General features: G+C 45.8%; 48 protein-coding genes, 1 tRNA gene and 1 pseudogene (2 of these 50 only partly in view). 24 read left to right on the top strand and 26 right to left on the bottom strand.

What is annotated here, in order from left to right:
• Positions 1 to 1,569 carry the 3' portion of an autotransporter outer membrane beta-barrel domain-containing protein gene (locus GVI43_RS03945; protein ID WP_159565438.1) on the top strand. It extends 339 nt beyond the left edge of the window, so only the last 1,569 of its 1,908 coding nucleotides appear in the window; its start codon lies off the left edge, out of view; it ends in the stop codon at positions 1,567 to 1,569.
• A 232-nt stretch (positions 1,570 to 1,801) separates the two neighbouring features.
• Here GVI43_RS03945 and GVI43_RS16025 read toward each other — a convergent pair.
• Positions 1,802 to 1,894: pseudogene (locus GVI43_RS16025) on the bottom strand (carboxymuconolactone decarboxylase family protein); the annotation flags it as partial.
• Between the two features lie 880 nt (positions 1,895 to 2,774).
• Here GVI43_RS16025 and GVI43_RS03935 point away from each other — a divergent pair.
• Together GVI43_RS03935 and GVI43_RS03930 are read left to right on the top strand one after the other, a co-directional pair.
• Positions 2,775 to 3,497 (top strand): hypothetical protein, encoded by a 723-nt coding sequence (locus GVI43_RS03935; RefSeq protein WP_159565437.1) that lies wholly within the window; start codon positions 2,775 to 2,777, stop codon positions 3,495 to 3,497.
• An 80-nt stretch (positions 3,498 to 3,577) separates the two neighbouring features.
• Positions 3,578 to 3,955: a hypothetical protein gene (locus GVI43_RS03930; protein WP_159565436.1), complete on the top strand. Its 378-nt coding sequence runs from the start codon at positions 3,578 to 3,580 to the stop codon at positions 3,953 to 3,955.
• An 83-nt stretch (positions 3,956 to 4,038) separates the two neighbouring features.
• Here GVI43_RS03930 and GVI43_RS03925 read toward each other — a convergent pair whose 3' ends face one another.
• Positions 4,039 to 4,314, bottom strand: coding sequence for a hypothetical protein (locus GVI43_RS03925; protein WP_108900291.1), 276 nt, complete (start codon positions 4,312 to 4,314; stop codon positions 4,039 to 4,041).
• A gap of 331 nt (positions 4,315 to 4,645) precedes the next feature.
• Here GVI43_RS03925 and dndB point away from each other — a divergent pair, with 331 nt between their 5' ends.
• The 5 genes from dndB to GVI43_RS03900 all read left to right on the top strand — a co-directional run bounded on the left by dndB (position 4,646) and on the right by GVI43_RS03900 (position 10,404).
• Positions 4,646 to 5,731, top strand: a complete 1,086-nt coding sequence (dndB, locus tag GVI43_RS03920) for a DNA sulfur modification protein DndB (protein WP_159565435.1) — start codon at positions 4,646 to 4,648, stop codon at positions 5,729 to 5,731.
• Positions 5,728 to 7,362: a DNA phosphorothioation system sulfurtransferase DndC gene (dndC, locus tag GVI43_RS03915; RefSeq protein WP_159565434.1), complete on the top strand. Its 1,635-nt coding sequence runs from the start codon at positions 5,728 to 5,730 to the stop codon at positions 7,360 to 7,362. Before dndB ends, dndC begins: the two co-directional genes overlap by 4 nt.
• Positions 7,352 to 9,361 carry a DNA sulfur modification protein DndD gene (gene dndD, locus GVI43_RS03910; RefSeq protein ID WP_159565433.1) on the top strand — a complete coding sequence of 670 codons (2,010 nt, stop codon included), beginning with the start codon at positions 7,352 to 7,354 and terminating at the stop codon, positions 9,359 to 9,361. Before dndC ends, dndD begins: the two co-directional genes overlap by 11 nt.
• Positions 9,361 to 9,714, top strand: a complete 354-nt coding sequence (gene dndE, locus GVI43_RS03905; protein WP_159565432.1) for a DNA sulfur modification protein DndE — start codon at positions 9,361 to 9,363, stop codon at positions 9,712 to 9,714. The genes dndD and dndE overlap by 1 nt, the downstream gene beginning before the upstream one ends.
• Before the next feature lie 75 nt (positions 9,715 to 9,789).
• Positions 9,790 to 10,404 (top strand): hypothetical protein, encoded by a 615-nt coding sequence (locus GVI43_RS03900; RefSeq protein WP_159565431.1) that lies wholly within the window; start codon positions 9,790 to 9,792, stop codon positions 10,402 to 10,404.
• 66 nt (positions 10,405 to 10,470) lie between these two features.
• Here GVI43_RS03900 and GVI43_RS03895 read toward each other — a convergent pair whose 3' ends face one another.
• The 8 genes from GVI43_RS03895 to GVI43_RS03860 form a co-directional block, all read right to left on the bottom strand.
• The gene (locus GVI43_RS03895; RefSeq protein WP_159565430.1) at positions 10,471 to 11,292 is read right to left on the bottom strand and encodes a restriction endonuclease; all 822 of its coding nucleotides are present in this window, start codon (positions 11,290 to 11,292) and stop codon (positions 10,471 to 10,473) included.
• Positions 11,289 to 16,403: a DNA phosphorothioation-dependent restriction protein DptH gene (gene dptH, locus GVI43_RS03890; protein ID WP_159565429.1), complete on the bottom strand. Its 5,115-nt coding sequence runs from the start codon at positions 16,401 to 16,403 to the stop codon at positions 11,289 to 11,291. Before dptH ends, GVI43_RS03895 begins: the two co-directional genes overlap by 4 nt.
• Positions 16,384 to 17,706, bottom strand: coding sequence for a DNA phosphorothioation-dependent restriction protein DptG (gene dptG, locus GVI43_RS03885; protein WP_159565472.1), 1,323 nt, complete (start codon positions 17,704 to 17,706; stop codon positions 16,384 to 16,386). Before dptG ends, dptH begins: the two co-directional genes overlap by 20 nt.
• The gene (dptF, locus tag GVI43_RS03880) at positions 17,706 to 19,355 is read right to left on the bottom strand and encodes a DNA phosphorothioation-dependent restriction protein DptF (protein WP_159565428.1); all 1,650 of its coding nucleotides are present in this window, start codon (positions 19,353 to 19,355) and stop codon (positions 17,706 to 17,708) included. Before dptF ends, dptG begins: the two co-directional genes overlap by 1 nt.
• 430 nt (positions 19,356 to 19,785) lie before the next feature.
• Positions 19,786 to 21,048, bottom strand: coding sequence for a tyrosine-type recombinase/integrase (locus GVI43_RS03875; RefSeq protein ID WP_159565427.1), 1,263 nt, complete (start codon positions 21,046 to 21,048; stop codon positions 19,786 to 19,788).
• Positions 21,049 to 21,246: 198 nt separating this feature from the next.
• Positions 21,247 to 21,331: transfer RNA gene (locus GVI43_RS03870), tRNA-Leu, on the bottom strand.
• Between the two features lie 125 nt (positions 21,332 to 21,456).
• Positions 21,457 to 22,263 (bottom strand): DeoR/GlpR family DNA-binding transcription regulator, encoded by an 807-nt coding sequence (locus GVI43_RS03865; protein ID WP_159565426.1) that lies wholly within the window; start codon positions 22,261 to 22,263, stop codon positions 21,457 to 21,459.
• Between the two features lie 37 nt (positions 22,264 to 22,300).
• Positions 22,301 to 23,197: a sugar kinase gene (locus tag GVI43_RS03860; RefSeq protein WP_159565425.1), complete on the bottom strand. Its 897-nt coding sequence runs from the start codon at positions 23,195 to 23,197 to the stop codon at positions 22,301 to 22,303.
• A 182-nt stretch (positions 23,198 to 23,379) separates the two neighbouring features.
• Between GVI43_RS03860 and yihU the strand changes: the two genes are divergently transcribed.
• From yihU to GVI43_RS03830, 6 genes are all read left to right on the top strand, one after another.
• Complete coding sequence (yihU, locus tag GVI43_RS03855) at positions 23,380 to 24,270, top strand: sulfolactaldehyde 3-reductase (RefSeq protein WP_159565424.1); 891 nt, start codon at positions 23,380 to 23,382, stop codon at positions 24,268 to 24,270.
• Positions 24,271 to 24,321: 51 nt separating this feature from the next.
• Complete coding sequence (locus GVI43_RS03850; RefSeq protein WP_159565423.1) at positions 24,322 to 25,185, top strand: class II fructose-bisphosphate aldolase; 864 nt, start codon at positions 24,322 to 24,324, stop codon at positions 25,183 to 25,185.
• Between the two features lie 119 nt (positions 25,186 to 25,304).
• Entirely contained in the window at positions 25,305 to 26,312 is a 1,008-nt protein-coding gene (locus GVI43_RS03845) for a zinc-dependent alcohol dehydrogenase (RefSeq protein ID WP_159565471.1), read from the top strand.
• 188 nt (positions 26,313 to 26,500) lie between these two features.
• Positions 26,501 to 27,943 carry an MFS transporter gene (locus tag GVI43_RS03840; RefSeq protein ID WP_159565422.1) on the top strand — a complete coding sequence of 481 codons (1,443 nt, stop codon included), beginning with the start codon at positions 26,501 to 26,503 and terminating at the stop codon, positions 27,941 to 27,943.
• 48 nt (positions 27,944 to 27,991) lie between these two features.
• Positions 27,992 to 29,335: an MFS transporter gene (locus tag GVI43_RS03835; RefSeq protein WP_159565421.1), complete on the top strand. Its 1,344-nt coding sequence runs from the start codon at positions 27,992 to 27,994 to the stop codon at positions 29,333 to 29,335.
• Positions 29,336 to 29,373: 38 nt separating this feature from the next.
• Complete coding sequence (locus GVI43_RS03830; RefSeq protein ID WP_159565420.1) at positions 29,374 to 30,291, top strand: aldose epimerase family protein; 918 nt, start codon at positions 29,374 to 29,376, stop codon at positions 30,289 to 30,291.
• A gap of 214 nt (positions 30,292 to 30,505) precedes the next feature.
• On the opposite strand, the gene lptG is transcribed toward GVI43_RS03830, so the two are convergent.
• Entirely contained in the window at positions 30,506 to 31,582 is a 1,077-nt protein-coding gene (gene lptG / locus GVI43_RS03825) for an LPS export ABC transporter permease LptG (RefSeq protein WP_159565419.1), read from the bottom strand.
• A complete protein-coding gene (lptF, locus tag GVI43_RS03820; RefSeq protein ID WP_159565418.1) occupies positions 31,582 to 32,676 on the bottom strand; it encodes an LPS export ABC transporter permease LptF in 1,095 nt (364 codons plus the stop codon). The genes lptG and lptF overlap by 1 nt, the downstream gene beginning before the upstream one ends.
• Before the next feature lie 238 nt (positions 32,677 to 32,914).
• Here lptF and pepA point away from each other — a divergent pair, with 238 nt between their 5' ends.
• The 3 genes from pepA to GVI43_RS03805 all read left to right on the top strand — a co-directional run bounded on the left by pepA (position 32,915) and on the right by GVI43_RS03805 (position 37,879).
• The gene (gene pepA / locus GVI43_RS03815; RefSeq protein ID WP_159565417.1) at positions 32,915 to 34,426 is read left to right on the top strand and encodes a leucyl aminopeptidase; all 1,512 of its coding nucleotides are present in this window, start codon (positions 32,915 to 32,917) and stop codon (positions 34,424 to 34,426) included.
• A gap of 130 nt (positions 34,427 to 34,556) precedes the next feature.
• Positions 34,557 to 35,009, top strand: a complete 453-nt coding sequence (locus tag GVI43_RS03810; protein WP_159565416.1) for a DNA polymerase III subunit chi — start codon at positions 34,557 to 34,559, stop codon at positions 35,007 to 35,009.
• Positions 35,010 to 35,023: 14 nt separating this feature from the next.
• A complete protein-coding gene (locus GVI43_RS03805) occupies positions 35,024 to 37,879 on the top strand; it encodes a valine--tRNA ligase (RefSeq protein WP_159565415.1) in 2,856 nt (951 codons plus the stop codon).
• Between the two features lie 52 nt (positions 37,880 to 37,931).
• Here GVI43_RS03805 and GVI43_RS03800 read toward each other — a convergent pair whose 3' ends face one another.
• The 5 genes from GVI43_RS03800 to GVI43_RS03780 are packed head-to-tail and all read right to left on the bottom strand — an operon-like array spanning position 37,932 to position 42,900.
• Positions 37,932 to 38,870 carry an HpcH/HpaI aldolase/citrate lyase family protein gene (locus tag GVI43_RS03800; protein WP_159565414.1) on the bottom strand — a complete coding sequence of 313 codons (939 nt, stop codon included), beginning with the start codon at positions 38,868 to 38,870 and terminating at the stop codon, positions 37,932 to 37,934.
• Positions 38,867 to 39,949, bottom strand: a complete 1,083-nt coding sequence (locus GVI43_RS03795; RefSeq protein ID WP_159565413.1) for a cysteine protease StiP family protein — start codon at positions 39,947 to 39,949, stop codon at positions 38,867 to 38,869. The genes GVI43_RS03800 and GVI43_RS03795 overlap by 4 nt, the downstream gene beginning before the upstream one ends.
• A gap of 12 nt (positions 39,950 to 39,961) precedes the next feature.
• A complete protein-coding gene (locus GVI43_RS03790) occupies positions 39,962 to 40,750 on the bottom strand; it encodes an HAD family hydrolase (protein ID WP_246201483.1) in 789 nt (262 codons plus the stop codon).
• Complete coding sequence (locus tag GVI43_RS03785; protein ID WP_159565412.1) at positions 40,743 to 41,855, bottom strand: phosphoribosyltransferase domain-containing protein; 1,113 nt, start codon at positions 41,853 to 41,855, stop codon at positions 40,743 to 40,745. The genes GVI43_RS03790 and GVI43_RS03785 overlap by 8 nt, the downstream gene beginning before the upstream one ends.
• Positions 41,856 to 41,895: 40 nt before the next feature.
• Entirely contained in the window at positions 41,896 to 42,900 is a 1,005-nt protein-coding gene (locus GVI43_RS03780; RefSeq protein ID WP_159565411.1) for an ATP-grasp domain-containing protein, read from the bottom strand.
• Between the two features lie 688 nt (positions 42,901 to 43,588).
• On the opposite strand from GVI43_RS03780, the gene GVI43_RS03775 reads away from it, so the two are divergent.
• The 5 genes from GVI43_RS03775 (at position 43,589) to GVI43_RS03755 (ending at position 47,558) form a co-directional block, all read left to right on the top strand.
• Positions 43,589 to 44,770, top strand: coding sequence for a TerD family protein (locus GVI43_RS03775; RefSeq protein ID WP_159565410.1), 1,182 nt, complete (start codon positions 43,589 to 43,591; stop codon positions 44,768 to 44,770).
• 13 nt (positions 44,771 to 44,783) lie between these two features.
• Positions 44,784 to 45,233: a tellurite resistance TerB family protein gene (locus GVI43_RS03770; RefSeq protein ID WP_159565409.1), complete on the top strand. Its 450-nt coding sequence runs from the start codon at positions 44,784 to 44,786 to the stop codon at positions 45,231 to 45,233.
• A gap of 28 nt (positions 45,234 to 45,261) precedes the next feature.
• Positions 45,262 to 46,302 (top strand): TerC/Alx family metal homeostasis membrane protein, encoded by a 1,041-nt coding sequence (locus GVI43_RS03765; RefSeq protein WP_159565408.1) that lies wholly within the window; start codon positions 45,262 to 45,264, stop codon positions 46,300 to 46,302.
• Positions 46,303 to 46,337: 35 nt separating this feature from the next.
• Positions 46,338 to 46,916, top strand: coding sequence for a TerD family protein (locus tag GVI43_RS03760; protein WP_159565407.1), 579 nt, complete (start codon positions 46,338 to 46,340; stop codon positions 46,914 to 46,916).
• Positions 46,917 to 46,982: 66 nt separating this feature from the next.
• Complete coding sequence (locus GVI43_RS03755) at positions 46,983 to 47,558, top strand: TerD family protein (protein WP_159565406.1); 576 nt, start codon at positions 46,983 to 46,985, stop codon at positions 47,556 to 47,558.
• A 98-nt stretch (positions 47,559 to 47,656) separates the two neighbouring features.
• Here GVI43_RS03755 and GVI43_RS03750 read toward each other — a convergent pair whose 3' ends face one another.
• From GVI43_RS03750 to rraB, 8 genes are all read right to left on the bottom strand, one after another.
• Complete coding sequence (locus GVI43_RS03750) at positions 47,657 to 49,156, bottom strand: helix-hairpin-helix domain-containing protein (protein ID WP_159565405.1); 1,500 nt, start codon at positions 49,154 to 49,156, stop codon at positions 47,657 to 47,659.
• Between the two features lie 35 nt (positions 49,157 to 49,191).
• Positions 49,192 to 50,697 (bottom strand): PP2C family serine/threonine-protein phosphatase, encoded by a 1,506-nt coding sequence (locus tag GVI43_RS03745; protein WP_159565404.1) that lies wholly within the window; start codon positions 50,695 to 50,697, stop codon positions 49,192 to 49,194.
• Positions 50,697 to 51,737 carry a TerY-C metal binding domain-containing protein gene (locus tag GVI43_RS03740; RefSeq protein WP_159565403.1) on the bottom strand — a complete coding sequence of 347 codons (1,041 nt, stop codon included), beginning with the start codon at positions 51,735 to 51,737 and terminating at the stop codon, positions 50,697 to 50,699. Before GVI43_RS03740 ends, GVI43_RS03745 begins: the two co-directional genes overlap by 1 nt.
• A 151-nt stretch (positions 51,738 to 51,888) precedes the next feature.
• On the bottom strand, positions 51,889 to 52,527 hold the full coding sequence (locus tag GVI43_RS03735) for a vWA domain-containing protein (RefSeq protein ID WP_159565402.1): 639 nt from the start codon (positions 52,525 to 52,527) through the stop codon (positions 51,889 to 51,891).
• Positions 52,527 to 53,168: a TerD family protein gene (locus GVI43_RS03730; RefSeq protein WP_159565401.1), complete on the bottom strand. Its 642-nt coding sequence runs from the start codon at positions 53,166 to 53,168 to the stop codon at positions 52,527 to 52,529. The genes GVI43_RS03735 and GVI43_RS03730 overlap by 1 nt, the downstream gene beginning before the upstream one ends.
• 20 nt (positions 53,169 to 53,188) lie before the next feature.
• Positions 53,189 to 53,827, bottom strand: a complete 639-nt coding sequence (locus tag GVI43_RS03725) for a vWA domain-containing protein (RefSeq protein WP_159565400.1) — start codon at positions 53,825 to 53,827, stop codon at positions 53,189 to 53,191.
• Positions 53,828 to 54,094: 267 nt separating this feature from the next.
• Entirely contained in the window at positions 54,095 to 54,943 is an 849-nt protein-coding gene (locus tag GVI43_RS03720) for an aldo/keto reductase (RefSeq protein WP_159565399.1), read from the bottom strand.
• Between the two features lie 25 nt (positions 54,944 to 54,968).
• Positions 54,969 to 55,421: a ribonuclease E inhibitor RraB gene (gene rraB, locus GVI43_RS03715; RefSeq protein ID WP_159565398.1), complete on the bottom strand. Its 453-nt coding sequence runs from the start codon at positions 55,419 to 55,421 to the stop codon at positions 54,969 to 54,971.
• Positions 55,422 to 55,589: 168 nt separating this feature from the next.
• Between rraB and argF the strand changes: the two genes are divergently transcribed.
• A complete protein-coding gene (gene argF, locus GVI43_RS03710) occupies positions 55,590 to 56,594 on the top strand; it encodes an ornithine carbamoyltransferase (RefSeq protein ID WP_159565397.1) in 1,005 nt (334 codons plus the stop codon).
• A 48-nt stretch (positions 56,595 to 56,642) separates the two neighbouring features.
• On the opposite strand, the gene GVI43_RS03705 is transcribed toward argF, so the two are convergent.
• Complete coding sequence (locus GVI43_RS03705; protein WP_159565396.1) at positions 56,643 to 57,107, bottom strand: NanQ anomerase/TabA/YiaL family protein; 465 nt, start codon at positions 57,105 to 57,107, stop codon at positions 56,643 to 56,645.
• A gap of 221 nt (positions 57,108 to 57,328) precedes the next feature.
• Here GVI43_RS03705 and ridA point away from each other — a divergent pair, with 221 nt between their 5' ends.
• Positions 57,329 to 57,671: the 5' portion of a 2-iminobutanoate/2-iminopropanoate deaminase gene (gene ridA / locus GVI43_RS03700; protein ID WP_159565395.1), read on the top strand. Its footprint extends 44 nt past the window's final position; the window shows 343 of its 387 coding nt (coding positions 1-343); it begins with the start codon at positions 57,329 to 57,331; the stop codon falls past the right edge of the window.

The raw sequence follows: 57,671 nt of genomic DNA, 5'->3' as shown, positions 1-57,671 counted from the left end.
CGTTCGAGTGGCTATTTAAATATTGCCAGCGGTGGGATGATGCATATTAGTAATACTGATTATCAAACCGTAGAAGTTACTACTCACGATCCTGCGGATCCGGCAAATGTTACCATAGAAAATCTGAATGTTGCCGGTGTTGTCACCATCGAACCTACATGGCTATATAGCCGTAGAGAAGATTTCGCCCCAACACCGTCAACTGTCGGCCCGAGCCTTGTAACCAAAATCAACAACCTCGTTCTTCAGAATGGGTATATTGATCTTATTGCGTATGGTCCTGCAGCGCAGCCTAACCGACTAGAAATCAATAACCTTTCAGGTCAAGGTAACTTTGGTATTACCACTCAGTTGGCAGACAACATGGGTGATTTTATTAATATTGCCAACAGGGCTACCGGGCAGTTTGGCCTGATGGTGAATGACAGCGGTAAAGAGCCACACACGACTGCACCATTGACGGTGATCCACGCCAATAGCGGCGATGCCAGTTTTAGCCTGTTGAATACCAATAATGTGGTCGATCTGGGTGTCTATCAGTACAAATTGTATAGCACCAGATCTGGTGAAAGTACCGACTGGTACCTGAATACCGTTCCAGCTAATACCGGTGACCAACAAGCAAACTCATCCGGGAGTGGAGCAATAGGTAGAGCGTTGAGCTTAAGTGCAAAAGGGGTTCTTGATATGGCTGCGGCTCCCCGCCATATATTATCCGCTGAGTTATCAACCCTTCGCCAACGTCAGGGTGATTTGAGCCTCGACAAAGCGGGGAATGCTGGCGTATGGGCACGTTATACCAACGATACCAGTCGCCTGTCTGACAATAAAAATGTCGGGTTCAAAAACACCCTTAACGGGCTGGAAATCGGCGGTGATAAACAAATTGATTTAAACCAGGGCAAACTGCTGGTTGGCGTTTTTACTTCTTACAGCAATTCTGACGTTAAATTTAATGACGGCGGTAATGGTGAAATCAGAAGCTACGGTGGTGGTGCATATCTGACTTATATGGATACGACAGGTTTTTATATTGACTCAGTTCTCAAGGGCAATCACCTCAGTAGTGAAACTCGTACCCAAATGAGCAGTGGCAATACCGGAACCGGCAGCTATAGCCAGAATGCCATAACCGCTTCACTGGAAAGTGGTTTTAACATTCCGGTGTATCAAGAATACGCGGTAGAACCTTATGCCAAAATGCAGTACTCAAAAATTGGCAGTGCGGATTACACCTTAAGCAACGGTATGAATACCCATATTGATAGTTCTGACAGCGTCCAGGGGGAACTTGGTACCCTGTTCAGCACCAAATTTTCGTCAGGAGAAATGGTGTTCAAACCTTATGCCAAACTGGCCGTTGCCCGTGAGTTTATTAAGTCTAACAAAGTGGATATTAATGATATCGGCTTTAACAATGATTTTTCCGGCAACGTTGGAAAATATGGTTTAGGGCTTGATGCGGCGATTACCAATCATGCTTCGGTTTACACTGAAGTGGATTACCAAAACGGCAATAAAGTTGAAACCCCTGTCAGGGTTGATGCTGGATTCAGAATCCGGTTTTGATGGTTAACGATGCATTCATGCGTTAAGAAGCAGATTATGACGTAGGTTCACGTTATTGAGTTGTAGTCGTTCAGTGCAGATCAGACAGTGGCTAGCTTTATCCGCGACTGTCTGATCTGGCCGAGTTGAATGTTAGCGATAGACCAGCGTTACTGGACGGTTCGTGGAGTTAGGTTTAGGCCTTCTCAAATAGGCGGATAACCATACGTCCGTGCCCAATTGTTACGCCAGCTCACACTGCTGCTGCAATCGAAATCAGTTCTGCGATTTCTTCAGCGGTAGCACCAGCCTTTTTAGCTGCCTTTGTATGAACATCGAGGCAGTAAGAACACTCAGTTCGTCAGACGTATATCTGTGAATATCCATGCTCTATTCCTATTGTTTTAAATGGAATGACTGATAAGTAAAACTTAGCTTACTCAGATCAATGGTGATGGAGAGAACATAAACGCTATGTCACCTTGTCTTTTCAGCTGTTCTTTTTAGGTGCTGACATTCGTTTAATCAGAAAAATAATCAGAACAACAACAAGAACAACCGGTAATGCACAAATTAAAAGTATTAACAATTGAAGAATTGATATGCCACCCATAGTACGAGTCCTTAAGTTAATGAGTAAAGTGCTTTATTTTCATGGCTTAGTGCCATTGCGATAATTGTCTTATCTCGATAAATATCACCCAATAATTCTTTGTAAATAGAAGACTATTGGGTTTATTCGGACAGATTGAAGAACACTACCAGAGCATGCAAAGAGAGTCAGATCGTTATGAACGATCAATGCTGTTGATTTTGATCGTCGTAAACTATGATTGGAATAAAATATATTTTCATGGGGTAAATCTAGAGTAACTCACTGGTTTTGGGCGGTGATATCAATCAAAGTAGCGCTGTAGGGGGGGCGTAATTATGTCTGCTGTTGTCATTCAATGACGATGTTCTCGAAAACACCGTCACCGCTCCCTCATTGATGACCGGTAATGTCATCGCAACGTAAAATTTTACTATTACGGCCATCTTTATGTATTGGATATAGACAGCCCTGATCTATCGTTCGCCACTGCTGAGCGATAACTCTCATCGGCATGCCTTCGCACCGAGCATTCATTTTTCTCTCATCTTAAACGACCCTATGGCTTTATTCGAAGACTTATCCCCGAAAGCGCAAAGGGTTACCTGTTTGATCCTATCGTCGTGAGACTATTATGACATTATCATTCATCACGGATGTGCCGGTAACCGCACGTCCTCAGACCTGCAATATGTATGCTTTCAGACATTACATTGCCCGACAGAACCGTTTTATTGATCCGACAGTATTAGGTCAATTAATGATATTAAAGATAGAAACTCAAAGCCGACTTAATCAATACTCTGATATCGCTATAGATTTAGAACCCGAAGTGAATCGATTACGCCGTTGGACCCAGATTGTACTCTGTGAGCTACCTGGTGGTTTCAATAGTATTGAAGGTACTCGAGCAAGCGGGATAATCGCTCCTGAACTCATTATTAAGGTGTTGATAAAGGAAAATATCATCCGTCACCATCCACGAAGGCTCGCTTATACACAAGGTTCCGCAATAACACGAACAAAAAGTCCGTTGGAACACTCTCCGCAAGTCCCCCCATTCGTTGAGCTCCTTAATGACGAGTGCCATCGCTTGGGGCTGAGTGAGTTACAGCACACAGTCTCTCAATTATCAGCAACGTTGATGGAGGCTTCAGAACGGGAACGTTTTGCATTAGTCTGTTTTCATGCGTTATTGAGCGGAAATATTGATACCGTATTAAGACAATCAGTTGTCACGCTCAATGCATTGATGTTGAGCTATTTGACTCAACATCCGGAATTGCAGGTCCTAGTTGAGGAATATCTGTTCTTTGCTTTCTATTCCAGTTGGCTAGATAATCCAATCTCAATATAAAGACATTGATGCTGATGGGGTGGTGTTTCTCAGGAGTTGGATTGATATGTCGAATATACGAAGGAATGGAAGGTGAATTCATGAAAGGGCGTTTGGTTGTATTAATTTTTGCTATTTTTATCGCGAGTAATGCGCAAGCAAAGATTAAAGATATCTCCTTTTCTGTCGGTGATGAAACAGTTTTCATTCCGGCAGATTGTGTCGTGGAAGTCTCTAAAGTTGAGTCAGAGTTGGTTGGCCGTGAGGGTGTTTTCTTTCGATTAAATCAAGGGTGTGCCGATCAATTATCAACATTTACTAAGATGAAAATTGGGAAGACTGTGGTGTTACGCTACAACGATCATGTTGTGGGGCAAGTAACGATTGCCAGCAGGATTAGCTCTAGCTTTAGAATTGATTCTTCAGGTGTAGAACCGATGATGATTCGCCAAATACTCGTGGATGCAGAAGCCAAATGATAGTAGAACCTATCCACGGGCTTTATCTTATTATGTTAACTGTATGGGACGAATGCTTTTCTATATTGAGATTCTTCATGGGGTTACTGCTTGAGAATGGTTTCTAGGCTGTCGGGTTGCCCATCAACCATCACTACCTGATAGTGGGTCTGGTCGATATAGGTAAAGCAAGCTAGCTCTTCCAATAAGTCATATCGAGCGATACGGTAAGTCAGTGCCTCATTGGGATGACACATCTGCGCATGCTTTAGCAGGTAATTCAGGGCAACGTCTTGAGTAAGCATTAAAGCCAACGGGTTAGTTGATGTTAATCCTTCGCTATTATTACGAATGATCGGAACGTAAATACTGAGAGCCATGTGATTTAATCCTGAATCGATTGAAGATTTATTGTTTTTTTTAATCTATCAGGTTTCCTATCACTGATTGATCGTTTGTTTCGATCGGGATTTGAGTATCGATTGTTTTTGACGATCAATGTTTAATGGCAGAGTACTATCAGTACGATATAACTTATTCTAATAAATAAGAATTGTTTACTGTAACTTGTATTTTCACAGGAAGACATGCTTAATGAAGCACCTTTGACCTAATGACGTAAGGGATAACGTTCTGTAGTATTTTATCGTAAATTACGTAAAATATAACGTAACTAGGTTTAATGAGAGTTCATCTCAGTGGATTGTGGCAATGGCTAATTTTGATACAGAGTACTGTTACTCATTTCCTGCTGTACGGGGAATACAAGCGGGGCGGCCTTTTTATATAGCAACTTGCCCTATGCGTATCATACCCAAAATTTTTAGTTTTGATGAGACAGAAGTTCCTCCTGAACTTAGAGCACAGCGAACATTAAATAAAACACGAATTCCAGAAATGGTTCGTTATTTGCTTGATAATCCAAAAGAATATGTCTTTTCTGCTTTAACTGCATCGATCGCAGTTGATGTTGAATTTGTCGAGCATACTGGTTCGAATAATCTTGGAATTTTAAGAGTTCCAATGGACGCACAGATTCTAATCAATGATGGGCAACATCGGCGTAAAGCGATTGAACAAGCTTTAGAAGAGAAACCAGATTTAGGGCAAGACAATATTCCCGTTCTATTTTTTGTTGATGAAGGCTTAAAACGCAGCCAGCAGATGTTTGCCGATCTTAATAAATATGCGGTAAAACCTAGCCCATCATTAGCGACCCTTTATGATCATAGAGATATGGGGTCTGAACTAGCTCGTTACCTTGCCAATTATGTTGAGCCTTTTATCGGTCTTACTGAATTGGAGAAATCTAGTATATCTATGCTTTCTAACAAACTTTTCACTCTAAGCAGTATCAAACAAGCAACACGAGCTTTACTTGGACATGGTCCAAAAGACGGTTGTACCGATAAAGATAAAGAGCTGGCAAGTCAATATTGGCTAGAAATTTATAAAGTCATGCCCGATTGGCAAATGGCCGTTAAAAAGGAAGTTTCTCCAGCCCATCTTCGCCAAGAATATTTACACGCGCATGGAATTGGTTTACATGCTTTAGGGTTGCTTGGGCGTAGTTTATTTGCTGAGTATCCAGAGCACTGGCAACAGCAACTAAATCTTTTAAAAGAGATAAATTGGCGTAAGTCTAATCCTGAGTGGGTTAAACGGGCAATGCTACATGGTAAGCTGAGCAAATCAACCACCGCTATTCAACTTACCTGCAATGCACTTAAGCAGGCTTTAATGCTGCCTCTCAGCGTTGAAGAACAACAGCTCGAAGCACAAATGGTCGTATCATGAGTAAATTGATTCAAGCCCACGATTTGGGTGATTACGAAGATTTCATCAATGAAGAGTCTTTTGCTGGCCGTCCTCTTTTTGAGTATGTGTCAGAGGTTCAACGTATCTATTGTGCAGATAAACGGCCTTGGGTAATTGGTTATAGTGGTGGCAAAGACTCTTCTGCAGTTATTACATTAGTATATTTGGCATTGTTAGGTCTTCCTCCCGAAATGCGGCAAAAGGATGTATTTGTTGTCTCATCCGATACGCTAGTAGAAACTCCAGTAGTGGTGGACTTAATCAAGAAAACCATGTTGCAAATTGAGTCTGGTGCAAAACGTGACGGATTACCAATAACTCAGCATGCGGTCACGCCTAAAACGCATGAAACATTTTGGGTAAATCTGTTAGGTAAAGGTTATCCCGCTCCAACACGCAGTTTCCGCTGGTGCACTGAGCGAATGAAGATCAATCCTGTAAGCGATTTTATCAAAGATAAAGTCAGTCAGTTTGACGAAGTGATTGTGGTGTTAGGTTCACGTAGCAGTGAAAGCGCCTCTCGTGCACAAGTTATAGCTAAACATAAAATTGACGGTTCACGTCTTGCCAGACACACAACACTATCTAATGCCTTTATCTACACGCCGATTGATACTTGGGATGTGGAAGACGTATGGAAATTGTTAAGAGGCGCATTCCGTTATGCACCTGATGATATTGATGAGTGGGAAAGCCCGTGGGGGGGGAATCATCGCCCTTTATGGACGTTATATATGGATTCTTCAGCGCAGGGTGAATGTCCGCTGGTGATTGATGATAGCACCCCATCATGTGGTAACTCACGTTTTGGCTGCTGGACTTGTACCGTTGTCACCAAAGATAAAGCAATGGAAAGCCTGATTCAAAATGGTGAAGTTTGGATGTCTCCATTGCTGAAATATCGTGATCTGCTGGCATTTACTACCGATCCGGCAAATAAAGATACTTTCCGTAACTATAAGCGCCGTACTGGCAAGGTTAGTTATCAGTACGCCAAAGATGGTGAAGACACTAACGCTGAACGTAAGCATGTTCCAGGTCCTTACTGGATGAAATACCGGCAGCAATGGCTGAAAGACTTACTGGAAATAGAGCGTGACATGAATGCGCAAGGTCATACTATCACGCTAATTACTCAACCTGAGCTGCACGCTATCCGTCAGGAATGGTTAAAAGATCCGAATGAGCCTGACTGGTATGATGCATTACCGGGCATTTATCGTGGGGTATATCAGAAAGATTTAGACTGGATAGTAGATGATCAGTCACGTTTTGATGCCAGTGATGCTGACTTACTTGCGCAGATTGCTCAAAGTTTCGACGTTGTGCCTGAAATGGTAATGAAGCTGATTGAACTGGAAGTCTCAATGGAAGGATTAAGCCGCCGTCAGGGGATATTTGATAAGCTCAGTACGATCCTGAAACAAGACTGGGGTAGTCTGGAAGAGATTAAGCAACAGCAGGCAACGTTACAGAAGCGTAACGAGCGGGATGTGCATCAGGAAGGGGTTGAAAAACTGGAGAAGGAACTTCAGGATTTACAACGCAGAATTATCAATGCCGGTGAAATATCTGTATTTACCAGTGAGGAAAACGAACGTGCTAATTAAACAACTGGTGCTACATAATTTCCGGGTATTCAATGGTTCTCATACTATCGATTTAGCGCCTAGAACACGACACTATGAAGATAACTCTCGTCCAATTGTATTGTTTGGTGGTTTAAACGGTGCGGGAAAAACTTCTATTCTGTCAGCAATCCGGTTGGCACTATACGGGCGATTAGCATTTGGCTCTGCGACTCAGCAGCAAGATTATATTAACCAACTCAGTGAGTTAATCCATAACGGTGTCGATACCTCCGAACGTCCGGAAGATGCAGCAATAGAGCTGACATTTACCTACAATAAAGGCGGACAGGAATCAGAGTTTACTGTGACGCGTAGCTGGAAAAGAGGCAAAAAGGACCAGCTTTCATTGCAACAAGATGGGCAACCTCGTAGTGAACTGGATTATGATCAGTGCCAGGGTTTTCTTAATGAATTAATTCCTCATGGTATTGCCGATTTGTTCTTTTTTGATGGTGAGAAAATAGCTGAGTTAGCTGAGGATGAATCCGGGAATATTTTACGCACTGCTGTGCGCCGTTTGTTGGGGTTGGATCTGATTGATAAGTTACGTAATGACTTAGTAATATTTGTTAAGCGGCAGCAATCTAACCAGCTAGAAGGCTCTCAGCAACATCATCTCGCAGAGTTAGAGACGCAAATTAAAACGTTAGCTAGTGAGGCAGAAATTCTGCTGGAAAAAGCAGATTTTACGAAAACGCGGATTGATGTTCTGTCTAAAGATATTACTCGTTATGAAGGCATGCTGAATGCACAGGGGGGGGCATTTGCCCGGACTAAAGCACAGGAAAAGCAAAAAGTCGAAACGCTGTTAAAAGATAAGGATCGGTTGGAGAAAGCACTACGCCATGAATGTGATGGTTCATTACCCTATGCACTAGCTCCAACCATATTATCTTTGCTACTAAAGAAACTTGCCGATGAAGCACAGATCAAACAGGCGAGGAGCTTTGAGAAAGAGCTAAATCAGTTTTTAGCTCAGCTAAGAAATGATATTGCTTTACGTTCCAGCAGTGAGAGTAGTACCAGAGTTATTGCTACGGAGGCAATTGCCGACAACCTGAAAGATTACATGTCGACTAAACCTAAAGGCGATTTATTGTTTGATATCTCTGAACGTGAAGTTGGCATGTTACAGCAGTCCATCGAGCAAGATAGTAAAAAAGCATGGGAGCGCTTTGATCTTTACCGCAAACAGCTTACTGATATTGAACAACAGTTAGAACAGGCAGCGGCCAATATCGCTCGAGCACCGGAAGACGATCAATTGCTTGATATTTTTGAGAAGCTACGAGATCTCGATCGACAACGAGAAACTGAGCATCAAAAATATCGTACTGTGCTGGAACAGGCTAAACAGGTTAAACAGCAACAGCTAGACTGCGTTCGTCAGGTACAAAAAACGCATGATTCCACGAGGAATCAACATAGTTTTAGTAGTGCATTTAAGAACGCACAAGAGACGATTAATTTGCTTGATCGCTACAGTGAGGTACTAACTCAGGCTAGGGTTAGAACACTGTCGACTAATTTTGAAATGGCCTATCGGAAATTAGCCCGCAAAGAAGATTTACAGCTTTACTCGCATATAAATCCGGAGACGTTTGACGTTGAGTTAGTAGATGAGAAAGGTTCTGTCATTAATCGTAAGCTGCTTTCTGCTGGAGAAAAACAGATTTACGCAATTGCCATTCTTGAAGCACTGGCAAAAACTTCTGGGCGTGACCTGCCGGTGATTATTGATACTCCGTTAGGCCGCTTAGATTCTCTGCATCGAGATAAATTGATTAATCATTATTTCCCGTATGCTAGTCATCAGGTAGTGTTGTTGTCTACTGATACTGAAGTGGATGAGCGGTATTTTGTTGATCAGCTGCGTGATGATATTTCGCATGCTTATGAGATTGTCTTTAATGCACATACTAAGTCATCCTCTCTGAAACCAGGATATTTCTGGGAATTAACTAAGGAGGCGGTTTGATGCTCCCGAATAGAATGCAGCTCAGTCGTCAGACTGAAGAACAGCTTAAAAAATTGAAAGGTTATACTGGAATTACCCCCAATGTTGCAGCACGTTTAGCATTTTTCCGTTCAGTCGAAAGCGGTTTTCGCTATTCACCCGAGAGAGATAATAAAAAACTTGATGGTTTATTGGTGCTGGATAAAATCACTTGGCTTGGAGAAACCACTCAAATTACTGAGTTGGTTCTGAAAATGTTTTATGCTGAACTAAATCACACGGATTTGATAAAGGCTTGGGCTGCGCATGTAGATGATGGCGTAGCATCTATTAGAAACCATAGAAGTATTAATGAGTTAACAAGGTTTCTGTGAGTTCTATATGGCATAGATTCTTTAATCTTAGAAGTTAAAATATTATACTTAAATGAATTTAAAAATGAGATAAGCATGAATATAACATATGAGCAAATTTCAGAATTAATAAAATTATCCTCAAGTAAGGATTGGATAGATTATATCTCTGCTATAGCTGGTATTTTCACATCATTGTTTTTTGTGTTTTTTGGTTACTATACTTTTATTCAAGCACCTAAACAGTTAGTAAAGAGTAAGGTGAATGAAAAAGAAGTTGAAATGTTATATAAAGCATTTGAACACTTGTTCATATTTTCAGATGCGGTAGGTTTATATATTTCAAATAAAGAAAGGAAATATAAGAAATTATCTAGTAATAGTGTAGTTGAGCTTGAGAGCAGTTTTGCGGAAAAAGATAGAGAATCATCTGAGGGCGTATATGCTTCTTTTAGAGATTATAATATGGCAGCCAGTATTTTTCGTTCAATAGGTGCAACGAAAATAAAAGATGATATCGATATGCTTAAAACAAAAGTTGTTGAATTTAGGAACTTCATATATGACATTGAAAATGTTGCAGCAAAGCAATCGAAAGAGGAATATGAAGAGTTATCTGAAAATATATTAAAAAAAAGAAATGAGATAGATAAAATAAAAAATAATTGTTTTGATGGGATTAGAGACTATAAAAATAAATTAAAAAAGTAGTGTTATTGAATCCCCAAAAAGAATGAAAAAATTCTTTGTGGGGATTCAATTGAGATTTATTCTATTTTAATAATCAAAAAAATTTCTATCTATTTCATATAAATCATATGAGCTAACCTTAGCAACACCCATGCCATTTTGAACCAAATACTCACACAACTGCTCACCATCAATTAATGTAATAGTCATGCCTTGAGCCTTTTCTGCGCTAATTATGGCTTGTTCAGTAAAATATGATGATGAAAAGAAAACGCCTTTATGTGCACCTTTTTGATTCATTGAGCCTATAAACTCACGAATTTCACTGGGAGGAACTTTTTTACTATTATATCTTTTGGCTTGAATGTATATTTTTTCTAGGCCCAATTTATCTTCATTAATAATTCCATCAATTCCCTCATCTCCAGCACCACCAACAACTTTACCGGCTTGAGATTCATGCCAGCCATATCCCATTTTTAATAAAAGAGTTACAACAAGTCGTTCAAAAAAAGCTGGATCGGAAGAGTTAATAGCATCAAGCAACTGACTCTTAATATTATTTGTATGTTCAATATACTGATTATGTATAATCTCTTCTGGTAATTGATCTTTGATTGTTTTTTCTATTTTTGTAGGATCATTTTTAGACAATTGACCATGCCATAAATCATACAGGGGTTTAGATTGCCCAATAGATTTAACCTCAACAAATATTTTTCGTGGGGATGCACTTGGAAAATCAATGCCATAACAATGTTTCCTAATTTCTCCTCTAACCACGGAAACAGGATCTTTTGCTCCAAAAGAATAATACTTTTTATTTATAATTTTGTCGTAAATGTCTTTATGTGATAATGCTTTTCCATGCTCACGCAAAACATTTACTATAGCTTCAATAATTGTCATTTCAGTAACTCCCAAAACGCCTTATCCCGCATTTTCTTCACCTTCTTATCACCATCAATATACAGGCTAAAATGCTTATCTAATTGTCGAACTTGCCCCATTAATGATTCTTGTTCATTCTTATCATCAACATTAAATACCGCCTTAATATCGGTATTTTTAATCTCTGATACTCGGTGGATAACCCAGGTCAAAATATAAGAAGCGTAATTATTATCCCCAGTCTTAAAGTGAGTGATCTCCTGTGTAGATAGAATTACTCCTACGCCATACTCACGGCCTTCTTTAAGAATTTTACGTAAACTAGGGAAGTCTTGACGCATAAAGTTATCGGCTTCATCAACCAAAATCATTTTTGTCATCTGGCGGTAATCGCCTTGGATTATCGGCTTGCCGCGTTTTTGCATCTGGGCATAAAACAAATCTAGAGTTAGGGCTACCACTAGATTTTGAATTTCCTCTGAATAACCAGACAACTCAATAACTGTAACGCCAGTGAGCAAATCATATAAGCTCACCATATTCTCTGGGTTTGTTTCAAAAATCTGGAAATCAGCAAGGTTGTATAGAGCTGCATACAGTGAATCTTCTTCGACTTTATCCTGCGTGATATACCGTTGCCAGATATCTTCAATTGTTGGAGCTGTTAAGCCCCATGTAGAACTGTCTTTAGCGGAAATTCCAGCAGCTTCGTAACATTCCATCACTAGGGTGATGAGCTTCATTCGTTGTTTAACACCCAAATTGTAAGCTCGGCCCATCGTCTCTGCGAATCCCATTGCTGTATGCCTCGGTAGCATAGGCATATCGCCAAATAGAGATAACGGATTATAAGGTAGTAAAGACAAGCGATATTTTTTTGCTCCAGTTGCTGCTATAAACGCTTCATCTATATAGTCTGATTTATAGTCAAAAATGAGTAGACCAATAGGCGCTCCAGCAACATTATTTGGTTGGCTACGTATAAGTTGTGTAACCACTGATTTAGTGAATTGTGTTTTGCCAGTACCCATTGTGCCAATGATGCCGGTATTGGTATTCATAAATTTGGCGGTATTCGTTGGTTCCCAATAAAGAGGGGTTTGATGTAATGACTCGTGGCCAAATAATACCTGCAGTGGCTCATCAGATATTACAGTTGGTTGTGGCGATTCACTTTTATCTACTGGAATGTTAACTTGCACTGACTCAGAAATCGGTTCAATTTCTGGCACTGCCAATAATTCATCAAGTTTTGCCTCGAATACACTCATTTCACTGTTAGGTTTAAGCTGATATTTCTCTGGAACGTGATAGCGTTCCATTAGCACTTCCCATTGTGTATTAGTTCGTGCTGCAATTAAGGATGAAAGTAGCGTATAAGGTAGCTCGATCTGTAAGATTCGATCTTCAGTTTCTTTCCAGGATGGTTCAAAACAGCTGCCGTTACTGACATGTGCCAATACAATACCGTTAATATAATCCGGTAATTCACCTAGTTGATATTCTCCTGTCAGCCACCATTCGCGATTAGCAAGGAGCGGTTCAAGAGCTGAACTATTTAATACACCATAGATCTGCAATTTCTCTACTTGCATTAATATCTGGCGAATAAATAACGCGCGATACAGCTGTGATGCTAACGTTGTTTTGCCCAGAATATCTTGCTGTAAATAACGTTTTAGTTCGCGGGCTTGCTGACCTGCATATTTATAATCAGGTCTAACTCCGGTCTTAACTTCTAAGGGGAGTAAAAATAGCTTGCCATCCTTAAAACCAACAAATAGAACATCATCTGAGATGGCACCTTTGCGGTAACCATGTAACTGGCGAGAGAACTCGCTTTCTTTCATTCTAAGCCCTACGTTGCCAGATACCCGGATCATCTCAGCTACGGAAAGTGGGATCCAGCAAATATCGGAATGGCGTAGCATTGCTTGTGTAAATTTGTAGGCACCGATAATGCCGTGCTTTTCTTTGCGTTCTTTATCATTGGAGCGCAACATTCTCAGTAACCACTCACCATTGAAAGCATTAAATTCAGAAAGTAGTTGCTCACCATCGATTTTACTTTCCTGCTTTTCGGTGTTTTCCATCTGGAGTAATTGTTTAAACAGGCTTACCTGTTTAGTTACGGTGACTGCATCATACCCAGCACAGCTGGTGTATTGATCGGAGTAGTGGATAAGCACTACTCCTTTTTGGTTGGTGAAAAAATCAAGAGTGACTTTAGGGTCTATTATGGTAGTCCAAAGTGAGCTGTCATAAGACCGGGTTAATAACTCTTTGAAGTTGGCACTAACCGCCAACCCTAGGCTTTGACCTTGGTATTGGCTATTGCTCTGGCGAGCCGGCTGCCATAAGGTTCCTAATAGCTTCGCAAGCCGTAAAGTTGAATAAGGCTCAGTATTTACTTGTCGTAAGCCAAAGGCGGTAAAATAGGCATCAGACTGTGTCTCTGAACCTTCTCCCGCGATGAGTCCATGACATAAGACTCCACTTGGTGCTTTGTCTATATTGATACTTCTACAATCTACAGGCGCAATGTTACTGAAAAATGCTAAATGAGCATAAGCTAGCTTTTCATTTTCTGGTGGAGTGGTGAATTTGCTGAAGGTTAGGCGGCTACGCATTAGGTCAATTAGCATATCAGCGTCAGTTCGCCACGCGCCACTATTCAGGCCTAAGTTATCTTTTAGCTGCTCATAAGACCCGCTTTCTGCGAAATCATCAAACGTATTCTGTATTAGATGTTCGTCATAGCAGTTAACGTGTATTGGTGTCGCGTTTTCTTTTTCTTGTTTAAAATAATCCACTAAACCTAGAAATAATTCCTTAGCTTTCCCTTGATTAATAGCATTAATTATTAGAGCACTCTTACCCGCACCATAAAACAACCGAGCATACGCATCAGTAAATTCATTAAGCTTATCTTTGACTAACCGTTTCACATAGTCATGGCTCATACCTCGTTGCGGTACAATATCAATCCAGAAGCGGTTTTCAGCAACGGGTTGTAGTTGAGCATATTCATGTTCATTGTGATAAACAAATGGCATTAGTCCAGAGGCGATTAAACGATCTAAGGTTATTTCTGGTAGTTCGGCAAAGGATGTTGATGCATGTTGCTTAAATTCGGCTCTGATAGCTTCGACTAGTTGTAAATGATAAGCCAAAATCAGTGGATGCAAAGGTGAAAGACGTTCTCTATGTTCAAAAAAATCAGGGTCTTCATGATAATAAGTACCTAAACGTAACAGTGATTTATCTTGTTCGCTGAGTACCTGGTAAGGTGCAATATTTAGTAGTGCTTGTTCATAGGCTACCAATACCTTGTTGATTAATAGGCAGTAGCTTTCTGACCATGAAACTAGACTAGGCAAAGAGTTGTAATGCTGATAATAAGCAAATAGTTCTTGGTAGGCATGATATAAATTTGGATGATCAGCTTGTATGTCGTTAAGTGTAAAAGAATGGTGATTCTTACCAACATAAAGAAGTTGTTGTTCTATCATCGTAGCTTCCAGCTCTAGTAGCTGCAGGCGGACACCTACGATGCGATGTTCTGTGTTATCAAGAATGATGCGATGCTTAGTTCGATTATATTCAGCATGCCCATCTTCCCGGAAAAGCTTGGATATGCGGTTTTGATCAAATAGTAGTGGTAAAGTCAGAACTTCTTCCGCACTTAAGCCTTCAATATTGAAACGTAGACGGTCTTCTCCTGAAAGTAGCGTGAACTCAATAAGTTCAGACTCATTTGCTAATGTATCAAAATCTAATTTCGCGTATTGTGAACAGTCAATGTCGTTGATGTTTTCATCTAACGTACAAATTGCATCACCGGATTGTGCAATACGTAATTTATTTTCTTCTAATTGTAATGTTAGCCGTCCGTTTCCTGGCTCTATACGGTAAGAATGCTTAATATCTTCTAACCAAAAACTGCCTTGTTGGACGATTAATAGACGAAATTTATATTCTTCCGCACGGTTTCCCCGATCGACTAATTCAAGACTAAAGAAACAGGGATGTCCATCGAATGGTACGGCTACTTTCATTCGCGAATATTTTCCACCGGCACGACTTATTTGCCATAAGCGGTGTTTCTTTAGTTTGTTGTTATGTGCAATTCTTACTTGCTTATCTTGCAAGTCATTACCAATGAAGGTAAATGATAACTCCGCTTGTTGTTGCCCTTGAGGGACTTGTATGAGTAAGCTGAAATCACGTTGTCCTGCCTTTGTAGAGCTTTTTGCTCGTTGCCACAAAATGCCATCTATTATTGAAATATCATCCAGAACTAATTTTTGTTCATTGTTGGTTTTTATTTCTTCACGATAAACGGAAAAATCAAGTGAACGCCAGTCGTCATTTTCAACGAAATGTTGTTGGATAAATTTAGGGCTAAATTCAGACAGTACGTTTTCTAGTTGGTCGCTATATCGTTCAACGCTTTCTGTAATGGAACTATAAAGTTTACGATTTTCATTTAGTCGGTTTCGGAGCTGCTCTTTATCAAAGTCCAGCAGCGCATCATCTTTAAATAGTTCTAATTCAGTGAAATCAAGATTACCGTCATCTAAGAGAGGATATAATGGTGCAAAGCTAAAAACCGTAGCTCCTTCATCAAGCGTTATCGCTAGTTGATCTTCAAGCAAACAACAAGATAATGCATAATCTTTACGACCAGGCATAATTAACTCTTTGAGTTTGCGACTGAAGGTTTCTGGATGCCAAATTGCCCCTGATGCTGCGACGTCTTTTGCACTATTAAGCAAAGTATCTAACATGCTGTTATGAATAATCAGCAATGCTACATCTTTGAATGATTCGTCACTATTAGAAAATTGATCGCGTAGATGGGATATATAATTTTCAGTAAATGCTGGTTCACTATCCCCATGTAATACAGGAATAAGTCGGATGTCATTACACAGAATATAATGGAAATTCTGCTCAGCTAACATTATTGAATTTTCACCGGATAACTCAACAAAGGCCTTATAGAGTTTTAATGCATTATTGGCATCTGGGGATTTAAAGTCATATCGTTCCCCTGCTTGAATATCGCGGCTAACCCATTCAATAAATGTCTGGGCTAAATAGGTTTCATATAGTTTTACGGACATATACAGCGTCTCCACTATCACTCATTCGTTCAACATTCCCCATACGTTCATAAAACGTAACCAGTGTTTGTGTGGATTGGTTATCGAAATAAAACCCGCGTTGTTTAAAACCGCACAATAGTTCATGGAGTCTTAGTTTCTTATTTTTTCCAATAGTTAGATTCGTGAGTAAAAGTAAGCGATCTTGATTTAAGACCAGTACCTTTCCTGCTCGTCCACGCAGCTGAATAAAGTCACTACAAATATTATTTTCTAATTCTTTGATATACTTACGGTTTACGTCAGCACGGTCGGATTGCTCAGTATTGAACTGCTCTTCAGCCACTTGTTGCAATTGACGGAAAACGCTTTCAACATCCATAGCTGGTTTATCAATAGGATTAAGAGCACGGTCTTGAATAAATTGATTTAGATATTCATTGAGTTTTTCTAAAACAGAACCTTGATCAGGATAGGCTAACGTGTCCTGATAGACCTGCCACAATGGCCGTTTCTTTTCTTTGTCCCATTGCAGCACTTCAAGCATGGATAGAATAGGAAATAATCGTTTGCTGTTATTGGCAAATACCTTATAACCAAAGCGTTTTATTTTTTCTCGTTCTGAACTGGCTTTTTCCGTATCAAGAATAAAAAATAGGTCTCTGCTTCTAGGTTGACCTCTTTGCCAGTCATCCAAATTTAGTGCCAGTTGGGTACAGTAGGTAAAAGCATATAAACGAAGTGTATTACCCAATTCTTGTAATAGGTATTGGGGATGCTCTGATAGAAAAGTTAGATCGTCCTGAAAACATTTAGCCAGATAAGGTAAATAGGGCTGCTCATCAATAAAAGGGTTTTTCTCAAATGGCTGAAGATTGTCTTTTAGTTCATCCAGCATCTGTTGTTCAATAAAGTTGAGTTGATCCTGGATAGGCTGTTGCAGGTGAAAATTACCCATTAAGCTGGCAAAAATAGAACTTAATCGCCAGTTTGCTGCACCTAGGCTGGATTTACCTGAGCCAGTAAACTGTTGTGCATGAAATAATAAAAAAAGAGGCGATACACGGAGAATATCTTTATTAGTGAAATACATGCGTTCTAGTACAGGCCAGAAATTGGGTTCATCTAATTGAGAGGTAAAATGTTCTTCACATTTTTCTTTAAACTGATCCAAATCAAACATCTTCATTTGTAGGCGTAACGCATGACTTAAAATAAAACCCGTTACGACATCCCAGTTAAAATCATTATTTCCATTGCGAACAGGTAAATAACTATCTAATAGGTTGCGGCGTACTATCAATTTTTCTGCAATTGGATACATCATGCTACTCCGCCTAAGCCACTAATGGTAATTATGTCATCATCAGATTTGGCTGTATAAACACCTTGTCCTTCATCATAAAAGCGGAGTTCGGAGCTAGATTTTGCCTGTTTAGTGATGTGTTCAACCATTTCATCTAACAATACAATGGCACTTTTATCGTATTTATTTGGCCGGTAGCCATGATTGAGCTTGTCTAACAACTCAAATAAATTCATGCTGATATTGATAGAATACAATGAATGCTCCCCAATTTTCAGATGAGCTTGAAAGCATGTTTTATTGGTCGAATTTTTACGTAGGATGCCATCAAAATCGGGTTTCAATTCAACAGGCGCCGTTATTTTTATACCGCCGAACTCACCTAAAAATAATTCATCTTTTCGTGTAATTAATTCGGGGGCTTTACGGTTTGCATACCGCTGAATTCCTGAAATCAACTCTGTAACATAAAATCGGCGTAGAGATTTTTTCTGCTCAGCGTTACCCGTGTAATTCATGTGCAAATGCCATATTTGCGCATAACGCTCCAGTAATGTTTCTTCAAAATATCGAGCAAATCTCTGATGGTAATTATTACCTAATGATTCCGCCCTTAATAAAAAGAAAAGGCGAATTAATGAGGACGCATGGGCTTGATGAGGTTGTTGGCGATTAAACTCTATGTGTCTCTGCTTGAGCATTACCAAAAAATCTTCAAGTTCTGAATCAGGCAAACCTAGTTCATAACTTAATATAAACTGATCGAGTTCTTGAGTATGTATCCGGGCTGGATCAAAGCCTGAGATCTTCTGAACTAGTTCATTTTCCTCACCTACAAATAGGTTATCAAATAAATAACCGGGACCGAGTAGTAGGTGATGTAGCAGGTCTAATAAAGCTCTGGTAGTAACAAATTGATCTCTTATCAATCTAGATTTAAAAAGTTGGGTTATTAGAACATTCTGAACACAACGTTCACTTAAGAGCCTAAAATTTGCAGTAATTTTAGGCTCTATACCTGCTTGTTCGTCATTTAGGGCAATAGCATAAAACCGGTTTGAACTATCAGCTTTTGTCAGATTTTGCAGTAGACTTTTGATGAACAGTGAATAATTTTTCTCCTCATCAAAACGAAATTTTGGATAGTGTTCAAAATCAAAGAAATTAAAATTTTCCTTAGTGTACGGGCTACTAGCAGTTAATTTTTCTGATAAAAATGATTCAATCGCTGAACGAATAACTTGATGCTGTTCAGCGCCTTCCACTGCATAATTTGCCAGCATCCCTGTATTAATACCGATAACTAGAGGGCGTCCATCCTCTCTATGATTATCAAAAAGTTCGTCCAATGCATCAATTGCTGATTGTCTTGGTGCAAAGCTATGGGTTGCGTCAAGATGGAAATGCAATCGTTGTTGAAAACGTTCACGGCAACGAATTAGGATTTCTGATTTGCCATCGCCACTACTACCACAAAGAAAGATGATCTCACCTTGTTTTAGAGAGTCCATACACTTAACGAGAGCTGTCTCAATATCTTGTTTTACAAAGAGTTGATCTTTTAATTCGTCAAATATATCCCTTTGCCGATTAGTCACCGTAGTTACTGCAAATGAAGATGACTTAGCCAGCACGCTTAAAGCTTTCCTGAGCGTGAGTGAACCCATAGCTTAATGCTCTCTTATTTATGTTTTACAGTATCTTATACAATCAACAACATAACCTCTATATCTATATTGATATTTCGAGCTTTCTTGGTCAGAAAACTAACGCTTTGGTATCAATGGTTTATTTATTTTCTATATGTAAAACAGTTCATAAGGATACCTTATTATTTTCAAAGCGTTGTTTTGGTTGTATTGCGACTATCCTTCAGGTGTGCATTGAGTTCGATAAAAAACTATTACGGCTAAACAGTGTATAGAATAGTAGGGCCCCCAGAAGGGCGTTCAGATCTGATTAATCATCAATTATTCAACTATGATTTGCTCTTCTTTTACATTGAGTTGAAGGTATCTTATGCTTACTTAGTAAATATGAACAAAAAAAGAGGCAGCACACGCCACCTCTAATATTCAGATAAAATTTAGTATGCTACTAACCAGTCCGTTTGGTCAATTTAGCAAGCTCAAATGGACTAACCCCCTTCACACGATTCTCATCCAAATAATCCGCCCACCACTGCACCATCAACCGGCGTTCGTCTAAATGCTCAGCTTTATGTATATAAGCCGCTCTGACGTTGTTACGCTCCTGATGGCTCATCTGCCGTTCAACTCCATCCCTAGACCACAATCCAGACTCAATTAATGCACTACAGGCCATAGTACGGAAGCCGTGACCACAGACCTCTGTCTTGGTGTCATAGCCCATTACTCGTAAAGCCTTATTTACCGTATTTTCACTCATTGGTTTATTGGCGTTATGGTCGCCAATAAAGATAAGCTCGTGGTCACCGCTAATTTGGTGTATCTGTTGTAAGATCTCCATGGCCTGTCTACTTAGAGGAACAAGGTGAGTTGTTCTCATCTTAGACCCTCTATGTGAGTGCTTAACACCTTCCAATTCTTCACGTTCTCCAGGTATTGTCCAAAGCGCTCGTTCAAAATCGATTTCTGACCAACGGGCAAAGCGTAGTTCACTGGATCGGATAAAGATGAGTAAGGTAAGTTTCACCGCGAGGGTGGTTAGATATCTTCCCTGATAGTTATCTAACCGAGTAAGTAGCTCAGGGATTCGTTCAAAAGGAAGGGCAGGGCGGTGGACTTTCTTGCCGGTAGCGATAGCGCCAGTTAAATCCTGCGCTGGGTTGTAGTCGATAATGCCGTTCTGTACGGCATAGCGCATGATCGCCGTAGTACGCTGTTGTAAGCGCGCGGCGACTTCTAATCGACCTGATTGCTCCACCTTCTTTATGGGGAGCAATAGGTCGCAAGTTTTTAAATCTGCGATATGGCGCTCACCAATAGAAGGAAAAATCTCCAATTCAAGAGTTCTAAGAATTCTTGCTCCATGTGCAGGTGACCATTTTTTATTGCTGCTATGCCAAGCTCTGGCTATTTCAGCAAAGGTATGAGCATTCGATTGTTCTATCTTGACGGCTTTTTTCTGTTCGTTTGGATCGATGCCATTAGCAATTAATTTTTTTGCTTCATCACGTTTTTGCCTTGCCTCAGAAAGTGATATTTCAGGGTAGACACCAAAAGCCAACGTTTTTTCTTTACCGCCAAAGTAATAACGCAGTCGCCAGTATTTTGAACCGTTTGGATGGACGAGAAGAATAAGCCCTCCGCCATCGGTAAGCTTATGGGCTTTTTCTGACGCCTTTGCTGTGCGTACTTTTACATCGGTTAGAGCCATAGTCCTTGCTCCTTTCTATTATCTTTGCGGGTACATTATTTATCGAACCGGGATATACCCGCATTTGTACCCGCAAATAGAGCTTGATGGTGGTTGAAGTGAGTATACTGAAAATCGATAGAAAAGCATCAAAAGGCTGGTAGAATGCGGATTTCAGGCATAAAAAAAGACCTCAGTTGAGGTCTATTTACATTCTAATGGTGCCTGAGGCCGGAATCGAACCGGCATGCCCGAAGGCGGTTGATTTTGAATCAACTGCGTCTACCGATTTCGCCACTCAGGCACTGAGTAGAATGCGGAAAACGTTGGCATTATACCTAGCCGACGGTGTCGCGCAAGACTTATCCCTTAAAATTCACTTAACTGCCTTTAAAATAGCCAGCGTCAGATGAATTGCGGGGTGCAAGCTTACTCGTCCTGGCTTTCTTGCGTATCCGTCAGCGACGATATATGAACCTCCACCTGACCTTGCCTCAGGCGCGAGGCCAGCTGCGCCGGTGGTTGTTCATCGGTAAACAGCGCAGAGGCTTGACTGACGTTGCCAATCGCTACCGCCGCAGAGGCATGATATTTGGTATGGTCAGCGGCCAGCAGCAGGTGGCGGGAGTGGGCTATCATTGCTTTTGCAATGGCCGCTTCGTTAACGTCGAACTCAAGAATGCTGCCGTCGTTTTCAAGCGCGCCCATGCTGGTAATCAGGTAATCGGCACGAAACCCTTCAACAAATGAAACGGCGCTGGGGCCAATAATTCCGCCGTTGTGCGGGCGCAGGGTTCCGCCCGGGACCATCACTTCAAATTCACTATGCTTATACAAAATATGCGCCACCCGCAGGCTGTTGGTGATAATGCGCAGGTTGTTACGCACCTCCAGAGCCCGGGCAATGTGCTCAACCGTGGTGCCAATAGTGAGAAATAGGGTGCAGCCATCGGGAATATAGTCAGCGATGGCGCGGGCAATTGCGATTTTTTCATCGGTGTAGGAGATTTCACGCTGTTCAAATGCGGTATTTATCACGCTCGATGCCCGGCCTGCTCCGCCGTGATGGCGTGATATCAGGCCCATTTCGCTGAGCTTACGAATGTCACGGCGCACCGTTTGAGTTGAAACGTCGAGTATCTGAGCCAGATCTTCAATGTTCATATAGCCGCGCTCGGCTATCAGCGTAATCAAACGATCGTGCCGCGGATTACCGGTTAGTTCAGTCAAACTCATCCTTAATCTCCCACATATAGACATCACCTGACCTATTTTATACAGAAAGTGACAAAAATGCGTCAGTTTGATCGCAGTCTGGTATTCCTTCCCGTCCTCCGGGGAGAGTACATTTAAGCGCAGCGACGGCATTGGCAAAGCGTACGGCCTGATTCACCGGTTGCTGGCGGGCTAAGGCAAACGCCAGCGCGCCGTGAAAAACGTCGCCAGCGCCGGTAGTATCAACCACGTCAACCTTAAAACCCTTCTGGTGACATAGCGCCTGCTGTTCGAGCCACGAACAGCCGGATTGACCCTGAGTAACGTACACAGTGCCCGAGGTTAACGCATTGGCTAAGGTGAGCGCTTTTGTCACATTTTTCTCACCGGTCGCTTTTATCAGCCCCGGTTCAGAGAATGCAGCATGGTCTGCCAGCCTGATTAACGGCAAAATGTTCTGTGGCGTAATGTCTGCGTCTAACAGCGTAGGAACTCCGGCGGCTCTGGCCTGAGTAAAGGCGAATTTTGCGCCTTCATGCCAGCGGACATCGGCTAAAACCATATCATACTGGCTGAAGTCAATGGCTTTCATCCAGTCAACGTCGATCGGCAAGTCAGGGCTGGGGTGATTAATAATGATTCTTTCCCCCTGTTTATCCACCAGAATGGCCGACTGGGAAGAGCGGGCCTTGTGAACAACTCTAGTCAATGCGGTATTGACTCCGGCGGCTTCTAGCTCTTCTCGTAGCGTTTTACCCGCGGCGTCATCACCGATGCGGCCGATAAAATCGACGCGGGCACCGAGTCGGGCAGCGGCGACGGCCGCAGTAGCCGCCGGGCCGCCGCCAATTTCTTTATAGTCCTGCGCGACATACTTCCCACCGCCATCCGGCAAGCGTTCTACGTAATACAGACGATCCTGAACCGCTATGCCAATACAAGCGATCTTAATCATGGTCAGACTCCTTGTTGATTCATGTCATATATTGATTTTTTATCTGTCCATTTTAATTCAAATAAATGTTTAAAGAGTGATGAGTGTCACTTTAATTACTTAAAATTACAAATAATATCAATTGTGTTGCGAAATGTGACACAAATGAACATTAATTATCAATAACGGTCAGGAGGTGGGAAGTGGCGCTTATCGCATTTATCGGGTTGGGGCAGATGGGATCGCCTATGGCTGCCAACCTGATTAAAAAGGGTCATCGGCTGACAGTATATGACATTAACCAGCCAGCGGTAGATCAACTTGTGGCTGCCGGGGCTAACGCCGCTGCAAGCCCGGCATTGGCGGCGAAAGGCGCTGAGTTTGTAATTACTATGCTGCCAAACGGTGATTTAGTTGAGCGGGTATTATTCGGCGAGTCTGGCGTGGTGGAGTCGTTGTCTGCACAGGCCTTAGTGATTGATATGTCGACTATTCATCCGCTACAAAGCGATGCGCTATGCCAAAAAATGCGTCAGCGCGGGTTTAGCTATATGGATGCGCCGGTTGGCCGCACTTCGGAGCAGGCGGTTACCGGCAATTTACTGATTCTGGCCGGAGGATCGGCTGAGCAGGTTGAGCGCGCTCGCGACGTTCTGATGTGCATGGGCTCTGAGCTGGTGAACTGTCAGGGTCCGGGGATGGGGATCCGGGTCAAGCTGGTGAATAACTATATGAGCATCGCGCTTAATGCCCTGTCGGCAGAAGCCGCCGTGATGTGTGAAGCGCTGGGGCTATCGCTGGATGTAGCTATCAGCGTGATGTCTAACACCGCCGCCGGAAAAGGCCACTTTACCACATCCTGGCCGAACAAAGTGCTGAAAGGCGACTTAACGCCGGCGTTTATGATCGATTTGGCCCACAAAGATTTAGGTATTGCACTCGATGTGGCTAATCAGCTTCACGTTCCGATGCCATTGGGCGCAGCGGCCCGCGAAGTGTATAGCCAAGCGAAAGCCGGTGGTCGAGGTAAACAGGACTGGTCCGCCATTCTCGCCCATGTCAGAACCACCGCCGGTCGGCCAGAAAATCACTAGATATTAATATCCAAAGAAACCCATTGATTAGGAAATAGGGGAGAGAACCAAATGCCGTATGTATCAGGTAAAAAAATGATCAAACACGCGTGGGAGAACGGCTACGCTATCGGTGCGTTTAGCGCGCATAACGCTGAAACCATCCGCGCTATTTTGCTGGCCGCTGAGCAGGAACAAGCACCGATTATGATCCAGATCGGCCAGCGGGTGATTAATACCCTTGGTCTTCAGCAAATGAAAGATATGGTCGATACGTTTATGGCTGAATGTAGCGTTCCAGTCTGTATTCATCTGGACCATAGCCGTAGCTTTGAACAAACCATGCAGGCCGTGCGCGCAGGTTTTCACTCGGTAATGTTTGATGGCTCCCATCTCTCTTTTGATGAAAACGTCAGAATAACCCGAGCGGTTGCTGAAGTTTCACACGCTTTAGGTATAGGCTCTGAAGGTGAAATAGGCAAAATTGGTGGTACCGAAGATGATATTTCTGTTGATGAAAAAGATGCCTTTATCACCAGTTGCGATGAGGCTTTAGCCTTCGCCAAGCAAACAACGGTAGATTATTTGGCCATTTCCGTTGGTACTGCCCACGGCATGTACAGGCAGGAGCCGAAGCTGGCCTTCGAACGACTGAAAGAAATTCGCGACATGGTAAAAAAACCGATTGTATTGCACGGTGGTTCAGGCGTTCCCGACGAGCAGGTACGTAAAGCTATCGCGCTTGGCGTTGCTAAAGTTAACGTTGATACCGAACTGCGTCAGGCGTTTACTGAAGGTGTTTTAGACGTGTTGGGTAAAGACCCTGATGAATATACTCTGGCTATCTCTTTAGGGCGCGGAACTGAATTTATGCAGCAACGGGTACAAGAGAAAATTCGCCTGTTTGGTAGTAGTGGCAAAGCGGCCGATTTTTGACATAGCTCAGACATAACTCTGACATTAAACGTTTGCTAAATAAGCATAAAGGGCCGCTGAGTAAAGGCTATTAGTGGCTCGAATTAGAATCTATTAACTCTTGAGTAAGGATCGTTATGATGAGCAAAGTCACTAATATCTTATTCTCCGCAGTAGGTCAGGTAACAACGGAATGTCACGATCTTCCCGTTACGCCGCTACAGCCTAAAGAAGTGCGTATTGCCCCAGTTTATCTCGGCATATGTGGTTCTGACCTACACGTGCTGGCGGATGGTCACCCGTTTGCTAAACCGCCGATTGTGCCAGGCCACGAAATTGCAGCCGTAGTGACTGAAATTGGCTCAGCAGTTACTCACGTTGTCATTGGCGATCACGTAGTCGTTGACCCGATTATGGCCTGTATGGAGTGCCGGGCGTGTAAAGCCGGCCGGTTTAATCTGTGTGAACCACCTCAGGTTGCCGGTTTTCGCGCTCCGGGCTTTGCCCGTTCAGCCCACGTAGTTCCTGCCCGTAACCTATATATTGCTCCTAAATCTATTCCGATGGACGTATTGGCCTTTGCTGAGCCAGCCGCCTGCGCCCGACACTGCGTTAACCGCATGCCGCAGGATGCGCGGGAAATTGTACTAGTGATTGGTGCCGGTACTATCGGTTTATCAGTAGTTCAGGCGCTGCGCATTATGGGGGCCGATAAGATTACAGTGATCGAGCCTGATGCTAAAAAGCGTGAGCTGGCGCTGAAGTACGGCGCTTATCGTGCATTGGCTCCGGGTGAGCTGGCGGCCGATGAACGCTTTACCGGTGTGATCGACGTAGTGGCTTCTGCGGCCACGATTATGGATGCTTGCACTAAAGTGATGGCCGGTGGCACCGTAATTTGTATGGGCGTACCTAGTGGAACTCGCGAGATCCCGCTGCCGAGCATGCAGCGTTTTGAGCGTGACCTGCTTAGCTCTGGCATGTATATCCCTGAAGATTTTGAAACGGTGATTGGTTGGCTGGCCGATGGGCGATTCGATACTTCAGATTTAGTCACCGATATCTTTCCGGTTAGCGATGCGGCAGCCGCCTATAGCCGCGCTAAGGAATCACAGTCAATTAAGGTTCTGATTGAGTTTCCTCAGTAATCCTTAGGGCTAACTAAGAGATATAAGACTGTTTGTTAATTGCCGGATGGCCACAGTAAGCCGCTCTGAACACATGAAATATAAACACAGAGCAAGCTGTACCCGTAGCGAACTGCGGATTATCCGGTACACGTTTTTCAGCGTAATAATAAAAATTAAGCTATTACTGAAATAGTAAGGATACAAACATGACTCAAGATTCAACTCGGTCTGTCTATCAGATCGGTAGGCCGCAGGACGTGATTAATATCGTCAATAATCATGCGGCGCTGCGATCAAATATCGGCATTGTACTGATTGCGCTGGGAGGCATTTTGATTGATGCCTATCAGGCTGCGATGGTGGGTTTTGGTAACAAGTTTATTGCAGCGGAGTTTGGTATTTCTCCCGGGCTGGCTGCAACGGTAAACGCTTCGGTATTGGTTGCCGCGTTGATCGGTGGCCTGATGGCTAACCGTGTAATCAATACGTTTGGTCAAAAGCGGGCATTTATTATCGGTATGGGGTTATGTACGCTCGGTGCCGCTGCGGTGGCGTTTGCGCCTAATATCTGGTGGGTGCTGGTTGCTCGAGTCGTAATGGGGTTTGGCCTTGGCATTGATTTCCCTCTGGCAACCAGTGCGGTAGCGGAACTACGGGGAACATCGTCTAAGAAATCTGGTTCTTCAGTCAACCTCTGGCAGATGGGCTGGTATGTGTCTACCACCGTGGTGTATCTGGTTTTGCTTCCTCTTCATTTGGCAGACGTTGCCGACAGTCACTTGTGGCGCTATGGCATTTTTATCGGTGCGGGTTTTGCCGTGCTGGCAATGATTTTACGCTACTTATTTATCGGTGAGTCGGCCATGTGGGCGGCAAGAGTAGGTAAATATGAGCTTGCCTGTAAAATTTTGAAACAGCGCTATGGCATTGACGCACAGGTTAGTGAGAACGCTCAAAAAGAAGAATTGACCGATAAAAAAGTTAAGATCGACGGCATATACGGCATTCTGTTTAACAAGCAGTACCGTAAACGCACTATCTTAGGCTGTATTGTCGCAACCATGCAGGCTTGGCAATACAACGCCGTTGGCGTTTATTTGCCTCTTACGTTAGCCGGAATTCTTAGCGGCGGTTTAACCGGAGCACTGACCGGTTCAGCCGTAGTGAATGCGCTTTGCGGTGTGACCGGTGGCGCTATTGGTTCGCTGATTGTGAGTAAAGTCGGTGCCCGCCGTCAGTCAATGATTGGCTTTGCTATGGTAACAATGGCGCTGATAGCGCTCGGGTTTCTGGCGACGACTAATCCATGGCTATCGCTCACGCTCCTGGGCTCGATTATATTTTTCCACTCTGCCGGACCGGGCGGGCTAGGTATGACTATCGCTACGCTTTCTTATCCACCAAGCATTCGCCCTGCTGGCGTAGGCTTTGCCCGGGCGATTATGCGTACGGGTGCCATTGCAGGTTTAATTTTCTGGCCAATGCTATGGGGCGCGTTGAATACCCAAGCATTCTACTGGCTAGCGATCGTTCCGTTTATTGGCTTTGCCACCTGTCTGTGTATTCGCTGGGAGCCTCTCGGTGCCAACGTGGATGCGGAAGATGAACAGGTTTTGGCTCTGATCGAATCACGTAGACATAACCAATAAGCGCTAGAGGGCCGGGCTTTCACTGGAAGCCCGGCAAAGGAGTAACTGATGAATAGTGGCAAAAATAGTATTCCTGCTGAAGGGCTGCGCAATTCGTCCACCAGAAAAGTCGTTGCTGCCAGTTTTGCCGGAGCTTTGCTTGAATGGTATGACTTCTTTATTTTTGGTACCGCCGCCGGGTTGGTCTTTGGTCCGCTGTTTTTTCCTAAGGAAGATCCGGTTGTCGGTACCATTGCCGCTTTTGCCACCTTTGGCGTCGGATTTTTAGCCCGACCTCTGGGTGGCGTAGTGTTTGGCCATTTCGGTGACAAAATTGGGCGTAAGGTTACGCTGATCTGGACGTTAGTCATTGTCGGAATATCGACCTTCCTGGTCGGGTTATTGCCGACCTATGCGAATGCCGGAATTTGGGCTCCGGTATTATTAGTGGCTTTACGCTTAATTCAAGGGTTTGGGCTCGGTGGTGAATACGGTGGTGCTGCGCTGATGACCATTGAGTCCGCGCCGGAAAAACAGCGGGGGTTTCTTGGTTCCTTGCCTCAGACTGCTGCCTCTGCCGGGATCATGCTGGCAACCGGAGTTTTTGCTTTATGTAATGGCTTACTGACTCAAGAGCAGTTTATGAGCTGGGGGTGGCGAGTTCCATTTCTGCTCTCTGCGCTGATGCCGATCGTCGGGATGTATATCCGTATCCATATTGAAGAATCCAATGATTTCCGTCACGTAAAGCGGCCGGTTAATAGTAGCAATCAGCCGAAAGAGTCTTTGCCGATTGTTGAGCTATTTCGCAAACATCCGAAGAACATATTTTTAGCGTTGGGAGCCCGGCTGGCAGAGACTGTTTCATCTAATACTATCAATGCCTTTGGTATTGCCTATCTTTCAACTCAGTTGGCCATGGACCGTCAAATCCCGTTAACCGGTATGTTGGTGGCTTCGGCAATCGGGTTATTCAGCTGCCCACTGATCGGCTGGCTTTCCGATCGCTGGGGGCAGCGGCCTTTGTATATGACCGGTGCTGCATTTTGCCTGTTGTTCGCTTTTCCCTTCTTTTGGCTATTGGGAACCCAACAGCCGGTGGCGATCTGGTTTGCCATGATAGTGGGCTATAACTTTGGCCCGACCATGATGTTTGCCGTTCAGCCTACGATGTTTGTACGTATGTTCGGTACGAAAGTCCGCTATACCGGCCTGTCATTTGCCTATCAATTTTCAGCCATTCTTGGGGGAATGACTCCGCTCATCGCATCGTCACTCTTGGCGTTAGGCGGTGGAAAGCCTTGGTATGTTGCCAGTTATTTAGTTCTGATATCTGCGGTTTCTTTGTTCTGCGTTTGGAAGATTCGGGTTAAGTTCGGCGCGCCGGTCACGGCGGCAGAGTCAGATCGCTAATTCTTTTATTGAATAAACTGATATTAAGGAATAACTAAATGAACTCAGTTTTAGACACTAATCCTTACCTTGCGGTACGTCAGGCCTTTGATGCGCCATGGGATGGGCCAAAGGGGCCAAAAGTGATACTCAACAATAGCCAAATTAGCCTAGCCGTTTATCCTGAAGATGGCTGTAGGATGACTTCGCTGAATGCGTTTGGCTATGAGCTGCTGCGCCAATGGAATCCTGCGCGCCGGGCCTTTCAATATGGCTGTTTCCCGATGATCCCTTGGGTAGGGCGGATGGGTAATGCGGTGCTGAATTATGCCAGTAAAGCCTATTCGCTGCCAATGAACAAACCTCCTCACGCCCTACACGGCATGGCGTGTTTCGGCCCGTGGCAGACAATTAGTGTAACGCCTGAGGTTGCTGAATTTAGCGTTGAGCTTGAACAGCCGTGGCCATGGAAGGGACAAGTGGTTCAGCGGTTTGAGTTGGATTCTACCGGGTTAACGATTACCTTAACCGTTAAAACCGCCGGAGAGGCTTTTCCTGCCGCCGCTGGCTGGCATCCGTGGTTTGCTAAATGGACCGGTGATACAGACTATGTTGCCGTAGCGCCGATCGGCGAAGCCACTGATAAGCTGAAAGTCTCTTTTGATGCCGACTGGCAGGAAGAACCGGGCGATAACGAATTACCAACGGGAAAGCGCATAGCTCCTCGCCCGGGCCCTTGGGACGATTGCTTTGGCTTTAATCAGGGAATGTCAGCATCGTTAGTATGGCCGGGCAAAGTACGTTTGAGTATGTCTTCTGAAACGTCGTCTATGGTGGTGTTTGATAAACAACCCGATGCAGCCTGCATCGAACCGCTATCTGGTCCACCTAACTGTGTTAATACAGCACCGATTATTGTGATGGTAGATAAACCGCTGGTGATCTCTACCCGTTGGGAGTTGAATACTGAGAAGTGATTTTTAGGTTAGAAATTAAAATAGTAGCAATTCGAGTGGTTCGGCGATCGGCTTAACCATTATCAGCCTCTCATCGTCGTCGCCCCGTTGAAAAACGGGGTCCAGTTCTTAAGCCGAGTGATAATTTGTTAGCTAAAACCTAGATCCCGTTTTTCAACGGGATGACGACAGTAGGGCATTTTCTGGGGTCAATTTATACAAAATCAGACAGGAATTATCGTTTCAGTTTAAGCAACAGCAAACTGATCAACAGGAATAACAGGCTTGGTAATGCGGCCCCAAGGATCGGCGGCAGGTTTATTACCATACTCAGCGGGCCGAAGATCTTATTCAGCACGTAGAAGGTAAAGCCAAAGCTGATACCGATAACTACCCGAACGCCCATCGGTACGCTGCGCAGCGGACCAAAAATGAACGACAGGGCCATCAGCATCATTACCGCAACGGATAGCGGCGACAGAACCTTATTCCAGAATATTAGCTGATAGCGGGTAGATTCCTGACCGCTCTGCTTGAGGTATTTACTGTATTCATACAGCCCGCTGGCCGAAAGCGCTTCCGGGTCCATGGCGACTACGCCAAGCTTGTCGGGCGTTAGATTAGTATTCCATTCATCATTCAGCGTTTGGGTTCCGACGATCTTGTTTGGTTCACTCAGATCGGACTGATCGACTTGAGTCAGCTGCCATTTCTTCTGCTCTGTGTCGTAGGTTGCCGTTCCGGCATAGCGTACGGAGAGCAGCTTTCGGTTGTTGTCGAAGTGATAAATACTGACGCCGGAAAGCTCATCCTCTTTAGCTACGCTTTGAATATAGATAAAGTCGTTTTTATCTTTGGCCCAGATGCCATCGCGGGTTGAGAGCAGTGAGTTGCCGTACATCATTTGGGCTCGCATATTGCGGGCGGTTTGTTCACCGACCGGCGCAACCCATTCACCGATAGCCATAGTCAGTAACACCAGCGGGATAGCCGTTTTCATTACCGCTGCGGCGATCTGCATGCGGGTAAAGCCCGACGCTTCCATCACCACCAGCTCGCTACGGGTCGCCAGTGCGCCTAAGCCCAGCAGTGCGCCCAGCAGTGCAGCCATTGGGAAGAAGATTTCAATGTCTTTAGGTATGCTGAGCAGGGTATAAAGGCCCGCGCCCCACGCGTCATAGTCTCCGCGACCGGTTTTACGCAACTGATCGACAAATTTAATAATGCCCGACAGGCTGACCAGCAGGAACAGCGTGCTCATAATCGTGCCGAAAATGGTACGGCCGATATAACGGTCTAATACTTTAAACATTAAGCCGTTCCTCTTAACCGGCCACGTATACGACGTGCTGGCAGGGTATCCCATAGGTTGAATATTATACCCATGGTTAAGTAAAAGAGGTTTACCGCCCACACCCAGATCATTGGGTCAAGCTTACCCCGGCTGGCGTTAGACTTCAGCGAACTCTGAACCAGAAAGTAAATCAGATACAGCAGCATTGCCGGTAGCATACTCACCACCCGGCCCTGACGCGGATTCACCTCACTCAGCGGAACCACTAACAGCGCCATCAGCGGCACGGAAATAATCAGCGTTAAGCGCCAGTTCATTTCGGCTTTTGCCTGATGGGTGTCTGATTCAGCCAGTGACATAAAGCTGGCTTGTTCAACGTCACTGTTGTCAAGCATCGCTTCCTGATGGCCGACGACGGCCTGATATTGACTAAAATCGGTAATGCGGAAATCTCTTAATAACGCCGTACCTTCGTAACGGGTGCCTTGGTCCAGATAGATGCGCTGGTTGCCGTTAGGGTCTTCGGCAATATAGCCTTTATCGGCCACGATAACCGAAGGGCGTTGATTACCGGAAGGGCGCAGCTGGGCCAAAAAAACGTTGGTAAATTTATTTGCATCAACGTTGCCGACAAACAGCACGGCGTTACCGTCCTGTGACGGTTTAAACTGACCTTCAACTAATGCGCCAAGGCTTGGGTTAGCTTTGGCTTCCGCAATGATTTTTTCCTGATCGATTGCCGACATCGGGCCTAACCAGATCGAATTGATGCCGGCGATAGCGCCGGTAAACAGCGATAGTACCAAAGCTGCCATTAGCAGAACGCGATTGCTCAGGCCGCAGGCGTGCATCACGGTAATTTCACTTTCCGTATACAGCTTACTAAAGGTCATCAGAATGCCTAAGAACAAACTAAGCGGCAGAATGAGCTGCGCCATCTCGGGAATACCAAGGCCAAGCAAAGAAAAAACTAAATTTGTGGGAATGTCTCCCTCAACGGCCATCGACAACACCTTGACCAGTTTTTGACAGAAAAAAATCAAAAACAGAATAAACAGGATTGCGATTTGGCTCTTGAACGTTTCCCGGATCAGATATCTAATGATTATCAAGTTAATTACGCCTGTGAAAACTTGTTTTTTTACAGGAAAGCCGATACTTTCATCGTTAGTTCGCCATTTTCAACATCATCCATCATAATGGCAGCCTGCATTGCTAATAATAGTATTAATGCGCAGAAATATTAACACCATTTGCGTTAATCAGAACCACAGGGTGGCGTGACATTATGGATCTTTCTATTCTATCCATAATTAACCTACCTTGTCTCTTTAAGATTCAGGAGAGTGCATGGAGTTCAGTGTAAAAAGCGGTAGCCCGGAAAAACAACGTAGCGCCTGTATCGTGGTCGGTGTTTTTGAACCTCGTCGCTTATCACCTATAGCCGAACAGCTGGATAAGATCAGCGATGGTTATATCAGCGCGCTGCTTCGCCGTGGTGAACTAGAAGGTAAGGTGGGTCAAACTTTATTGTTACACCATGTACCCAACATTCTGTCAGAACGAATTTTACTGATTGGCTGCGGAAAAGAGCGCGAGCTGGATGAGCGTCAGTATAAGCAGGTGGTTCAGAAGACCATTAATACGCTAAATGACACCGGTTCAATGGAAGCCGTTTGCTTTTTAACCGAACTTCACGTTAAAGGGCGTAATACCTATTGGAACGTACGTCAGGCGGTCGAAACGACGAAAGAAGCGCTATATATTTTCGATCAGCTGAAAAGCAACAAGGTTGAGCCACGCCGCCCGCTGCGTAAAATGGTGCTGAGCGTGCCAACCCGTCGTGAATTGACCTGTGGCGAGCGCGCTATTTCGCACGGTCTGGCGATTGCCACGGGCATTAAAGCGGCTAAAGACTTAGGCAATATGCCGCCAAATATTTGTAATGCGGCCTATCTTGCCTCTCAGGCCCGCCAGTTAGCCGATGCCTATAGTGAAAATATTATCACCCGCGTTATCGGCGAGCAGCAGATGAAAGAGTTGGGCATGAATGCCTATCTGGCGGTTGGTCAGGGCTCACAAAATGAATCTCTGATGTCGGTGATGGAATATAAAGGTAATCCAGATGCGGACGCTAAACCGATCGTACTCGTGGGTAAAGGCCTGACCTTTGACTCAGGCGGTATCTCTATCAAACCTGCCGAAGGCATGGATGAAATGAAATACGATATGTGCGGTGCCGCTTCGGTTTATGGCGTGATGCGGGCGGTGGCCGAGCTAAAGCTGTCGTTGAATATTATCGGCGTGCTGGCCGGATGTGAAAACATGCCGGGCGGTAGGGCCTACCGCCCGGGTGATATCCTGACCACCATGTCAGGCCAAACGGTTGAAGTATTAAATACCGACGCTGAAGGCCGTTTAGTGCTGTGCGACGTATTAACCTACGTTGAGCGCTTTGAGCCCGAAGTGGTTATTGATATCGCGACGTTGACCGGTGCCTGCATTATTGCATTGGGCCACCAAATTACCGGCCTGATGTCTAACCATAATCCGCTGGCCCATGAGTTAGTGGGCGCTTCTGAACAGGCCGGCGACCGCGCATGGCGCTTACCGCTGGGCGATGAGTTTCAGGAGCAGTTGGAATCTAACTTTGCCGATATGGCGAATATTGGTGGTCGCCCTGCGGGTGCCATTACTGCGGGCTGCTTCCTGTCGCGCTTTACCCGCAAATATAGCTGGGCTCATTTAGATATCGCCGGTACCGCATGGCGTTCAGGTAAAGCCAAAGGTGCCACCGGTCGTCCGGTTGCGCTGCTGACGCAGTTCCTGCTTAATCGTGCTGGCCTGAATTGTGATGAGTAAATAAACGGAGCGTAACGGCGGTGCAGTTATTTCTGCCGCCTTTATCACTTCTTTGCTATTATCACCGGGTTTATCAGGGGCACGCAGCGCGTGCCCTTAGCCATTAAATTGAGAGTACTTTCCGGCCGTTATGAAAAACGCGACATTTTACCTGCTCGACCATAGCAATACGTCACAAGGGCTGTCTGCCTGTGAAGCGCTGACCTGTGCCATTGCCGCACAGCGCTGGCGTATGGGAAAACGGGTATTAATCGCCTGTGAGAGCCTTGAGCAAGCGCAGCGTTTAGATGACGCCTTATGGCAGCGAGATACCGAGGAGTTCGTTCCTCATAATCTGGCCGGAGAAGGTCCGAAATACGGCGCTCCCGTTGAGCTGTGCTGGCCCGAGCGCCGGGGCAATTCCCCTCGGGATTTACTTATTTCTCTGTTACCGCAGTTTCCGGATTTTGCCACCGCATTTTATGAAGTGGTAGACTTCGTTCCACATGAAGATGAGTTGAAACAGTTGGCGCGCGAACGTTATAAAATTTATCGCAGCGTCGGTTTTAACCTGTCCACAGTAACGCCGCCAACCACTAAATAGCGTAAAAAAAGATTATGGAAAAAACATACAACCCGCAAGACATTGAACAGTCACTTTACCAACATTGGGAAGAGAGTGGTTACTTCAAACCACACGGTGACACCAGCAAAGAAAGCTACAGCATCATGATCCCGCCGCCGAACGTGACCGGCAGCCTGCATATGGGGCACGCTTTCCAGCAAACCATCATGGACGCGATGATCCGCTATCAGCGTATGCAGGGCAAAAATACCCTGTGGCAGGCGGGAACGGACCATGCGGGTATCGCCACCCAGATGGTGGTTGAGCGCAAAATTGCGGCTGAAGAAGGCAAAACCCGCCACGACTACGGTCGCGATGCTTTTATCGATAAAATCTGGCAGTGGAAAGCAGAATCGGGCGGCACGATTACCCGCCAAATGCGCCGCTTGGGCGATTCCGTAGACTGGGAGCGTGAACGCTTCACCATGGATGAAGGTTTGTCCAATGCGGTACGCGAAGTGTTCGTGCGTTTGTATAAAGAAGATTTGATTTACCGCGGTAAACGTCTGGTGAACTGGGATCCGAAACTGCGTACCGCGATTTCCGATCTTGAAGTAGAGAACCGCGAGTCTAAAGGCTCCATGTGGCACCTGCGTTATCCGTTGGCCGACGGCGCAAAAACCGCCGAAGGTAAAGACTATTTAGTGGTAGCGACCACGCGCCCTGAAACCATGCTTGGCGATACCGGCGTTGTGGTAAACCCTGAAGATCCTCGTTACAACGACCTGATCGGCAAAGAAATTATTCTGCCGCTGGTGGGTCGTCGAATTCCTATTCTTGGCGATGAACACGCCGAGATGGACAAAGGCACCGGCTGTGTGAAAATCACCCCGGCCCACGACTTTAACGACTATGAAGTCGGTAAGCGCCATGCGCTGCCAATGATCAACGTGCTGACTTTCGACGGTGATATCCGCCAGACCGCTGAAGTATTTAATACTAACGGCGAAGAGAGCAGCGCGTGGAGCAATGACATCCCCGAGCCGTTCCGTGGCCTTGAGCGTTTTGCCGCGCGTAAAGCGGTAGTGGCCGCGTTTGATCAACTGGGCCTGCTAGATGAAATCAAACCTCACGATCTGACCGTGCCTTATGGCGATCGTGGCGGCGTGGTTATCGAGCCGATGCTGACCGACCAATGGTATGTGCGCACAGCGCCGCTGGCTAAAGTGGCGGTAGAAGCGGTTGAACAGGGTGAAATTCAGTTCGTGCCGAAGCAGTACGAAAATATGTATTTCAGCTGGATGCGCGACATTCAGGACTGGTGTATTTCTCGCCAGCTTTGGTGGGGGCACCGTATTCCTGCATGGTACGACGCAGCAGGCAACGTTTACGTTGGTCGCGATGAAGCCGAAGTCCGTAGCGAAAACGGTTTAGCCGCTGAGGTGGCGCTGACTCAGGACGAAGACGTTCTGGATACCTGGTTCTCTTCCGGCCTGTGGACCTTCTCTACCTTGGGCTGGCCAAACGACACTGCCGACCTGAGAGCCTTCCACCCGTCGAGCGTGGTGGTCAGCGGTTTTGACATTATTTTCTTCTGGATAGCCCGGATGATCATGATGACCATGCACTTCGTGAAAGATGAAAACGGTAAGCCGCAGGTGCCATTCCATACCGTATATATGACCGGCCTGATCCGCGATGACGAAGGGCAGAAAATGTCTAAGTCAAAGGGTAACGTGATCGATCCGTTGGACATGATTGACGGTATTTCGCTGGAAGAGCTGTTAGAAAAACGTACCGGTAATATGATGCAGCCGCAGCTGGCTGAGAAAATTCGCAAGCGTACCGAGAAGCAGTTCCCGAACGGTATTGAACCGCACGGTACCGATGCGCTGCGCTTTACGCTGGCCGCGCTGGCTTCAACCGGTCGTGACATCAACTGGGATATGAAACGCCTCGAAGGCTACCGTAACTTCTGTAATAAGCTGTGGAACGCCAGCCGCTTTGTGCTGATGAACACCGAAGATCGGGATTGCGGCATGAACGGCGGCGAAATGGTGCTTTCTTTGGCTGACCGTTGGATCCTGGCCGAGTTTAACCAAACGGTAAGAGCCTACCGTGAAGCCTTCGATACTTACCGCTTTGATATGGCGGCCGGTATTCTGTATGAGTTCACTTGGAATCAGTTCTGTGACTGGTATTTAGAGCTAACTAAGCCGGTGATGAACGGTGGTTCTGAGGCCGAACTGCGTGGAACTCGTCATACGCTGGTCACCGTGCTGGAAGCGTTATTACGCTTAGCTCATCCGATTATTCCGTTTATCACTGAAACCATCTGGCAGCGGGTAAAACTGCTAAAAGGCATTGATGCCGACACAATCATGCTACAGGCGATGCCTGAGTATGACGTTAACTTGGCTGATGAAGCGGCGCTGGCAGACTTAGAGTGGATAAAGCAGCTGATTGAAGCGGTGCGTAGTATCCGTGCTGAAATGAATATTGCTCCGGGCAAAGCGCTGGAAGTTCTACTGCGCGATGTCAACGATGCGGCTCTGCGTCGGGTTACTGAAAACGAGAGCTTTATTAAAGCGCTGGCCCGTCTGGAGTCTATTACTATTTTGGCCGCTGGCGACAAAGGCCCGGTGTCTGTGGCCAAGCTGGTGGAAGGGACTGAACTACTGATCCCAATGGCCGGCTTAGTTGATAAAGACGCCGAACTGGCCCGCCTATCGAAAGAAGTCACCCGCATCGAAGACGAAATCGGTAAGATTGAAACTAAGCTGTCAAACGAAGGCTTTGTTGCCAGAGCGCCTGAAGCGGTAGTCGCCAAAGAGCGTGAACGTTTGGTGAGCTTTGCAGAAGATAAAGCTAAGCTGTTGGAGCAGAAAGCGACGATAGCGGTGCTGTGATTTGATATTGGGTTAGGTAATAAAGAGAAAGGCCGCGAAAGCGGCCTTTTTACTATAAGATCTTTTCCGATCGATGCTGTTCATACAGCGAATGAGCTATTTCATCTATAAACCCATAAGACTGTGAGCGTGCCACAATGTTTTTAGCCCACATATGGTGGGTTGCCGGTTCGCACATGGCACCGTTTGACTGGAAAACCGCGCAGTTGCTGTTAAGGATCTTTAGCGCGTCGAGATAGTCGGTCACCTGAACCTTAAAGGCATTGTTGATATGCTCTATTTGCTTCGGATGAATAGCGGTTTTGCCGACCAAACCGTGTTCATTATCTATTTCCAGTTCCGCCAGCAATATGGCCGGAGAGTCGATAATTTCGCATACCGGAGCGGTCATCGAAAACCCGTGGGCACCGAAGGTGCAGACGATCATTTTTATTGCGTAGCCCAGCGGGCCGTCATACAGGGTTTTAGCCCGGTTGCGGCGAATGCCCAACGCGTGCATCAGATCGTTACCGCCGATCCTCAGTACAATCGTCTTGGCGGAGAAATAAGCATCGTTGCGCATGGTTGTGGCTAGCTGGTTCATCTTCGCTGCGTCAAAGCAGCTGGCCGTTTCCAGCGTTGGCATCGCCAGAAGATGGGTGCCGGACAGTGCCTGACTCCATTCTTCAACCTGACTCAGTTCAAACTTAGGCAGCACGAACCCGGTGACCTTAGTCAGATCCAGTTCGACGATTAACCTTTTAGCCATGGGAATATTACGCGGGCGGATAAAGATTAACGGCCCGTCTTTAAGCTCAAGCTGCGCAATGCCTGCCAGCAGCACGCTGAGGTTTTCAATCCCCAGCTCAATTTCCCGTTCAACGACGGCATCTTCCAGACAAATAACTAATGATTTTAAGTGCGGATATTTATTTTGGGCTATCACCTGAAACAGATCGTTTCGGGTGGCCGGCATGTACAGAGTTGCGCCCAAATCGTAGGGAGTAATCATTCTTTACCTACCTTTTTAATGATCGTAATTGCCCGATAAGGCGCAATAGCCTCGCCGACTTCCTGAACCGGAATAGACAGTTTTTCGGTCAGGTACATCAGTAGAGAAACGTCTTTATCGGTTTTAGAACGTACTAAAACGTGGTCGGGGAGCCGCCTTAATACTGCCCGAGTGGCTTCGGCAATACCCGGTTTTATGCGATTACGGTTTTTAATTCCATACCGGTCGGCCAGCGATGTTACGGTATCCTGACTGAGTTTCAGCAAGGGTTGAACCCTTGGGTCATCACATATAGCGGGTTCAATGGCTGCGATATCGATACGCTCCCACTCTTTAATCATAGTTTCAATAAATGAAATGCTACGGTCAAATTTCGCTAAATGGTCGCACCTGACGCTACCGTGGTAATCGTCGGCTGACCAGATGGAGCGCGATATCAAGCCTGAAACCGGCGCGCCTAAAATACCAAAGGGAATCAGCCAGTCGTCGGTAGAGGCGCTTAACCAAGCGCTGCCGCATACGTCTGCCAGCACCACTAAGCGATCCCGCAGTGGGTAGCCTGAGCGGGTTGACAGTGAACGCTGCAGTTCCTGAGTGATGGCGCCTTTACCTGTCCAGCCGTCAACAAAAACGATACCCTGAGTGCCGTGCTGCCGTTCTATCTGTTTCATGGCCACATCATCAATACCGCGATCGCGAACAATGCTGATGCCATAGTGGTGTGAAGCGACGCCCAGCTTTCTCAGGGCTAGGTGCAGCAACACGCCGAGCGGAACCCCAGCCCGGACCAGGCTGACCAAAATGATGTCTTGGCTCGGCATATTGCCTTTCAGCGCCTTAGCCAGCGCCATCACTTCAGTGGCTAGCCGGTGGCTTCCTGCTTCCAGTGCGCCCTGATAAAGCTCAAGATGAAACTGACTCGGCTCAGGCTCTTCGCTAAGCATCTCTGAATAATGTTTTTCGCCGCTTTGAATCAGGCGTTCTTTCTCTTCTACCGGTGTCATTTCAGTGCTGACGGTATTTAATAGAAAACTGACCCAGTCAGCGGGGTAAGATCCGGAAAATCCGCGTTGTGGCACGTTAACTCCAACTTACTTAATCAAGGGGGATAAGAATTGTGATAACTGGCTATTTTGAGGCATGCCAAACCAATCGCATAGATGCAGAAAACGGTGGTCGCTGGTGCTGTCACCTAGCCCCAAAACCGGCCGGTCTGGCGCATCGGCGCGTAACCGGCTGAGCAGATGCTTGACCGCCTGACCTTTATCAATGCAGTGGGGTAAAAATGCAACGTTATTACCGTTGCTGTGCAGGTAGAATTCTGAGCAATCTTGCTCTTTTAGCAGCCGTTCAGCTACCCGATAGATCTCTTGCGCTTTAGTGCTGTCGGTGTGCTTCATAACCAAATAGATCGGCTGTTGGTCATATTCGTAGTTGATTCTGGCCCAGCCCTCAACCTGCATTTTATCCAGCAATTGTTCGCAGGCCTCACGCAGTTGAATGACTAAGGGTGATATCAGTTTTAACCGCGTGAGAACAATGCTTTTCCACTCGTCGTCCGGCTGGCGATGTTTATTGAGTATAACCGCACCGTGGGTAGCGATGGCCCAACTGGTGAAGGGAACCTGCACTCTCGACAGTTCTTCTGTTCCCCGCGCCGTGACGGGAATGGTTTCTGCGGTACTTAATAGCCAGTTAACCAAGTTAAACTGCTTTTCACTCATAAAGCTGCGCGGCTGCAGCTGCCGATCCAGAGCGCCTACGTGCTTGGGCTCGATGTTCTGTTCATTGAGCATCTTACGTTTAGTCTGGAAAATTGTGTCATCCAGATCGATCAGGGCAATAGGCTGTGACGGGGTAGCCATGAACAATTTAGTCATGAACAATGATCTCCAGAGTGGCGTTGCCGCCGCTTAAATAGGCCTGAAGTTCAGGATCGATAAACGAGGCCGGCGTTTCGGTACATAACAGAATGTGCTGATAATCATTTGGGAAAATATTGTACATAAAGTTAGCGATGCCTAGCCCGTAGTTATCACCGAAGGCGACGCCGCACTTGATTGCCATTCCGATGGATATGGGCGAACGGGTTGTGGAGCTGAGGTAGACCTCTGCTCCGGCGGCTTCGAGTTGCTCACCCAGCAAGAAGGGCTGCCACATAAACTCGCCGGTGCCAAGAATGAGTATTTTCTTACCGGCGTATTGGGTGTGATTACTGGTTAACGTTAGCTGATGTTGCTCACAGCCAAGCCGCCCCCAATTTTGTTGAGTAGCCATGGGGGCTAACCCGCGGGCGGTGACGTTAACCGATGGCATCACCGGCACCGGTGCATCTGGCTTTGGCTGCCACGACCATGAGCCAGATACCAGACAGACTTCGTTAACCGGAATATCTAACCGGCTGGCTAATTTGCCATCGCTCCAGTTGGTCAGGGTGGCCGTCACAATGTGTGATAGCTGCGAAAGACCCGCGGCCGATAATGACTGATACAGATTAAAGAAGGTGTTGCCGGTAGTGGCTTCATCATCAACCAACACTAAGGATTTGGCAGTTAAAAACCGTTCACGCAGCCGTGGGTCTTCGGGTAAGTAAATCAGGTGGTCGGTAGCGTGGCTGTGATTTTCTTTGAATTCGCAAAACAGCTCTCCGTCAACCGGATGACGCGTTGATGTCACTAAACAGGCTTGATGCCCAAGCCGGGTATATTCCCGATGTACCCCAGCAGCCAGACCGACTGCGGTTTCAGCCATGCCAATAAATAAAACGGGTTCGGGTAAGCCCGTAGGGATTTTAGCCGCCAACGTGCGGTGGCTGGCTTTCATGGCCGACGGCGTGACTGGAATATGTTTACCCAGCACTTTACTGACAAACAGAAATGAGCGTTTAGGATTATTTCTTTCCGCCATTTCAAACAGCGAACTCAGCTCGGCCTGCCCGTCAGAGCACACTGAAATGACACCCGTTGATAACTCAATTGTTAACATTAAATTCCCTGATGGTATGAAGGGTAAACAGCGTCGATGGTTAAATGACGATAGCCTGTGTTAAAGGACGAACCATGACGTTGGGTACCAAGCTACCCGTCGCCACTACAGACGGTTCCAGACCGAGAAAGGTTTGAACAAATAGCGCCGGTAGATTGATACCTGAATGGGCTAAATAGCCGATGCCACCCGATGGACGAAGGTTGATTTCCAGCAGTACCGGGCTTCCGTCTGGCGCATTACGAGTTTGTACGTTAACAATACCGTCGGCGTTAATCACCGATGCACAGGCTATTGCTAAGTCGATAGCTGGCCCCTGATTTTCAAAAAACTGGTAGGAACCCTTTTTGACTCTGGCAACGGCCTTGATGACCTTACCGGCTTGGACAACCATATCAACAGAGCGTTCAGGGCCGTCCAGATAAGGCATTAACACCAGTGGCTTGAAATCTTCACTCAGTTTCATGGCGTGTAAAAAAACGCCAACGTTGGCCATTCTGGAATCCGTATCATAAAAACAGCGGGCCGCTGGAATTTCGTCGGAGAGCTTCCAAAAACCCATGCCATAAATGCCTTTAACCGGTTTAACGCAATGTAACGCATCGTCACCGAAAGGGCGGGCTTTCAGTTCGGTTTCTAGCTGGTCTGCATGGGTGATTTCAATAGAAGGTACCACCGGCAGGCGGTACTGTTCCATCAGCCGGGCGAAACGGATTTTACTGTCGGCAATCTCAAACATCTCTACGTCAGAAACGCCGGTAACCAGAGTAACGCCTAAAGACTCAATGCGGCTACGATGCTCTTCATACCATAACGTATGTTTACCCGCGTGAAGCAGTTTTATCTCATATTTGCGAATGGTATCGCGTAAAAAACTCAATCTTTCGTCGGCGTTCTGAGGTTCAAACTGGTTAGCGTCAGAAAATTCATGAATTTCCGGCCTTTCCTGAGAATGGGTCGAGACAATGAACAGCGAAGGGTAAAGAGATTTAATACCAGCAATTATTTCTCTTTGTGATGATAATCCTTCTGTAAACAATAGCATGGAGTATTTCCTTGTGACTTTTAGCCGATGTCTGCGGGTGCCGTCAAACGGTAAACTGAGCTGATACTACAGTATACCGTGAATTTTATGGCTAAATCTTTTGGTTTGGCCACGTTTCCCAATGAAAAGGGTATTTTCATATATTTAGAATGAATATATTATGACTTTAGTAGTCCAAAAAATGAGGTTTTATCACTTCATCAATAAGCGTTAAATTAGGCGTGAATAACGCGTTGCTATTGTTGGATTTTTACCGATAAACGCCATTGTGTTTATTTAGATAGCGAGCGGAAGTGATTAAATTATTCTGATAATTCATCTGATTAAGTAGGGTTAATGAAATATGCCAGGCTAAATGGAAACATGGCTAACTAAAATAGAACGCTTAGCCCGTTAGTTATCGGCTGAAATCTGACTCGCTTTCACAAAAAATATATATTAGTCTGTTAAAATCATTTGCTAGACAGTTTGAAATCACCAGTTTTTTAAACCATTGTGTGTAAGATAATGTGGTTTTATACCTGTTTAGTATTGAATTCTTCCTCAGTTGCTAAGTTATTGATATTATCTGTCTAGTAGTCTGGTTTTTTATCTGAACGGTTATACACCGACTCTCTCTACTTTTACGCGATGCGGTGATGGACTGTTCAGGCTATGGTTTTAATCACATTGCATCGGAGCATTATTGGTGAAAGAACTCGTCGCAGGAGGTAATACCTCCGTCCCATCGTCTGCGTTAAAAGTTAAGATCATTTCAGGAAAAGCGGCAGACGTTTCGGCCTATCGCCTATATGCCAATGAGAAAGTGTCCGGCGATTCAGATATGGTTTTCTACGGCCAGAAAACCAATGATGACGGCAGCGTTAGCCTGATCGAAGAAGGAGTAACGTCGGTATTTGAAGTGGATTTACCAAAAGTTAAACCGTCGGTTATGAAGATCGCGTTTGCCCTCACCTGTGATAAGAACGATACCATTCAGGCGCTGAACCGGCTGTCTGTACAGGTTGAATCGAATAATGAAGCGATCGTTTCCTGTAACGTTGACATGGTCGGGCGTTCAGAGGCCGCGTTGATTTTGGGTGAACTTTACCGCCGTAACGATGAGTGGAAGTTTCGTTTTATTGCTCAAGGCTTTAACGGTGGTTTAAAACCGCTGGCAGAGCACTTTGGTGTCGACGTGAATGACGACGAGCCCGCCGCTGCGCCAACTCCACCGCCGGTAGTTCCGACTCCGCCAGCGGCTCCTGCGGGGCAGCCTTCTGTAAACTTAAGTAAAATCTCACTAACGAAAGAGAGCCCTCGGGTTAATCTCAGTAAGAAAGATGATTTCGGGCTGATTCGGATTAACCTCAACTGGAATCAAAAAGTTGAGAGTAAAGGCTTTTTAAACAATCTGTTAGGTTCAAATAAATCTATCGATTTGGATTTAGGCGCCTTTGTTCGATTGAAGAACGGTGAGCAGGGTGTCATTCAGGCATTAGGCAACACCTTTGGTTCTTTCAATTCGGCCCCATATATAGAGCTACAGGGCGATGACAGGACCGGAGCCGTAAAAGATGGCGAATGGATGCATATCAACGGTTCCCAATGGAAGAATATTGACGAAGTCTTAGTCTATGCCTTTATCTACCAAGGGGTGCCTAACTGGGCTCAAACCGACGGGGTAGTGACTATTCACATGCCGGGTCAGGGGCCGATAGAAACCCGTTTGACCGAGGGTCAAAACAGAAACGGTATGTGTGCGATTGCCCGTATTGTCAACAATAACGGTGCTATCAACATTGAGCGTATTAACCAATATTTCAGCGGTCATAAGGATATGGATAACGCCTTCCGCTGGGGCTTTCGCTGGTCCGCTGGCTCAAAATAACGGAGATATAAACATGTTAGAAAAATTGAAAGCTGCCATCTTGGCTGGCAAAGATACGTTGAATAAAGAGATTGGTAAGTTCAAAAATCGTACTTTTATGGAAGCAACCGTTGCTGGCTGTGCTTTAGTTGCTGCCGCTGATGGCAACGTAAGCGGTGAAGAAAAGCAGAAAATGGCAGCCTTTATCAAAAACTCTGAAGAGCTGAAAGTTTTTGATATGCCTGACGTTATCGCCTTTTTTAATAAAACCATATCAAGCTTTGAGTTTGACCATTCAATTGGTGAAGCAGAAGCGTTAAAAACCGTGGGTAAACTGCGTTCTAACGTTGATGCGGCCCGATTAATGATCAGAGTCTGTATCGCCATTGGTGCCAGCGATGGCAATTTTGACGAGTCTGAGCAAAAAGTTGTCAGACAAATGGCTAAAGAGTTAAACCTAGACCCAAGCGATTTTGGTCTGTAATCCTATAAATTTAAGGTAATTGATTAGAATGGAAACAACGCCATTAGGCTTCCCTATTGAGACAGTCCTGGTCTTTATCGGTATTGCGTTAGCCGCTATTTTTATCGACTTATACGCACATCGTAAAGACTCAGTAGTGAGCCTGAAAAGTGCCGTTCTTTGGTCACTGTTTTGGGTTGCTACTGCGCTGCTATTTGGTGGTTACCTGTATATCCATCATGGTCAGAGCGTTGCAAGTCTTTACATCACGGGTTATGTGCTGGAAAAAGCGCTTTCCGTTGATAACCTGTTTGTCATGATGGCAATATTTTCATGGTTTACCGTACCTGATGCCTACCGTCATCGCCTGCTGTACTGGGGCATTATGGGTGCCATCGTCTTCAGAGCGATCTTTGTGGTGATCGGTACCGGCCTCCTGGTGTTGGGGCCATGGGTAGAAATGGTGTTCGCACTCGTCGTTGCGGCTACCGGCGTAATGATGCTGCGCAGCGGCGGTGATGATGGTGAGATTGAAGATTATTCATCGCACTTTGCCTATCGTTTCGCCAAGAAGCTGTTTCCGTCTTACCCTAAGCTGGCGGGCCACCGCTTCTTGCTAAATCAGAAAGAGCTTGATGCCGAGCTGGCGAAGCCTGAAAACTCTGATTTAGTGGGTAAGATTGGTAAAGGCATGTTCTACGCAACGCCGTTGTTCCTGTGCGTTATGGTGATTGAGCTGAGTGACGTGATGTTCGCATTTGACTCAGTTCCTGCGGTTATCGCCGTTAGCCGGGAACCGCTGATTGTGTATAGTGCAATGATGTTTGCTATCTTGGGTCTTCGTACTCTGTACTTTGTTCTGGAAGCCATGAAGCAATACTTAGTGCATCTGGAAAAAGCAATTATTGCACTGCTGTTCTTTATCGCAGCAAAACTGGCGTTGAATGCGTCAGGGCACCTGTTTGGACACGGATATTCAATAGATCCGACTATCAGCCTATACATCGTGTTAGGCATGTTAGCGCTCGGAGTATTGGCAAGTTTGATCTGGCCTGCAAAAGACGAAAAAGATTCAGAATCTGTATCTTAAGTTACAACAAGCTAAATTAATAAAAGGAGCAAATAATGGGTGTTAGTTTATCGAAAGGCGGAAACGTATCGTTAAGTAAGGCCGATCCTCAGATGACTCGCGTATTAATTGGTTTAGGATGGGACGACCGTTCTACCGATGGCGTCGATTTTGACTTGGATGCTTCCGCATTTTTATTGTCTGCGAACGGTAAAGTTCGTGGTGATAACGACTTTATTTTCTACAACAACCTTAAGTCTAACTGCGGTTCTGTAGAGCATACCGGCGACAACCGTACCGGTGACGGCGATGGCGATGATGAATCTTTAAAGATAAATTTGGCAACCATTCCTGCTGACGTAGAGAAAGTCGTATTTACGGTTACCATTCACGATGCTGAATCTCGTCGTCAGAATTTCGGTCAGGTTGCAAACGCATTTATCCGCGTAGCTAATGAGTTGAGCAATATCGAAATTGCTCGTTATGACCTGAGTGAAGACGCTTCAACTGAAACCGCCATGATTTTCGGCGAGCTGTATAAACACGGCGCAGAGTGGAAATTCAGAGCGGTAGGCCAAGGGTATGTCGGTGGTCTGGCTGCAATGGCAACACAATATGGTATTCACGTTGGTTGATAAAAATATGGGCGGCTTAGGCTGCCCATTTTGTGACATCTTACTTAATTAATAGGAACTCAAACTATGGCAGTATCATTAAGCAAAGGCGGTAACGTTTCTTTAACTAAAGAAGCCCCTACAATGACTAAAGCGATGATCGGCTTAGGCTGGGATACGCGCGTAACTGACGGTGCAGATTTCGATCTGGATGCCTCAGTATTTATGGTTAACGAAGCGGGTAAAGTTATCAGCGATTCAGGATTCATTTTCTTCAATAACAAAACTAGCCCATGTGGTTCTGTTGTTCACCAAGGTGACAACCGTACCGGTGAAGGCGACGGTGACGATGAGAAAGTGCTGATCTCTCTGGACAAAATCCCTGAAGACGTGAAGAAGCTAGTTTTCGCAGTGACCATCCATGAAGCTGAGAAATTAAAGCAAAACTTCGGCATGGTTAGCGCGGCGTTTATGCGTGTTGTAAACAACGATGGCAACCAAGAAATTGCCCGTTTCGACCTGAGCGAAGATGCTTCAACTGAAACGGCGATGGTGTTCGGTGAGCTTTATAAGCATGGCGCAGAATGGAAATTCAAAGCAATCGGTCAAGGTTTTGCCGGTGGCCTAGGCGCATTAGCCGTGCAGTATGGCGTTAATATCTAAGCATTATTTGTCTAGATTATAATGTTAAAAAGGCCACGAATTGTATTCGTGGCCTTTTTGTTTGGCGGCAGTCTTCTTTTTCGACCGAATAATCGCCTCTAGTTATCGACCATCTGCACTACAACCAGCCTGCCGCCTTCTTCAGTTGAAAGAACGAACTGAAGCCCGTCGGTCAGCTCAAGTTTATCGCCAATAGCAATGTTGCGCTTATCCGGTAACGCTAATAAATCGTTAATGCCTTCGTTAACCAGCCACCATTGATCGTTGTGGAACTGGAAGTAGCCAACCCGTTTCTTTTGTTCTTCGGTGGTGCGCTCATTCGGGGCAACCAGACGATTAACGTGCCACTGATACAGCGATTGGCCGGTCCATACCATCAGGCGGTGGTCGTCGGGGCGAAATGAGCCCTCTTTGCGCGATGAGTAAAGGTTTAAGATCGGCAGTTTACCTTTATATGGCGCTGCGCAATACGGGCAAATTGGCTGCGTTTTGCCGGAGAATACGTACCATTTTTGTTCACAGGCTTTATTTTGGCAGGGTTGTATCAGGTCCACGGTTTTTACCAGCGCGGTTTCCCATTCGTCGGCGGTTGGCCGTTTTGACGGGTCGTGCAGACCGGTGATAAAGGCTTTCTCAAACAGGGACGACAAATAAGGGCCCATCACGGTATAAGGGATCTTGTTGGTATCAGCCCACGGCAGCGAAGACGCTTTAACCTGATTAAGCTTTACCGCATTACTTCGATCGGTTGGGTGTTCGACAAACAGGGCTTTTTCACCCATCAAGAGCGACTCATCGCGCAGCTCGTCGTCGATATCGTGAATTTTTCCGCCGCGTAGCGGATGACGATAGAACAAATACATGTAGATCAAAACCGAGAGAGCATGGCGGTCAGTCGAAATGCTGGGTAAAAACCTGTTTTTATCGTCTTTAGGCAAATGGCTGGTTTTCACCACTTCCGGCGCAATGAAGTCAGGCGTGCCGACAACGTCCGGCGGGTATTTACCCGGCACGACCAGCCCGTCGATGTCAATAACGCAGGCATGGCCCTGTTCAGGGTCAATTAGCACGTTCTTATAGCTGAGGTCGCTGTGGCACAGGCCCGCTGCGTGCATACGGCGCACTGCGCGAGTCAGCAAAATGCAGACTTTCAGGTAGCTCAGCGTATCGCCGCGTTCCCGTGGATCGAGGAATTTATTTTGGTTGTTGGCGCTGGCAAACCATTTGCCTTCCTTTTCCCGCCCCTTGATCGACAGGAAGTCATTATTCTTTGAACCATATTTAAAAAAGAAATGGTTTTGATAGGTTGGGACCACAATGCCCAGTTTACCATTGTGCTCAACCATGTCGGTTGGCCAGCAGAACAGGTCTTTCCAGTATTCACCGCCGGCCTGCTCAAAAATGCTTTGCTTAAACCGGCCGGTAATCATCTGAATGCGATCTTTAGCCTGCGCGTCTTGCTGGGTTTTATAGAAAGCCACCACGTAGGATTTATCCGGTGAAAAATAGACATCTTTCATTGCGCCGGAGCCGATGATGTCGTCAACGTACTGTACGGTTTTACCGTCGACAGTTTTACAAGTAATAATATTTGCCATCTGAATATATCCTTTCTACATGACCACGACGGCTATTACCAACTAATCGCAATGGTGCGGTCATCATGATTGCCCGGTGAGAAGAAGCTCAACCAATCCGTTAGTTTCTCTGCTGCTTCATCTGGCTGGAGACAAGGTAGAATCTCATTGACTAACTTATCCCAGCGCTCGGCAGACAGCAGGCCGTTATCGGTTTCAAAGTAGGGGTCGGAAACGCCGTCAGTCATTAAAATAAGATGGCTGATGTCGGCCCATTTGCCGATCATGATGCGGCTATTAAACCCGCTGTCGTTGATGGCATCATTATCAAGAAAGCGAGTTTGTCCTGCGTATTCACCGCTGTCCGGCGTTCCTAATAATCGCACTTTTCCTACCGGGCCATAGGCTGCAATCGCTCCGTCGCCCATCCAGAACGCGGCAGCAAAGAGCTCGTCGCCACAGCGAATCGATACGGTTGCCAGTAGCGTTGTGGCGTAGGACTTAGTCGCCTGACCCATGAGGATAGCTTCATTTTCTATCGCATTGACGGCCAGCTTAGCGGCATTGCGGTACAGTTCAGAGAACAGCGGGCCAACCAGCTTTTGAGACTCGGGCTGCCAGTCCTGAACCAGTGCCTTGAGCTTTAGCCCTTGCTCGCCTTTCATTTGTGTACTTAAGTAGTCGCCCGCGGTTTTCGAAGCAATTTCAGAGCCTTTGCGAGAGTTCGGAGCGCTGCCGGCACCGTCGGCCACGATCGTGATGGTCCAGCCGTTATCGGCGTCGTGGGCGATAAAAAAGTCGTCATCACGAAACGAACCTACGTGTTCATGAGAGCGGCCCCGGCGGCTGGCGGCGGCGATTGTAACGCCGTTTTCATTGATAACCCGGCTGTCAGTATTGGCTTTAAAATACTTATCGTCCGCCGGAGGTTCGATGATTTTCCATAGGCTGCGGGGATCCGGGTTCACAATAATCAACGCATCGGTTGTGTATGACGTTTTTCCGTCGGTGGTCCATGTGATAAACAGGCGATAGTCGCCGTCAGCGGTTGGCGTTCCGAATAATTCTTGGGTTTGCGGATCAAACGTGATGCCAATATCGTGGCTGAATGCGATCGCGTGGATCAGTACCGCTTCGCCGGTATGGCTGACGGGTTCAATTTTAGAACGGTAGGCGGTATTGACCCGGGCATTGGCAAAATTGAAATTAACGTTTGGCATTGATGCCCCTTTGGGCGCAACGGCAGGTGCGCTCGACTGCGCGGGAATTTGCCCCGGTTTGAGTGGTATTGCCGCCAACCCAGCGTCGGAACCAACGGATAGATCGTCGATTACCTGAGTTTCTGCGTCGGGCAATTCCGACATAGCCTGTTCGACCGGCACGGCGGCTGCGGCGTTTAGCCGTTCCACTTTCTCGTTTAGGCTCAGCGAGAATTGCTGAATTATTTGCTGAATATCCTGATTATTTTCCAACTGGCTTAATTCAAGCTCTGACAGCGCCGGAATCCGATGGGATAGCGCTGTGCTAAGTAGAGATCTGGCGTTGGGCCTCTTTTCTGTCATTAGCCTTTTCCTCTGCTAACGTCAAAATCGTAGTCACTGCCGTTATCACGGAACTTGATGGTTTTTTGGCACCAGGGGCAATTGATCTCTTCCTGGCCATTGACGCAAACCAGCTTTCCACAGCCGCATACCGCAAAAGCGCTTGAGTTGCCACAGTGCGGGCAGCCGGGAACCCCTTCCAGCTCGGAGGTATTGACCTGTAGCGCGGACGCTGAGTTATCGCTCCATGAGAAGTAATCTTCATCAATCGGGAAGCAGCCGGTCAGATTAAACCGGTTAAGGTTCAGCTTAAAGTTGAGGGATGACAGGTTGACGTTCGGGCGCTCGTATTTAATCAGATAAGGGCGCCGGGTTTTATTGCAGCGGCCCACTAAGGTCACGCATGAGTCATCATAGGCGCGGGCTACTTCATCTTTAGCCAGACGAACTATTTCATCGGTTTTTGCCAATAGCGGAGGCGGCTCGTCGCCAACGCTTCGGCTATGGGCAACTACCGAGGCGGTAATCCATTTAACGAACTTGGTGAAGTCACCTTCGTTGGTATCTTCAAACAGCAGTACGTTGTCGGTTAGCTGCTTTAATACGTTTAAATCTGCTGACAGGCCCAGCCCGATGGCGATCAGGTTTGCTTTTTTGGCATGCTGCTCTTTCCAGCGCTTAATGGTTGCCGTGTAGTCATCGGTAGGGCGGCCGTCGGTAAGCAGATAAACAATTGGTTTCCAGTCGCCTTTACGGTCTGCGGTGGTTTTTATCACGTTACGGTCAATTTGGGCTGCCAGTTCGTCTAGCGCGCCGCCGAGGCAGGTACCACCGCCAATAGGCAGCCTTGGTGGATAAAACGACACCACTTCGACTAACGGCGCGATGGTTTTTGCTATACCGGCAAAGGCGATAACGGAGATATAAACGGTTTCCAGCGCGTGAGGATCTCTTTTCAGGTCGTTGACGATCATCTGTAAACCGTCATTTAGCTTTTTCAGATTTTCGCCGATCATTGATTCTGAACAATCGAGAACGAAAAAAATGGGAAGTCTTCTCATAACATAATCCTTTGTGTCAATTGAGTGCGCATTTTTAACTGAAGACCCTCGGTCGGGGTAATGACCCTTAGTTAAAAATAATCGAATGTGCTAAATGAACGGGAAAAATAAAAATGGCAAAGCTTAGCGTGAGATAAACTTTGCCATACGGTTAGAGTACCAGTTGAATTTCCGGCGGCGGTGGCGGCAAAGTGCTTTGCGTATCCGCTACGCCGGCACTGCTGCTACCAACTGAAACGCTGGCCGATACCCATTTGAAAAAGCTGGAAAAGGCAACGGAATCTAAGGTGTCGAGAGAAACTACCTGAGAGGTCAACTGAATCAAATGCTCGTGTTTCGCTTTAGGGCCTGCGGCACAGGCAATAATGGAACCAAACGGACGCTTTTTGATTTCCGCAATGGCCTGTGTGTAAGCGTAGGCGTCAGACGGGCTACCGTCAGTCATCAGGAATACCAGTGGCCGCCAGTCTCCTTTTTGATCGTCAGTAGAACGCTTTACGTCACGATCGACACGTTCAATCAATAGCTCAAGGGCTGCGCCCATGAAGGTCCCGCCAGCGCTGGGTACGTCGATATCGGTAAACTGGAAGTTCTCAAGTGCGGTTAGTGGAACGTGTTCTCTGGCTTCATTATCAAAGGTGATAATTGAGATATGTACGCTTTCTAATGCATAGGGATCTTGCTTAAGCGCATTGAGCATGGCTTGGATACCGACATTAACCGAATGAATAGGCTCCCCACGCATTGAGCCCGATGTATCCAGCAAAATATAGACGGGCAGCCTTCTCATTACACGTAGTCCTTCAGATAAGATACAAAGCTGTCTGAGGTTGACGGTTCACCGATGGCGTTAAGCTTCCAGCCGCCTTCTTCTCTGACTAATTCAGCGAACAGCAGTGAGCATTGGTTAGCAAATGCTGCTCCGCCAGAGAGGTTGAAGCGGGCCATTTCAACATTTTTTGCATCGACGGCACGAATGTAGGCGTTTTTAACTCGACTAAAGTTTTGCTTCAGCTCTTGGCCGTTGTAGATCTGAACGATGAATATAATTTTAGCGTATTCTGCGCCAAGCGTATTTAGCTTAACGATAATTTGCTCGTCATCACCGTCGCCTTCACCGGTACGATTATCGCCGGTTAACCAGATTTGCCCTGACTTATGCTTTTGACTGTTAAAGAAAATAATGTCGCCGTTGACTAAGGTAGGGCGGCCATTGGTTTCGTTGCCAAGGTCTTTTACTTTACCGTGTTCGTCACATAAAAAAGCAGCTACGTCTAAATCGTACTCTTCGCTTTTTCCGCTTAACAGGGAGCTGAAGAAACCTTTCTTCTCTTCGTTAATATCCCAGCCTAAACCGATTGTCACGGATGACAGATCGTGTTCGTTCTTTTTCAGGCTGACGCCTTGTCCTTTGCTTAAACTTACAGCCATAATTTCTCCTTATAATTCCTTTAGAGTACAACGTTAACTTCTGGTGGTGGGGGTGGTAGATCACTCAGGCCAATGACTTCTTTTTGCCCCGAATCGATTTTTTGGCTACCTACAGAGATACTTGCAGATACCCATTTGAAGAACGCTTTAATTGAGTTTGAATCGGCAGTGTCGAGCTGAAGTACCACTTCAGTCACCTGTTGCAGAACTGAGGTATCGGCATGTTGGCCGGCGGCGCAGGCAACAACTATGCCGGTACGGGCCTTTTTAAAGTCGGCCAGACCTTTATGCCAGTCATCAGTCGGGGTGCCATCGGTCATGATAAACACCAGTGGACGCCAATCGCCTTTAATCTCTGCCGTGGTCTTTTGAACCTCTTTCTCAATGCAGCTGCCCAACAGCGATAACGCTTCACCAAACGCCGTTGTACCGGTAGCGACGATGTCGGGCGCTTTGAAGTTAAGCAGCTCCGTGAGAGGGGTAACCTGACGAGCCGATGAGTCAAAAGTAATGACGGAAAGATAAGCGGTTTCTAACGCGTAAGGGTCTTGCCGTAGAGTCGATAACAGAGTTTGAACGCCATTTTTTACTGCCTCAATGGGTTCACCGGTCATTGAACCTGAGGTGTCTAGTACCAGATAGATCGGTAGTCTTCTCATGTGCATCCTTACCGTATACGCGACTAAGTTTTAATCCGTGATGTCACGATATTAATTGATTTAATGTGTAACGCAACTACTGATATGAACGCGGCGATAAATATCGATTAGCCTAAAGATAAATTATACTTTATAAGCGATAGTCGACAAGATGGGTATCGTGAAGATGACTCTATCATTTGATTTATAAAATAAAAGAAGATTGTGTTTAGGTAAGGTAATGGCCAAGTGAGTAACGTTAGCGTTACTCACTTGGCCGGTAGGGCTTCAAAGCATTTCTAAAGGGATTTTTCTTTGCGGCGGAGGGAAGGCGGCATCGAGAGTAAGATAATCTTCGTGCAGCAGCTTGATGGCTAAGCTGCCGATATTTTCCTGCATATGTTCAAGCGAGGAAGCTTTTGGAATGGTTATCACGTTATGGTCGCGCATCACCCATGCTAGTGCAATTTGGGCGGGAGTTGCATCGTGTCGCTTGGCAACTTCAGCCAGTGCCGGATGTTCTAACAGGCGGCCTTGCTCAATAGGAGAATAGGCCATGATCGGCAAACCGTTATTGCGGCTCCACGGCAGCATGTCATATTCAATGCCGCGGCGGGACAGGTTATACAGTACCTGATTAGTGGCCAGCTGTTCGTTGTCAACGATAGTCATCAGCTCTTCTAAATCGTCAACGTCAAAGTTACTGACTCCCCACTGCCCAATTTTCCCCATATCGATCAGCGTCTCCATGGCTTCAACCGTTTCCCCTAGGGGAATATTTCCACGCCAGTGAAGTAAATAGAGGTCGATATAATCGGTATCCAGGCGCTTTAAGCTGGCTTCACAGGCACAAACCGTTCCTTTTAAGCTGGCATTACCGGGCAGCACTTTACTCACCAGAAACACGTCATCACGACGCCCTTTAATAGCAGAACCTACGACGTGCTCAGCGCCTCCGTCAGCGTACATTTCTGCGGTATCGATGAGCGATAGCCCCCGCTCGATACCCTGCTGTAGGGTGTAGATTTCCCTCGGTATATCGGAGCTTCGCTCTCCCATAAACCAAGTACCCTGCCCAAAGACCGGCACATCGTCTCCGCTAGGAAGCGCAATGTAACGCATATTTTTTCTGGCCATGCTATCAACCTCAATTCAATGAAAATTAATGGCGGGTTTCGTTGTTATCCTGATGCAATGGATCTTCATCACCGTCTTCGTCTTCATCATCAAATTCGTCATCAGGGCTGCCGTTAGGATCTTCAAAATAGGTGCCCCAGCCGTCATAGTTGATCTCAAAACGCTCGGCGAGCAGAACAAGTTGTTCTACCTGTTTGTCGATCACTTCAACGTTAAGGCCAACTTCGCTGATAACGTCACAGCACATCACAACCAGACCTTCTTCAACTTCTAGCTCTTCCGGGTCGGTAACTTCATAACCCAGTTTAAAGGCTTCAACCGCCGCTTTTTCCAGCATGTTAAAGTCTTCAGAAGAGAGGTGATGCTCAATAGAATACAGGGCATCAGGATCGCTGCCGTCTTCAAGTAGCTCTTCAACGATCAGTCGGGTCTCTTCGCGTTGTTCGTCCAGCAGGGCATTCAGCTCATCATTAGGCATGGTGTTTATCTCATATTATGATAGGGAATTGATGGTATTCTCACATAGTGCAACACGTAGCTCCACTTCTAAAGGTAAAGTTTTCTTTGTAGTGCGGTTGATTATGAATATTAATTCATATAAATTGATTTAATATTCATAACTAACCCTTATTCTGGAGACAGTCATATGCCTCAATTCTATCAGCGTCACCTGCTTCGCTTACTTGATTTTAAACCAAATGAAGTATCTGTATTACTTACCTTAGCGGCAAAACTGAAAAAAGATAAGCAGGAGGGGCAGGAAAAGCCAACGCTGGTGGGTAAAAATATCGCGCTGATCTTTGAGAAAGACTCCACCCGCACCCGCTGCGCCTTTGAGGTTGCCGCGTTCGATCAGGGCGCGAAAGTGACCTATCTGGGGCCAAGCGGTAGTCAAATTGGGCACAAAGAATCGATTAAGGACACCGCCAGAGTATTAGGCCGGATGTATGACGGCATCCAGTATCGCGGTTTTGGTCAGCATATTGTTGAAACTCTGGCGGAGTATTCCGGCGTACCGGTGTGGAATGGCCTGACCGACGAGTTTCACCCGACGCAAATTCTGGCCGACCTGCTCACCATGCAGGAACATTTACCGGGCAAAAATTTGTCAGACATGAAGCTGGCTTACTTAGGCGATGCTCGCAACAATATGGGTAACTCTTTACTGGAAGGTGCCGCCCTGATGGGCATTGACCTACGTTTAGTTGCGCCAAAGGCCTGCTGGCCGGAGGCTTCGCTGGTTGCCGACTGCCAGAGGATTGCTAAAACTACCGGTGCAACGCTGACGCTGACTGAAGACATTGCTCAGGGCGTGAACGGCGTGGATTATCTGTATACTGACGTTTGGGTTTCTATGGGCGAGGCTAAAGAAGTATGGAAGGAGCGTATTGCGCTGCTGAAGTCTTATCAGGTTAATCAGGCGATGATTGAACTGACTCATAACCCACGGGTTAAATTCCTACACTGTTTGCCTGCGTTTCACGACGATAAGACCGTGATGGGCAAACAAATGGCAGAGCAGTATGGATTAAACGGCGGAATGGAAGTGACGGATGAGGTTTTCGAGTCGGCCCATAGCATTGTGTTCGATCAGGCTGAAAACCGTATGCATACCATTAAAGCGGTGATGGTGGCAACGCTAAGCCGGTAATGACTTTCCATCCCATTCAGCGGTTGAATGGGATGGAGAAACGGTCGGTTACAGCTTGCTGACTAACATTTTTATTACGGCTTTGCGTACGCGGGCTGGCTCACCAACGGCGCACAGCGGTTTATGAACTTCTCCCGGATAGAAAACAACGAAGTCGCCTTCTTCCAGAATGACCTGCTGCTCTTTCTCTCCGGCCGGTAAAAACGCAATGTCTTTATCCGCCAGCAAATTATCGGTAGGTTCACCGGCAGGGAAGCTGCTGAAGGTCATTCCTTCGCAACCCTTTAATACAATTTGAATATCCAAATAGCGTTCATGATATTCAGCCCGGCGTTGTTCAGCGGGTTCAGTACTGTCGTTGGAAACTAAAACAAATACGTTATTGCCCTCAATGTCGTGTTTACCCAGCGGCGTATCCTGATTGATATTTTTTTTAACATACTCAATGGCCTCTTTCAGCTTTGCCGGTAGATAGGGCGTCAGGCCAAGGTGATGAATATTTCCGATAATCATAATTATTCCTATTAAAGAAAATGAAATCCTGTTTCATATTCTATATTGGTACGTAGATAAACTCACTGAGTTTTGATCGCTTTGGAATGTTGCCGAGGGCCGCTTGATGATTCTCTACGCTGTACTCGCAGGCTTATGGTGCATCTTTGCGTAAGCGCTCTATAATGGCAGGCGTGATTTATTTAAATCGGGTATATACATTAAAAAGTGAAGGAGAATCCATGTCTCGTATTATTAATACTGACAAAGCACCGGCGGCAATTGGCCCTTACGTTCAGGGCGTCGATCTGGGCAGCATGATCATAACTTCTGGCCAGCTTCCAATCGATCCTAAGACCGGTGAATTCCCGGCAGGCGTGGCCGCTCAGGCGCGCCAGTCTTTAGACAACGTGAAAGCCATTGTTGAAGCGGCCGGTCTTAAGGTGGCTGATATTGTGAAAACTACCGTATTTGTCAAAGATTTAAATGACTTTGCTACCATAAACGCGGCCTACGAGGCTTTCTTCACCGAACATAATGCATCGTTCCCGGCGCGTTCTTGCGTTGAAGTGGCCCGTTTACCGA

Origin of the sequence: Budvicia diplopodorum, assembly GCF_009800925.1 — a bacterium.
Classification (GTDB): Bacteria; Pseudomonadota; Gammaproteobacteria; order Enterobacterales; family Enterobacteriaceae; genus Budvicia; species Budvicia diplopodorum.
Note: the sequence above shows the minus strand (reverse complement) of the source record. Positions and strands in the feature narration are given on the sequence as shown.

What these genes read in the sequence shown, in the direction of transcription:
- GVI43_RS03735 (WP_159565402.1), bottom strand. Translation starts at nt 52,527, where the DNA reads ATGAGAAGGCTGCCCGTCTATATTTTGCTGGATACATCGGGCTCAATG.
- lptG (WP_159565419.1), bottom strand. Translation starts at nt 31,582, where the DNA reads ATGTTTAAAGTATTAGACCGTTATATCGGCCGTACCATTTTCGGCACG.
- GVI43_RS03750 (WP_159565405.1), bottom strand. Translation starts at nt 49,156, where the DNA reads ATGGCAAATATTATTACTTGTAAAACTGTCGACGGTAAAACCGTACAG.
- GVI43_RS03745 (WP_159565404.1), bottom strand. Translation starts at nt 50,697, where the DNA reads ATGACAGAAAAGAGGCCCAACGCCAGATCTCTACTTAGCACAGCGCTA.
- dndE (WP_159565432.1), top strand. Translation starts at nt 9,361, where the DNA reads ATGCTCCCGAATAGAATGCAGCTCAGTCGTCAGACTGAAGAACAGCTT.
- GVI43_RS03765 (WP_159565408.1), top strand. Translation starts at nt 45,262, where the DNA reads ATGGAAACAACGCCATTAGGCTTCCCTATTGAGACAGTCCTGGTCTTT.
- GVI43_RS03810 (WP_159565416.1), top strand. Translation starts at nt 34,557, where the DNA reads ATGAAAAACGCGACATTTTACCTGCTCGACCATAGCAATACGTCACAA.
- GVI43_RS03865 (WP_159565426.1), bottom strand. Translation starts at nt 22,263, where the DNA reads ATGAGTTTGACTGAACTAACCGGTAATCCGCGGCACGATCGTTTGATT.
- GVI43_RS03840 (WP_159565422.1), top strand. Translation starts at nt 26,501, where the DNA reads ATGACTCAAGATTCAACTCGGTCTGTCTATCAGATCGGTAGGCCGCAG.
- GVI43_RS03850 (WP_159565423.1), top strand. Translation starts at nt 24,322, where the DNA reads ATGCCGTATGTATCAGGTAAAAAAATGATCAAACACGCGTGGGAGAAC.
- dptG (WP_159565472.1), bottom strand. Translation starts at nt 17,706, where the DNA reads ATGTATCCAATTGCAGAAAAATTGATAGTACGCCGCAACCTATTAGAT.
- rraB (WP_159565398.1), bottom strand. Translation starts at nt 55,421, where the DNA reads ATGCCTAATGATGAGCTGAATGCCCTGCTGGACGAACAACGCGAAGAG.
- GVI43_RS03895 (WP_159565430.1), bottom strand. Translation starts at nt 11,292, where the DNA reads ATGACAATTATTGAAGCTATAGTAAATGTTTTGCGTGAGCATGGAAAA.
- GVI43_RS03705 (WP_159565396.1), bottom strand. Translation starts at nt 57,107, where the DNA reads ATGATTATCGGAAATATTCATCACCTTGGCCTGACGCCCTATCTACCG.
- GVI43_RS03730 (WP_159565401.1), bottom strand. Translation starts at nt 53,168, where the DNA reads ATGGCTGTAAGTTTAAGCAAAGGACAAGGCGTCAGCCTGAAAAAGAAC.
- GVI43_RS03755 (WP_159565406.1), top strand. Translation starts at nt 46,983, where the DNA reads ATGGCAGTATCATTAAGCAAAGGCGGTAACGTTTCTTTAACTAAAGAA.
- GVI43_RS03760 (WP_159565407.1), top strand. Translation starts at nt 46,338, where the DNA reads ATGGGTGTTAGTTTATCGAAAGGCGGAAACGTATCGTTAAGTAAGGCC.
- GVI43_RS03725 (WP_159565400.1), bottom strand. Translation starts at nt 53,827, where the DNA reads ATGAGAAGACTACCGATCTATCTGGTACTAGACACCTCAGGTTCAATG.
- GVI43_RS03720 (WP_159565399.1), bottom strand. Translation starts at nt 54,943, where the DNA reads ATGGCCAGAAAAAATATGCGTTACATTGCGCTTCCTAGCGGAGACGAT.
- dndB (WP_159565435.1), top strand. Translation starts at nt 4,646, where the DNA reads ATGGCTAATTTTGATACAGAGTACTGTTACTCATTTCCTGCTGTACGG.
- GVI43_RS03875 (WP_159565427.1), bottom strand. Translation starts at nt 21,048, where the DNA reads ATGGCTCTAACCGATGTAAAAGTACGCACAGCAAAGGCGTCAGAAAAA.
- GVI43_RS03770 (WP_159565409.1), top strand. Translation starts at nt 44,784, where the DNA reads ATGTTAGAAAAATTGAAAGCTGCCATCTTGGCTGGCAAAGATACGTTG.
- GVI43_RS03805 (WP_159565415.1), top strand. Translation starts at nt 35,024, where the DNA reads ATGGAAAAAACATACAACCCGCAAGACATTGAACAGTCACTTTACCAA.
- dptF (WP_159565428.1), bottom strand. Translation starts at nt 19,355, where the DNA reads ATGGGTTCACTCACGCTCAGGAAAGCTTTAAGCGTGCTGGCTAAGTCA.
- GVI43_RS03835 (WP_159565421.1), top strand. Translation starts at nt 27,992, where the DNA reads ATGAATAGTGGCAAAAATAGTATTCCTGCTGAAGGGCTGCGCAATTCG.
- GVI43_RS03800 (WP_159565414.1), bottom strand. Translation starts at nt 38,870, where the DNA reads ATGATTACTCCCTACGATTTGGGCGCAACTCTGTACATGCCGGCCACC.
- GVI43_RS03925 (WP_108900291.1), bottom strand. Translation starts at nt 4,314, where the DNA reads ATGGCTCTCAGTATTTACGTTCCGATCATTCGTAATAATAGCGAAGGA.
- GVI43_RS03860 (WP_159565425.1), bottom strand. Translation starts at nt 23,197, where the DNA reads ATGATTAAGATCGCTTGTATTGGCATAGCGGTTCAGGATCGTCTGTAT.
- GVI43_RS03790 (WP_246201483.1), bottom strand. Translation starts at nt 40,750, where the DNA reads ATGACTAAATTGTTCATGGCTACCCCGTCACAGCCTATTGCCCTGATC.
- pepA (WP_159565417.1), top strand. Translation starts at nt 32,915, where the DNA reads ATGGAGTTCAGTGTAAAAAGCGGTAGCCCGGAAAAACAACGTAGCGCC.
- dptH (WP_159565429.1), bottom strand. Translation starts at nt 16,403, where the DNA reads ATGTCCGTAAAACTATATGAAACCTATTTAGCCCAGACATTTATTGAA.
- GVI43_RS03785 (WP_159565412.1), bottom strand. Translation starts at nt 41,855, where the DNA reads ATGTTAACAATTGAGTTATCAACGGGTGTCATTTCAGTGTGCTCTGAC.
- GVI43_RS03740 (WP_159565403.1), bottom strand. Translation starts at nt 51,737, where the DNA reads ATGAGAAGACTTCCCATTTTTTTCGTTCTCGATTGTTCAGAATCAATG.
- GVI43_RS03900 (WP_159565431.1), top strand. Translation starts at nt 9,790, where the DNA reads ATGAATATAACATATGAGCAAATTTCAGAATTAATAAAATTATCCTCA.
- argF (WP_159565397.1), top strand. Translation starts at nt 55,590, where the DNA reads ATGCCTCAATTCTATCAGCGTCACCTGCTTCGCTTACTTGATTTTAAA.
- GVI43_RS03780 (WP_159565411.1), bottom strand. Translation starts at nt 42,900, where the DNA reads ATGCTATTGTTTACAGAAGGATTATCATCACAAAGAGAAATAATTGCT.
- GVI43_RS03845 (WP_159565471.1), top strand. Translation starts at nt 25,305, where the DNA reads ATGAGCAAAGTCACTAATATCTTATTCTCCGCAGTAGGTCAGGTAACA.
- GVI43_RS03830 (WP_159565420.1), top strand. Translation starts at nt 29,374, where the DNA reads ATGAACTCAGTTTTAGACACTAATCCTTACCTTGCGGTACGTCAGGCC.
- GVI43_RS03930 (WP_159565436.1), top strand. Translation starts at nt 3,578, where the DNA reads ATGAAAGGGCGTTTGGTTGTATTAATTTTTGCTATTTTTATCGCGAGT.
- dndC (WP_159565434.1), top strand. Translation starts at nt 5,728, where the DNA reads ATGAGTAAATTGATTCAAGCCCACGATTTGGGTGATTACGAAGATTTC.
- GVI43_RS03935 (WP_159565437.1), top strand. Translation starts at nt 2,775, where the DNA reads ATGACATTATCATTCATCACGGATGTGCCGGTAACCGCACGTCCTCAG.